This is a genomic window from Mangrovibacter phragmitis (genome assembly GCF_040429585.1).
GTDB classification, from domain to species: Bacteria; Pseudomonadota; Gammaproteobacteria; order Enterobacterales; family Enterobacteriaceae; genus Mangrovibacter; species Mangrovibacter phragmitis.
Map to the genome: position 1 here is coordinate 5695367 of NZ_CP134782.1, position 57671 is coordinate 5753037.

Annotated in this window: 48 protein-coding genes, 1 tRNA gene, 3 rRNA genes and 1 pseudogene (2 of these 53 running past the window's edge); 35 read left to right on the forward strand and 18 right to left on the reverse strand. The window is 48.2% G+C overall.

Going from position 1 to position 57671, the window contains the following annotated elements:
- A protein-coding gene (gene hemN, locus MPHASIOC01_RS27325; protein WP_353613664.1) for an oxygen-independent coproporphyrinogen III oxidase crosses the window boundary here: on the reverse strand, positions 1 to 277 show its 5' end (the start). 1097 nt of this gene lie to the left of the window's left edge; only the first 277 of its 1374 coding nucleotides appear in the window; it begins with the start codon at positions 275 to 277; its stop codon lies off the left edge, out of view.
- 181 nt (positions 278 to 458) lie between these two features.
- Positions 459 to 974: a Der GTPase-activating protein YihI gene (gene yihI / locus MPHASIOC01_RS27330; protein ID WP_064596268.1), complete on the reverse strand. Its 516-nt coding sequence runs from the start codon at positions 972 to 974 to the stop codon at positions 459 to 461.
- A 584-nt stretch (positions 975 to 1558) separates the two neighbouring features.
- Between yihI and yihA the strand changes: the two genes are divergently transcribed.
- Positions 1559 to 2206 (forward strand): ribosome biogenesis GTP-binding protein YihA/YsxC, encoded by a 648-nt coding sequence (gene yihA, locus MPHASIOC01_RS27335; protein ID WP_064596270.1) that lies wholly within the window; start codon positions 1559 to 1561, stop codon positions 2204 to 2206.
- Positions 2207 to 2507: 301 nt separating this feature from the next.
- On the opposite strand, the gene polA is transcribed toward yihA, so the two are convergent.
- Entirely contained in the window at positions 2508 to 5291 is a 2784-nt protein-coding gene (gene polA / locus MPHASIOC01_RS27340; protein ID WP_064596271.1) for a DNA polymerase I, read from the reverse strand.
- Positions 5292 to 5710: 419 nt separating this feature from the next.
- Between polA and MPHASIOC01_RS27345 the strand changes: the two genes are divergently transcribed.
- Positions 5711 to 6676 carry an acyltransferase gene (locus MPHASIOC01_RS27345; protein ID WP_082917838.1) on the forward strand — a complete coding sequence of 322 codons (966 nt, stop codon included), beginning with the start codon at positions 5711 to 5713 and terminating at the stop codon, positions 6674 to 6676.
- A gap of 71 nt (positions 6677 to 6747) precedes the next feature.
- Here MPHASIOC01_RS27345 and dsbA read toward each other — a convergent pair whose 3' ends face one another.
- The 3 genes from dsbA to MPHASIOC01_RS27360 all read right to left on the reverse strand — a co-directional run bounded on the left by dsbA (position 6748) and on the right by MPHASIOC01_RS27360 (position 8732).
- Entirely contained in the window at positions 6748 to 7371 is a 624-nt protein-coding gene (dsbA, locus tag MPHASIOC01_RS27350) for a thiol:disulfide interchange protein DsbA (RefSeq protein ID WP_353613665.1), read from the reverse strand.
- Between the two features lie 28 nt (positions 7372 to 7399).
- On the reverse strand, positions 7400 to 8386 hold the full coding sequence (locus MPHASIOC01_RS27355) for a serine/threonine protein kinase (protein WP_064596278.1): 987 nt from the start codon (positions 8384 to 8386) through the stop codon (positions 7400 to 7402).
- Positions 8387 to 8462: 76 nt separating this feature from the next.
- Positions 8463 to 8732: a YihD family protein gene (locus tag MPHASIOC01_RS27360; RefSeq protein WP_036115590.1), complete on the reverse strand. Its 270-nt coding sequence runs from the start codon at positions 8730 to 8732 to the stop codon at positions 8463 to 8465.
- Positions 8733 to 8859: 127 nt separating this feature from the next.
- On the opposite strand from MPHASIOC01_RS27360, the pseudogene mobA reads away from it, so the two are divergent.
- Together mobA and mobB are read left to right on the forward strand one after the other, a co-directional pair.
- A pseudogene (gene mobA, locus MPHASIOC01_RS27365) lies at positions 8860 to 9375 on the forward strand (molybdenum cofactor guanylyltransferase MobA); the annotation flags it as partial.
- A 51-nt stretch (positions 9376 to 9426) separates the two neighbouring features.
- Complete coding sequence (mobB, locus tag MPHASIOC01_RS27370; protein ID WP_231889164.1) at positions 9427 to 9870, forward strand: molybdopterin-guanine dinucleotide biosynthesis protein MobB; 444 nt, start codon at positions 9427 to 9429, stop codon at positions 9868 to 9870.
- Between the two features lie 195 nt (positions 9871 to 10065).
- On the opposite strand, the gene rrf is transcribed toward mobB, so the two are convergent.
- From rrf to MPHASIOC01_RS27390, 4 genes are all read right to left on the reverse strand, one after another.
- A 5S ribosomal RNA gene (rrf, locus tag MPHASIOC01_RS27375) occupies positions 10066 to 10181 on the reverse strand.
- Between the two features lie 97 nt (positions 10182 to 10278).
- Positions 10279 to 13183: ribosomal RNA gene (locus MPHASIOC01_RS27380) — 23S ribosomal RNA — on the reverse strand.
- Between the two features lie 321 nt (positions 13184 to 13504).
- Positions 13505 to 13580 (reverse strand) — tRNA-Glu (locus MPHASIOC01_RS27385).
- Between the two features lie 86 nt (positions 13581 to 13666).
- Positions 13667 to 15208: ribosomal RNA gene (locus tag MPHASIOC01_RS27390) — 16S ribosomal RNA — on the reverse strand.
- Together the 16S, 23S and 5S rRNA genes with 1 tRNA gene alongside form the textbook arrangement of a ribosomal RNA operon.
- 463 nt (positions 15209 to 15671) lie before the next feature.
- Between MPHASIOC01_RS27390 and MPHASIOC01_RS27395 the strand changes: the two genes are divergently transcribed.
- On the forward strand, positions 15672 to 16361 hold the full coding sequence (locus MPHASIOC01_RS27395) for a FadR/GntR family transcriptional regulator (RefSeq protein WP_064597201.1): 690 nt from the start codon (positions 15672 to 15674) through the stop codon (positions 16359 to 16361).
- Positions 16362 to 16391: 30 nt separating this feature from the next.
- The gene (mdtD, locus tag MPHASIOC01_RS27400; RefSeq protein ID WP_064597203.1) at positions 16392 to 17786 is read left to right on the forward strand and encodes a multidrug transporter subunit MdtD; all 1395 of its coding nucleotides are present in this window, start codon (positions 16392 to 16394) and stop codon (positions 17784 to 17786) included.
- On the opposite strand, the gene rbsR is transcribed toward mdtD, so the two are convergent.
- From rbsR to kup, 7 genes are all read right to left on the reverse strand, one after another.
- The gene (gene rbsR, locus MPHASIOC01_RS27405) at positions 17787 to 18770 is read right to left on the reverse strand and encodes a ribose operon transcriptional repressor RbsR (RefSeq protein WP_064597205.1); all 984 of its coding nucleotides are present in this window, start codon (positions 18768 to 18770) and stop codon (positions 17787 to 17789) included.
- A 14-nt stretch (positions 18771 to 18784) separates the two neighbouring features.
- Positions 18785 to 19714 (reverse strand): ribokinase, encoded by a 930-nt coding sequence (gene rbsK, locus MPHASIOC01_RS27410; RefSeq protein WP_064597207.1) that lies wholly within the window; start codon positions 19712 to 19714, stop codon positions 18785 to 18787.
- A 66-nt stretch (positions 19715 to 19780) separates the two neighbouring features.
- Positions 19781 to 20668, reverse strand: a complete 888-nt coding sequence (gene rbsB, locus MPHASIOC01_RS27415; protein WP_353613666.1) for a ribose ABC transporter substrate-binding protein RbsB — start codon at positions 20666 to 20668, stop codon at positions 19781 to 19783.
- Positions 20669 to 20694: 26 nt separating this feature from the next.
- Positions 20695 to 21660, reverse strand: coding sequence for a ribose ABC transporter permease (gene rbsC, locus MPHASIOC01_RS27420; RefSeq protein WP_064597211.1), 966 nt, complete (start codon positions 21658 to 21660; stop codon positions 20695 to 20697).
- A gap of 12 nt (positions 21661 to 21672) precedes the next feature.
- Positions 21673 to 23169, reverse strand: coding sequence for a ribose ABC transporter ATP-binding protein RbsA (rbsA, locus tag MPHASIOC01_RS27425; RefSeq protein WP_064597213.1), 1497 nt, complete (start codon positions 23167 to 23169; stop codon positions 21673 to 21675).
- A gap of 8 nt (positions 23170 to 23177) precedes the next feature.
- The gene (gene rbsD / locus MPHASIOC01_RS27430) at positions 23178 to 23597 is read right to left on the reverse strand and encodes a D-ribose pyranase (RefSeq protein WP_064597215.1); all 420 of its coding nucleotides are present in this window, start codon (positions 23595 to 23597) and stop codon (positions 23178 to 23180) included.
- A 202-nt stretch (positions 23598 to 23799) separates the two neighbouring features.
- Complete coding sequence (gene kup, locus MPHASIOC01_RS27435) at positions 23800 to 25671, reverse strand: low affinity potassium transporter Kup (RefSeq protein WP_064597217.1); 1872 nt, start codon at positions 25669 to 25671, stop codon at positions 23800 to 23802.
- A 404-nt stretch (positions 25672 to 26075) separates the two neighbouring features.
- Here kup and ravA point away from each other — a divergent pair, with 404 nt between their 5' ends.
- The 15 genes from ravA to MPHASIOC01_RS27510 all read left to right on the forward strand — a co-directional run bounded on the left by ravA (position 26076) and on the right by MPHASIOC01_RS27510 (position 40593).
- Positions 26076 to 27575, forward strand: coding sequence for an ATPase RavA (ravA, locus tag MPHASIOC01_RS27440; protein ID WP_064597219.1), 1500 nt, complete (start codon positions 26076 to 26078; stop codon positions 27573 to 27575).
- A complete protein-coding gene (gene viaA, locus MPHASIOC01_RS27445; RefSeq protein ID WP_064597221.1) occupies positions 27569 to 29026 on the forward strand; it encodes an ATPase RavA stimulator ViaA in 1458 nt (485 codons plus the stop codon). Before ravA ends, viaA begins: the two co-directional genes overlap by 7 nt.
- An 85-nt stretch (positions 29027 to 29111) precedes the next feature.
- Positions 29112 to 29570: a transcriptional regulator AsnC gene (asnC, locus tag MPHASIOC01_RS27450; protein WP_036114033.1), complete on the forward strand. Its 459-nt coding sequence runs from the start codon at positions 29112 to 29114 to the stop codon at positions 29568 to 29570.
- Positions 29571 to 29660: 90 nt separating this feature from the next.
- The gene (gene mioC, locus MPHASIOC01_RS27455; RefSeq protein ID WP_064597223.1) at positions 29661 to 30110 is read left to right on the forward strand and encodes an FMN-binding protein MioC; all 450 of its coding nucleotides are present in this window, start codon (positions 29661 to 29663) and stop codon (positions 30108 to 30110) included.
- Between the two features lie 376 nt (positions 30111 to 30486).
- Positions 30487 to 32376: a tRNA uridine-5-carboxymethylaminomethyl(34) synthesis enzyme MnmG gene (mnmG, locus tag MPHASIOC01_RS27460; RefSeq protein ID WP_353613667.1), complete on the forward strand. Its 1890-nt coding sequence runs from the start codon at positions 30487 to 30489 to the stop codon at positions 32374 to 32376.
- A gap of 74 nt (positions 32377 to 32450) precedes the next feature.
- Positions 32451 to 33074, forward strand: coding sequence for a 16S rRNA (guanine(527)-N(7))-methyltransferase RsmG (rsmG, locus tag MPHASIOC01_RS27465; RefSeq protein ID WP_064598015.1), 624 nt, complete (start codon positions 32451 to 32453; stop codon positions 33072 to 33074).
- Positions 33075 to 33692: 618 nt separating this feature from the next.
- Positions 33693 to 34073 (forward strand): F0F1 ATP synthase subunit I, encoded by a 381-nt coding sequence (gene atpI, locus MPHASIOC01_RS27470; RefSeq protein WP_064597225.1) that lies wholly within the window; start codon positions 33693 to 33695, stop codon positions 34071 to 34073.
- A gap of 8 nt (positions 34074 to 34081) precedes the next feature.
- The gene (atpB, locus tag MPHASIOC01_RS27475; protein ID WP_064597227.1) at positions 34082 to 34900 is read left to right on the forward strand and encodes a F0F1 ATP synthase subunit A; all 819 of its coding nucleotides are present in this window, start codon (positions 34082 to 34084) and stop codon (positions 34898 to 34900) included.
- 50 nt (positions 34901 to 34950) lie between these two features.
- Entirely contained in the window at positions 34951 to 35190 is a 240-nt protein-coding gene (gene atpE / locus MPHASIOC01_RS27480) for a F0F1 ATP synthase subunit C (protein ID WP_000429386.1), read from the forward strand.
- A 61-nt stretch (positions 35191 to 35251) separates the two neighbouring features.
- Positions 35252 to 35722 carry a F0F1 ATP synthase subunit B gene (gene atpF / locus MPHASIOC01_RS27485; RefSeq protein WP_036114010.1) on the forward strand — a complete coding sequence of 157 codons (471 nt, stop codon included), beginning with the start codon at positions 35252 to 35254 and terminating at the stop codon, positions 35720 to 35722.
- 14 nt (positions 35723 to 35736) lie between these two features.
- Positions 35737 to 36270 (forward strand): F0F1 ATP synthase subunit delta, encoded by a 534-nt coding sequence (atpH, locus tag MPHASIOC01_RS27490; protein WP_064597229.1) that lies wholly within the window; start codon positions 35737 to 35739, stop codon positions 36268 to 36270.
- 12 nt (positions 36271 to 36282) lie between these two features.
- Complete coding sequence (gene atpA, locus MPHASIOC01_RS27495; protein ID WP_064597231.1) at positions 36283 to 37824, forward strand: F0F1 ATP synthase subunit alpha; 1542 nt, start codon at positions 36283 to 36285, stop codon at positions 37822 to 37824.
- A 51-nt stretch (positions 37825 to 37875) separates the two neighbouring features.
- A complete protein-coding gene (gene atpG, locus MPHASIOC01_RS27500; protein ID WP_064597233.1) occupies positions 37876 to 38739 on the forward strand; it encodes a F0F1 ATP synthase subunit gamma in 864 nt (287 codons plus the stop codon).
- A 31-nt stretch (positions 38740 to 38770) separates the two neighbouring features.
- The gene (atpD, locus tag MPHASIOC01_RS27505; protein WP_064597235.1) at positions 38771 to 40153 is read left to right on the forward strand and encodes a F0F1 ATP synthase subunit beta; all 1383 of its coding nucleotides are present in this window, start codon (positions 38771 to 38773) and stop codon (positions 40151 to 40153) included.
- A gap of 20 nt (positions 40154 to 40173) precedes the next feature.
- Complete coding sequence (locus MPHASIOC01_RS27510) at positions 40174 to 40593, forward strand: F0F1 ATP synthase subunit epsilon (RefSeq protein WP_036113995.1); 420 nt, start codon at positions 40174 to 40176, stop codon at positions 40591 to 40593.
- Between the two features lie 379 nt (positions 40594 to 40972).
- On the opposite strand, the gene MPHASIOC01_RS27515 is transcribed toward MPHASIOC01_RS27510, so the two are convergent.
- Positions 40973 to 43147, reverse strand: a complete 2175-nt coding sequence (locus tag MPHASIOC01_RS27515) for a right-handed parallel beta-helix repeat-containing protein (protein ID WP_405027746.1) — start codon at positions 43145 to 43147, stop codon at positions 40973 to 40975.
- Positions 43148 to 43475: 328 nt separating this feature from the next.
- On the opposite strand from MPHASIOC01_RS27515, the gene glmU reads away from it, so the two are divergent.
- The 14 genes from glmU to MPHASIOC01_RS27585 form a co-directional block, all read left to right on the forward strand.
- Positions 43476 to 44846: a bifunctional UDP-N-acetylglucosamine diphosphorylase/glucosamine-1-phosphate N-acetyltransferase GlmU gene (gene glmU / locus MPHASIOC01_RS27520; protein ID WP_353613668.1), complete on the forward strand. Its 1371-nt coding sequence runs from the start codon at positions 43476 to 43478 to the stop codon at positions 44844 to 44846.
- 188 nt (positions 44847 to 45034) lie between these two features.
- A complete protein-coding gene (gene glmS / locus MPHASIOC01_RS27525) occupies positions 45035 to 46864 on the forward strand; it encodes a glutamine--fructose-6-phosphate transaminase (isomerizing) (protein ID WP_064597240.1) in 1830 nt (609 codons plus the stop codon).
- Between the two features lie 113 nt (positions 46865 to 46977).
- Positions 46978 to 47451 (forward strand): OsmC family protein, encoded by a 474-nt coding sequence (locus tag MPHASIOC01_RS27530; protein WP_064597241.1) that lies wholly within the window; start codon positions 46978 to 46980, stop codon positions 47449 to 47451.
- A gap of 276 nt (positions 47452 to 47727) precedes the next feature.
- Entirely contained in the window at positions 47728 to 48771 is a 1044-nt protein-coding gene (gene pstS, locus MPHASIOC01_RS27535; RefSeq protein ID WP_064597242.1) for a phosphate ABC transporter substrate-binding protein PstS, read from the forward strand.
- A 70-nt stretch (positions 48772 to 48841) separates the two neighbouring features.
- Positions 48842 to 49801 carry a phosphate ABC transporter permease PstC gene (pstC, locus tag MPHASIOC01_RS27540; RefSeq protein ID WP_064597243.1) on the forward strand — a complete coding sequence of 320 codons (960 nt, stop codon included), beginning with the start codon at positions 48842 to 48844 and terminating at the stop codon, positions 49799 to 49801.
- Entirely contained in the window at positions 49801 to 50691 is an 891-nt protein-coding gene (pstA, locus tag MPHASIOC01_RS27545) for a phosphate ABC transporter permease PstA (protein ID WP_064597245.1), read from the forward strand. Before pstC (MPHASIOC01_RS27540) ends, pstA (MPHASIOC01_RS27545) begins: the two co-directional genes overlap by 1 nt.
- 59 nt (positions 50692 to 50750) lie before the next feature.
- Entirely contained in the window at positions 50751 to 51524 is a 774-nt protein-coding gene (gene pstB / locus MPHASIOC01_RS27550; protein WP_036113974.1) for a phosphate ABC transporter ATP-binding protein PstB, read from the forward strand.
- Positions 51525 to 51641: 117 nt separating this feature from the next.
- A complete protein-coding gene (gene phoU / locus MPHASIOC01_RS27555; RefSeq protein ID WP_353613669.1) occupies positions 51642 to 52343 on the forward strand; it encodes a phosphate signaling complex protein PhoU in 702 nt (233 codons plus the stop codon).
- A gap of 136 nt (positions 52344 to 52479) precedes the next feature.
- Positions 52480 to 53523 (forward strand): phosphate ABC transporter substrate-binding protein PstS, encoded by a 1044-nt coding sequence (gene pstS / locus MPHASIOC01_RS27560; RefSeq protein WP_064597242.1) that lies wholly within the window; start codon positions 52480 to 52482, stop codon positions 53521 to 53523.
- A 70-nt stretch (positions 53524 to 53593) separates the two neighbouring features.
- Positions 53594 to 54553 (forward strand): phosphate ABC transporter permease PstC, encoded by a 960-nt coding sequence (gene pstC, locus MPHASIOC01_RS27565; RefSeq protein WP_064597243.1) that lies wholly within the window; start codon positions 53594 to 53596, stop codon positions 54551 to 54553.
- Positions 54553 to 55443, forward strand: a complete 891-nt coding sequence (gene pstA, locus MPHASIOC01_RS27570; protein WP_064597245.1) for a phosphate ABC transporter permease PstA — start codon at positions 54553 to 54555, stop codon at positions 55441 to 55443. The genes pstC (MPHASIOC01_RS27565) and pstA (MPHASIOC01_RS27570) overlap by 1 nt, the downstream gene beginning before the upstream one ends.
- 59 nt (positions 55444 to 55502) lie before the next feature.
- The gene (gene pstB, locus MPHASIOC01_RS27575; RefSeq protein WP_036113974.1) at positions 55503 to 56276 is read left to right on the forward strand and encodes a phosphate ABC transporter ATP-binding protein PstB; all 774 of its coding nucleotides are present in this window, start codon (positions 55503 to 55505) and stop codon (positions 56274 to 56276) included.
- A gap of 117 nt (positions 56277 to 56393) precedes the next feature.
- Entirely contained in the window at positions 56394 to 57119 is a 726-nt protein-coding gene (phoU, locus tag MPHASIOC01_RS27580) for a phosphate signaling complex protein PhoU (RefSeq protein ID WP_353613670.1), read from the forward strand.
- 217 nt (positions 57120 to 57336) lie between these two features.
- Positions 57337 to 57671, forward strand: the start of a protein-coding gene (locus MPHASIOC01_RS27585; RefSeq protein WP_353613671.1) for a hypothetical protein. It continues 886 nt past the right edge of the window; only the first 335 of its 1221 coding nucleotides appear in the window; it begins with the start codon at positions 57337 to 57339; the stop codon falls past the right edge of the window.

Consider the following 57671-nt stretch of genomic DNA (forward strand, 5'->3'; position numbering starts at 1 on the left):
TTTCTTTTTCAAGGAAATCGAGATACTGATCTGCTTTATGCTGTTGACGGGTTATCTGTTTATTACAGCCACAGAAGTAGCAGAGTTTGTGGCAAAACGGGATATGGACATACAACGATAAGGGCCGTTCAGGGTAGCGGCTAACTGCCACAGAAAAATCTGCCGGCGAATAGTCTGGTGAAAACTCAAGAGCAGTGGGGTAAGAAGTATAGCGTGGCCCGGAATAGTTATATTTCTGGATAAGGGCCAGGTCCCAGTCAACAACGTGCTCAGACATTCTCACTCCTTCCTGCGTACTTGCTGGCCGGCAAGCACTGCTTGCCGGCCCACTTCGCGCGTAATTATTCTTCCGCGCAACCACTTTTGGCGCTGCGATAAGCGCTGTAGTTTAGCGAATAACCACGCCAGATAACATATTACTGGCAGGACGACGAGTAAAATCCAAAACGCCGCAAGATTCAGTGATGGCCTCCTTTGAGCAGGCGCATCATATCTTCAGTCTGTTCTTCTTCTGATTCGTCATCGTCATAAGAAAGACCCAGTTGCTGCATCAATGCGTCGATGCGATCCAGTTTCTCATTAATCCAGGATTGCTCGTCATCACTTAATACCTGCCCTTCTTCGAGCCGTTCAAGTAGCGCATCCAGACGCTCATCCGTTTCCAGCATTTCCAGTTCTGCCTCGGGTGTCAGCATAGGCTTCTCACTCTTAGGTTTATACTGCCGATTGGTTACGTTCTGTTCTGAGGTTAACAGGACTGGCTTCTTACTGCCAATACGAGAATCTGTTTGCTGACGAGAGCCTTTATGATTTTGCCGACCCTGTTCATTACCAGAACGGCTGCCGGAAGGGTTCCCACGGTGTTTTTTCTGGCGCTTACGTTCGCGCCCTTCCTGGTTGAGTTCTTCACGCGATTTTTTATTGCGCGATTTCGACGGACTTTTGCCGCGAGGTGCAGTGGCGTGTTGCTTCATGACAGTTCTTCTCTGAGCCTTTTTATTCAGTATAGATTTGCGGCGAAATCTAGCAGAAACCAGGCAAATAAAAAAGGCGGCAGGTTAACCCGCCGCCATTTTCGTTTTGACACCCGTCATGGGTTCAACATTCCTTGTTCGCCTGAGACACCCCCTGTCCTCCCTCGGCATGCAACATTCCTTGCTGCTTTCCTGATAGCTCTTTAACACTTTCCGTGATAATTAAAGAATTGCCCGATCCTTATCTTCGCTTTCCCGGCGCTCCTGAATAACTCTCCCTGAGTTTGCTCCCTGATGCATCCCTGTATTTTGTATATACTTTACGCTGTTCAATTAAACGTGCAATAAACATGGTTTCAGATTATGGCTATTTCAGATATATCCATAGTCACAACACACTGTTTTTAATAATAATTATTAAATAGTCGCAAATAACAAAGTGCCAATATCGTGCTGAAATGATGGCAAATGTCTTACATTTTCAATATGTAAAATTCGCTCTAACGGAAAGCATCATAGAAAATCCGCCTTTGGCACGGGTTCAGGTATAATCACGGCAAATTTATCCAGCGGAGAGAACCGTTTTGACTAACTGGAATTATCAATTAACGCACTTTGTCACCAGCGCACCGGATATCCGGCACCTGCCTGGAGATACAGGTATTGAAGTCGCGTTTGCGGGGCGCTCCAATGCAGGAAAATCCAGCGCACTGAATACCCTGACCAATCAAAAAAACCTTGCCCGTACCAGTAAAACACCCGGGCGCACTCAGCTTATTAACCTGTTTGAAGTTGTTGAGGGTAAACGCCTGGTTGACTTACCTGGTTATGGTTATGCCGAAGTGCCAGAAGAAATGAAACGCAAGTGGCAACGTGCACTGGGTGAGTATTTACAAAAACGCCAGTGCTTACAGGGCCTGGTCGTTTTAATGGACATTCGACATCCATTAAAAGACCTTGACCAGCAAATGATCATGTGGGCAGTTGACAGCAATATTCCAGTACTTGTGCTGCTCACCAAGGCCGATAAACTGGCCAGTGGTGCACGCAAGAGCCAGTTGAATATGGTGCGTGAAGCAGCACTTGCTTTTAATGGTGATGTGCAGGTAGAAGCATTCTCATCCCTGAAAAAACTGGGGGTGGATAAATTACGGCAGAAGCTGGACAGCTGGTTTAGTGAACTCGCACCGGTAGAAGAACAAGCAGAACCGTCTCCTGAAGACGGAGAGTAAGCACAAACCGGTACAACAAGCTTGTATCGGTTTTTTCTTTTGCCCAATAAAAAACGCCCCAGTCACTAATGACTGGGGCGGCTAAAATATTCAGCCAAATCCGATTACGTGAAGTAAAAGGTCTGAAAGATAGAACATCTTACCTCTGTACCCTACGTCTCTAACTCTACTCTTTTTCTGGCTGTTAAAAAAGCATTTTTTGTAGTTTTTTTTCACCCTTTACATAGGGATTTCTAATGATCATCACAAAACGCTATGTTTTATGTTGTTTACTTACAAAAGATGGACATTTTATGAACGTTTAATGTGCTTTATCCCAGTCAGAACCGCTACCAACTTCCACCAGTAACGGCACATCGAGTTTCATACAATTTTCCATCAATTCATGCACTTTCTTCGCAACCAGATCAAGGCTGTCTTTGCGCACTTCGAACACCAGTTCATCGTGTACTTGCATGATCATTTTCACGGGTGGTTGCTCTGCCTGTAACCAGCAATCAACAGCAATCATAGCTTTCTTAATGATATCTGCGGCCGTACCTTGCATTGGTGCGTTGATAGCAGCGCGTTCGGCACCAGCTCGTCGGGCAGCATTGCTGGATTTAATATCCGGAAGATAGAGACGACGCCCCTCCAGCGTTTCAACATACCCTTGCTCTTTCGCCTGCACTCTGGTGCGTTCCATATAGTGCAGCACACCCGGATAGCGTTCAAAATACAGGTCCATATAACGCTGCGCTTCTTTACGTGGGATGTTCAGCTGGCGTGACAAACCGAATGCACTCATCCCGTAAATCAGGCCGAAGTTGATAGCCTTAGCACTCCGCCGTTGCTCAGTCGTCACTTCATCCAAAGTAAGGCCGAACACTTCTGCCGCCGTTGCCCGGTGAATATCTTTCCCTTCAGCAAATGCCGCCAGCAACCCCGCGTCCTGAGAAAGGTGCGCCATAATACGCAACTCAATTTGTGAATAGTCTGCCGAAACAATTAAATAATCATCCGGTGCAATAAATGCCTGGCGGATACGACGGCCTTCATCGTTACGTACCGGGATATTTTGCAGGTTCGGATCAGTGGAAGATAAACGCCCCGTCGCTGTCACAGCCTGGTGATATGAGGTATGCACTCGCCCGGTTTTGGGGTTAATCATCAACGGAAGTTTGTCAGTGTAGGTTGATTTCAGTTTTGCCAGACCACGATATTCTAAAATCACTTTTGGTAAAGGGTAATCCAGCGCTAATTCTTCCAACACTTCTTCTGAAGTTGAGGGGGCACCACCCGGAGTCTTCTTGAGAGGCTTAATACCCTGTTTTTCAAACAGGATGGTCTGCAGTTGTTTAGGTGAAGAGAGATTAAAAGGTTCACCTGCCAGCTCATGCGCTTTTAGCTCAAGCTCTGCCAGCCGGGTGGTCAACTCACCTGAATGCTGATGCAACACCGCCGGGTCGATTTTAACGCCATTACGTTCAATCCGTGACAGAACTGGCATCAGTGGCATTTCTATCTCGCGGAATACGTTCAATGGACCTTCAAGTTGCTGAAGCTTCGGCCACATTTTCAAATGCAGTTGTAAAGTTACATCGGCATCTTCAGCGGCATACGGACCCGCAGTTTCAATATCAATCTGGTTGAATGTGAGCTGCTTTTTCCCCTTACCTGCAATTTCTTCAAAGGTAATCGTTTTATGGTTCAGCCAGCGAGCAGAGAGACTGTCCATATCGTGACGCCCGGCCACACTATCCAGAATATAAGACTCCAGCATGGTATCAAACTCGACACCCGCCAGTTCAATGCCATAGTTTTGCAAAATCCCACGGTCGAACTTGAGATTCTGCCCCACTTTACGGACATCATCACTTTCCAGTACTGGACGCAGTAATTCCAAAGCGCGTTCCCGAGAAATCTGTTCAGGTGCATCCAGGTAATCATGTGCAACCGGAATATAAATAGCCTGGCCCGGCTCTGTTGCAAAAGATAAGCCCACCAGATTTGCCAGGATGTTATCCAGGCTGTCTGTTTCGGTATCGAATGCCACAAGTGGTGCCGCCTGGATTTTATTTATCCATGTAAGTAAGGTTGCTTCGTCCAATACAGTGACGTAGTTATCTCGCGATAGTGCAGGCGCAGCCTCCGCTTCAACCGCTTCAACCTGAGTGTTGCCTACCGCCTGAACAGGCTTCGCACCTTTTGCTTTAAGCCATTTGCCATTTTCAACATCACTGATCCAACGCTTAAATTCGTACTGACTGAACAAAGACAGTAAGGCATCGTTTTCTGGGGGTTTTACATCCAGCTCTTTGTAAGATAATTCCAGCTCAACATCCGTTTTGATGGTTGCCAGCTTGTAAGAAAGCCAGGCCATTTCTTTGTTGTTTTCCAGTTTATCTGCCATGGTTTTCGCACCGCGAAAAGACAAACCAGCAATTTTTTCCGGGTGGGCATATAGCGTGCTAAGACCGCCAAGCCCTTGTATAAGTGCCTGCGCTGTTTTCTCGCCTACACCAGGAACACCGGGGATGTTATCTGAGGAGTCGCCCATTAATGCCAGGAAATCGATAATAAGCTCGGGCGGTACACCATATTTTTGTTGCACCTCTTCCGGGCCAAGAACCGTGTTGGTCATGGTATTAATCAGCGTTACCCCAGGCGTTACCAATTGCGCCATGTCTTTATCACCGGTGCTAATCAGTACTGGTTGACCGGCATCATTAGCCTGCTTTGCCAGGGTACCGATAACATCATCAGCTTCTACCCCTGGAATTACCAGCAGCGGTAAGCCCATTGCCCGGACCATTTCATGCAATGGCGCAATTTGCACCCGCAGGTCATCCGGCATTGGCGGGCGATGAGATTTATAATTTTCAAAAAGCTCATCGCGAAAGGTTTTGCCTTTAGCATCAAACACAACTGCCGCATGAGAAGGATTAAACTGCATCAGCAAGCTACGCAGCATATTGAGTACACCATACATCGCGCCTGTCGGCTCTCCAGCACTATTAGTAAGGGGTGGGAAAGCATGGTACGCGCGATAAAGGTAAGAGGATCCATCGACGAGGATAAGCGGATTGTCAGCGATCTGAGCCATAGTCTTTTTGCCTGGTTGCAGTTTAAGCCTCAAGGATGCCATACACCGCAGTTAACATGAACTTTTCACCCTATTTTTATCACGAATTAACTCAGATCATGTGGCAAAACCTGTGGATCTGCCTGTGGATAACTTTGTGTATGGTTTTGAAAAAAAAGGTATACTCCATAGTGAGTAATAACAAAAAAATATTTAAAATCAAACAACTAAAAGCCATACACTGGTCTATTTTTCACCCAGCTAATATAGCTGTAATGTGGATATAAAAAGCATCAGTCAAAATAATCTGCTAATAATTTTTCACGTAATCAATAACGGTTCACCCCGTCATCGATAACGCCTCTACACTATTTCTGTTAAGATCACTGCTCTGTTGCACATGCCTCAGGCTATGCCCATTCATTAATTGAAAAAAAATCATGTCGAGATTGTTCGCCACAATCATATTATTACTAAGTATTTTGCTGACTGTACTGGTTACAGTATTTTTCTCTGTTCCTATTATCTGTGCCGGGCTGATAAAACTGGTATTGCCAGTACCTGGTGTCTGGCGAGCAATCTCTTTGTTTTGTGACGCATGTATGAAGGCCTGGTGCACCAGCCTGGCGGTTTTACTGCGGCTAAATCCTTTTCTGCAATGGGAAACTGAAGGACTGGAAGGGTTGAGTAAACAAAACTGGTATCTGTTAATTTGCAACCATCAAAGCTGGGCAGATATTGTTGTGTTATGTGTGCTTTTTCGGCGTCATATTCCGGTAACAAAATATTTCCTTAAACAACAACTGGCCTGGGTACCTTTTTTAGGGTTGGCTTGTTGGGCGCTGGATATGCCATTTATGCGCCGTTACTCACGCAGTTATTTACTACGTCACCCCGAACAACGGGGTAAAGATGTTGAAACAACACGCCGCTCATGTGAGAAATTTCGATCTCATCCCACAACAATTGTTAATTTTGTGGAAGGCTCACGCTTTACTGAAGAAAAACGCCATGCACTACGTTCTCCTTATCAGCATCTGCTACCACCAAAAGCAGCCGGCGTTGCTATGGCGTTAAATGTACTGGGTGAACAGTTCGATAAATTACTTAATGTTACACTGTGCTACCCGGAGAACAGGGATAAACCATTCCGTGATATGTTGAGCGGCAAGCTGACACGTATTGTGGTGCGTATAAATTTAGTGCCAGTGAATGAAACAGAGTCACTGCATGGTGATTATGTTAATGATAAAAGTTTTAAGCGTTATTTTCAGCGCTGGTTAAACACGTTATGGCTTGAAAAAGACCAACAGCTCGACGCACTCTATCGGCCAAAAGGATTAGGACCAGAAAATCAGTACCCAAAAGATAATTCACCAGAGATAAATATCAGTAACGAATCCTGAAAGTGTAATAAAAAACGCCGAACATAAGTCGGCGTTTTTTGTACTCAATTACATACGCATATGTATCAAGTTTACTTCTGTTTAAGCAAGTAGTTCACGGTATCAGCATACTGTTGAACAAAGGCATCCATATTACTGGTATCCATACCCTGTGGCCTCAACATGTACTGACCATTAACATACATTGCTGGCACACCCTGCAACTGCAAGTCAGCGGCCGATTTTTCCTGTTGTGCAACCAGTGATTTCACCACAAAACTATTCCATGCAGCATCGTACTCTTCAGGTTTCACGCCAGCATCAATAAAGACCTGGCGAATATCAGCTACCGTTTGTACGGTCTGTGTTTTCTGTACGGCATCAAACATGCGGTCACTGATTTTATCTTCCACACCCAACGCCATTGCGACAGCCCATGCCTGAGTTAATTGCTTGCCCAATGGCCCAAGAAACTCAACGTGGTATTTGGTCATTTTAACGCCTTCTGGCAGTTTCTTTTTCACAGCATCAGAAACATGCAGCACATGCTCAAATTCATAGCAATGCGGGCAGTAAAATGAGAAAAACTCCAGAACCTGGGGTTCTCCCGGAACCGGTGTTTTAAGTGTTATGTACTGTTGGCCATCCGTATATTGCGCAGCAGATGCACTAAACGCCAGGATCATACCCGCCAGCGCCAGCCAAATCTTTTTCATACAAGTTCTCCCAAATAAAACGTAATCATCAATACATTGGCGTTAATTGTAAGGGTGGTTCCTGAAGAACCTTCTTCTGCTCGATAAACACAGCAGTTTGTCTCCGCCAGAAGTCTTCTTCCTGGAGCCAGGGAAAACTACGGGGAAATGCAGGATCTTCCCAGCGTTTAAGCTGCCAGGCCAGATAGTAAATCATGCGCATAGCACGCAAAGGCTCAATTAGTGCGAATTCACGAGTATCAAATGAGCAAAACGCTTCATATGCCTCAACAATCATTTCTAATTGCAGACGTTGTTCAGTGCGATCCCCGTTCAGCAACATCCAGATATCCTGAATTGCAGGTCCACTTCTGGCATCATCAAAATCAACAAAGACTGGCCCATCACGCCACAATATATTCCCAGGGTGGCAATCACCATGTAAACGAATCGCTGTGTAATCGGTGAACCAGTGTGCAGTAACTGCTTCAGATAAATCACACACAGCAGCCAGAAATGCCTCTTTGAGTGATGCGGGGATTAATGTAGCCTGATGATATTGTTCAAGAGGCTCAGCAAGCCAGGTATGCAAATCAAAGGATGGACGATGAATAAAAGGGGCTTTGCGTCCAGTCTGGTGGATGCGACCTAAAGCGTACCCGACACTTTCCATTTGGTCTGGATTATCATTTTCATACTGACGCCCACCGGCGCTTGGGAAAACAGCATAACGAAAACCTTCATGCTGTATAAGACTTTGACCGGAAAAGAGTAGAGGCGCAACAACGGGTATCCCTTCGTCTTGAAGGGAGAGCGTAAACCGGTGTTCTTCTTCAATTTGCGCATCTGACCAGCGGTGAGGGCGATAGAATTTTACGACATACCGTTTACGGTCTTCATCCATAAACTGATATACACGGTTTTCATAACTATTAAGTGCCGTTAACCCGGAATCAACCCGGATGCCACAATCGAACAAGGCATCCATGATGATATCCGGGTTTAATGTCTGAAAATTAAAAGCGTTGTCAGTCATTCTGGTTTGAGTTCAGGACATGAAGTCTACAGAATAACACTGAAAGAGCAGTACTAACGATGCGACTTACAACCTTTTACTCTTTAATGACCCCGCGAGCTTTCAACAGCGCAGTTTTAAAATCTTCTTCGTAGTCTTTCTGTAAACCAGGAATAGTGGCGTCTTTCGCGCTGTCGCGCATTTTGAGATGGTAGATAAGAATATCATCAGTAAGATCAACCAACGCCCCTTTAAAACCTGACTCATCTGCCAGTTTTTGTAAAAATTGCAGTAAATTAAGATCAGGGTCTTTCTGCCAGGCTGGCTGAAGCAATTCGATCACTTCATTAAGGCGTTTACATTTCATGATTGTGCTCCTTTGTCTTCACCTGAATACGGTAGCAGGCTAAAACCCACATTTAAAGAGGCGATATTCAGTGAGCCATATTACCGGGATTACAGGTGCCGTGTTAGCAGGTGGCAAAGCAACACGTATGGGAGGAAAAGATAAAGGTCTGTTACACCTTAAAGGTCGTGCCCTCTGGCAGCATGTTGCCGAAAAATTACAGTCACAAGTAGATCTTGTAGTTATCAATGCCAACCGTAATCTGGATCTTTACCAGGCAAGCCACCTGCCAGTGGTTCGGGATACGATTGCTGACTATCCGGGTCCACTGGCTGGAATGCTGGCAGTCATGGAAACATGCCGGGCAGAGTGGTTCTTATTTTGTCCCTGTGACACACCCAATATTCCCACCGATCTTGTAAGCCGCCTTCTGGATAAGCGAGGAAATGCCAGTGTAGTCTGGGTTAATGACGGAGAGCGAGATCACCCAGGCGTGGCACTGGTGCATCATTCCCTGGCCGGGAAAATGCGCCAATATCTGTTACAAGGTGAGCGACGCGTACTGGCTTTTTTCCGCCTGGTCGGTGGGCATTGCGTTGTATTTGCCAACAGCCATAACGCATTCGCGAATGTGAATACTCCGGAAGACCTCGCCCGCTGGCAAACACCGCCTCTTCTGTGTTTTGCAGCTAAAAGCGGTACCGGAAAAACAACTCTGCTAAAAAAAGTCATTCCGTTATTGAGAGATGCAGGCATCCGTCCGGGGTTAATTAAACACACTCACCATGATATGGATGTGGATACACCAGGCAAAGACAGCTATGAACTAAGAAAAGCTGGAGCCCTACAAACGCTTGTCGTATCAGCCCGGCGTTGGGTGCTGATGACCGAAACGCCTGATAATACTGACGTGGACTTGTTCAGTCTGGCAAAAAAACTGGATCCAGCAATGGTTGATCTTATTCTGGCTGAAGGCTTCAAACATGAGTCTGTACCTAAAATCCTTTTATACCGGTCAATGACAGGCCACAAGCTGGAAATAGATGAATATGTGGTTGCCATTGCCACTGATACTCCGCTGGATGTTACCGTTCCTCAGTTAGATATCAATGATCCCGCGGCAGTTGTGCAGTTTATTGTTCGGTGGATGCAGCAATAAGCACCAGCGGTTCTGGCGGAAACAGCGACGGTCTGCGGATGTGCCGCCTCTGTCGGCGCGACCCGGGGGTGTGCAGGCACAGCGGAATAACCTGACGTGAAGGAAGGTGTTCACGGGGGTGAGAGGGTGGATGAATGGGCTGAGATACAAAAGCAAAAAACCCCCAGCTTTCGCTGGGGGTTCTTCTTAATTAAAGCCTGGCAGTTCCCTACTCTCGCATGGGGAGACCCCACACTACCATCGGCGCTACGGCGTTTCACTTCTGAGTTCGGCATGGGGTCAGGTGGGACCACCGCGCTCTTGCCGCCAGGCAGATTCTGTTTTATTCACCGCCTCACGGCCATGAATCTTATCCGTTAACAGGCTGAAAATTTCGTCTCTCTCACACCAAAACATCTTTGGCGTTGTAAGGTTAAGCCTCACGGTTCATTAGTACCGGTTAGCTCAACGCATCGCTGCGCTTACACACCCGGCCTATCAACGTCGTCGTCTTCAACGTTCCTTCAGGACCCTTAAAGAGTCAGGGAGAACTCATCTCGGGGCAAGTTTCGTGCTTAGATGCTTTCAGCACTTATCTCTTCCGCATGTAGCTACCGGGCAGTGCCATTGGCATGACAACCCGAACACCAGTGATGCGTCCACTCCGGTCCTCTCGTACTAGGAGCAGCCCCCCTCAATTCTCCAGCGCCCACGGCAGATAGGGACCGAACTGTCTCACGACGTTCTAAACCCAGCTCGCGTACCACTTTAAATGGCGAACAGCCATACCCTTGGGACCTACTTCAGCCCCAGGATGTGATGAGCCGACATCGAGGTGCCAAACACCGCCGTCGATATGAACTCTTGGGCGGTATCAGCCTGTTATCCCCGGAGTACCTTTTATCCGTTGAGCGATGGCCCTTCCATTCAGAACCACCGGATCACTATGACCTGCTTTCGCACCTGCTCGCGCCGTCACGCTCGCAGTCAAGCTGGCTTATGCCATTGCACTAACCTCCTGATGTCCGACCAGGATTAGCCAACCTTCGTGCTCCTCCGTTACACTTTAGGAGGAGACCGCCCCAGTCAAACTACCCACCAGACACTGTCCCCACGCCAGATTATGGCGCCAGGTTAGAACATCAAACATTAAAGGGTGGTATTTCAAGGTTGGCTCCATGCAGACTGGCGTCCACACTTCAAAGCCTCCCACCTATCCTACACATCAAGGCTCAATGTTCAGTGTCAAGCTATAGTAAAGGTTCACGGGGTCTTTCCGTCTTGCCGCGGGTACACCGCATCTTCACGGCGAGTTCAATTTCACTGAGTCCCGGGTGGAGACAGCCTGGCCATCATTACGCCATTCGTGCAGGTCGGAACTTACCCGACAAGGAATTTCGCTACCTTAGGACCGTTATAGTTACGGCCGCCGTTTACCGGGGCTTCGATCAGGAGCTTCGCTTGCGCTGACCCCATCAATTAACCTTCCGGCACCGGGCAGGCGTCACACCGTATACGTCCACTTTCGTGTTTGCACAGTGCTGTGTTTTTAATAAACAGTTGCAGCCAGCTGGTATCTTCGACTGACTTCAGCTCCATCCGCGGGGGACTTCACCTACATGTCAGCGTGCCTTCTCCCGAAGTTACGGCACCATTTTGCCTAGTTCCTTCACCCGAGTTCTCTCAAGCGCCTTGGTATTCTCTACCTGACCACCTGTGTCGGTTTGGGGTACGATTTCGTGTTACCTGGAGCTTAGAGGCTTTTCCTGGAAGCAGGGCATCTGTCACTTCAGCACCGTAGTGCCTCGTCATCACGCCTCAGTGTTAATGAGTAACCGGATTTGCCTGGTCACTCCACCTTCACGCTTAAACCGGGACAACCGTCGCCCGGATGACACAGCCTTCTCCGTCCCCCCTTCGCAGTAACACCAAGTACAGGAATATTAACCTGTTTCCCATCGACTACGCCTTTCGGCCTCGCCTTAGGGGTCGACTCACCCTGCCCCGATTAACGTTGGACAGGAACCCTTGGTCTTCCGGCGTGCGGGTTTTTCACCCGCATTATCGTTACTTATGTCAGCATTCGCACTTCTGATACCTCCAGCATGCCTCACAGCACACCTTCACCGGCTTACAGAACGCTCCCCTACCCAACAACACTTAGTGTCGCTGCCGCAGCTTCGGTGCATGGTTTAGCCCCGTTACATCTTCCGCGCAGGCCGACTCGACCAGTGAGCTATTACGCTTTCTTTAAATGATGGCTGCTTCTAAGCCAACATCCTGGCTGTCTGGGCCTTCCCACATCGTTTCCCACTTAACCATGACTTTGGGACCTTAGCTGGCGGTCTGGGTTGTTTCCCTCTTCACGACGGACGTTAGCACCCGCCGTGTGTCTCCCGTGATAACATTCTCCGGTATTCGTAGTTTGCATCGGGTTGGTAAGCCGGGATGGCCCCCTAGCCGAAACAGTGCTCTACCCCCGGAGATGAATTCACGAGGCGCTACCTAAATAGCTTTCGGGGAGAACCAGCTATCTCCCGGTTTGATTGGCCTTTCACCCCCAGCCACAGGTCATCCGCTAATTTTTCAACATTAGTCGGTTCGGTCCTCCAGTTAGTGTTACCCAACCTTCAACCTGCCCATGGCTAGATCACCGGGTTTCGGGTCTATACCCTGCAACTGGACGCCCGGTTAAGACTCGGTTTCCCTGCGGCTCCCCTATACGGTTAACCTTGCTACAGAATATAAGTCGCTGACCCATTATACAAAAGGTACGCAGTCACCCCATTAAGAGGCTCCCACTGCTTGTACGTACACGGTTTCAGGTTCTTTTTCACTCCCCTCGCCGGGGTTCTTTTCGCCTTTCCCTCACGGTACTGGTTCACTATCGGTCAGTCAGGAGTATTTAGCCTTGGAGGATGGTCCCCCCATATTCAGACAGGATACCACGTGTCCCGCCCTACTCATCGAGCTCACAACGGGTGCGCTTTCGTGTACGGGGCTTTCACCCTGTATCGCCGGCCATTCCGGACCATTCCACTAACACACCTGCTGATTCAGACTCTGGGCTCTTCCCCGTTCGCTCGCCGCTACTTGGGGAATCTCGGTTGATTTCTTTTCCTCGGGGTACTTAGATGTTTCAGTTCTCCCGGTTCGCCTCATTAACCTATGGATTCAGTTAATGATAGTGTGACGAGTCACACTGGGTTTCCCCATTCGGACATCGCCGGTTATAACGGTTCATATCACCTCACCGGCGCTTTTCGCAGATTAGCACGTCCTTCATCGCCTCTGACTGCCAGGGCATCCACCGTGTACGCTTAGTCGCTTAACCTCACAACCCGAAGATGTTTTTCTGTCTGGTTTGCTGTGCGTCGTGAATTCGTTGTTATAACGTGCTCGTAATGCTCATGAACCTTAAGTTCACTCCGCTTACTGCGCGCGTTATGTCGCGCCTTCACTTAGCTCGCTGCACCGCTGACGGAACACATTTCGTGTTGTAAGTTTTGAGAGACTCACGAACAACTTGCGTTGTTCTGTGTTTCAATTTTCAGCTTGTTCCGGATTTTTAAAGAGCAAATATCTCAAACGTGATTCACTGCTGAATCAGTTTTGAGATACTGAGGTCGGCGACTTTCACTCACAAACCAGCAAGTGGCGTCCCCTAGGGGATTCGAACCCCTGTTACCGCCGTGAAAGGGCGGTGTCCTGGGCCTCTAGACGAAGGGGACACTGAAGTCTGCTTCGCAAGACGCCTTGCTTCTTTACTTTCATCAGACAATCTGTGTGAGCACTGCAAAAGACCGTATCTTTAAGGTAAGGAGGTGATCCAACCGCAGGTTCCCCTACGGTTACCTTGTTACGACTTCACCCCAGTCATGAATCACAAAGTGGTAAGCGCCCTCCCGAAGGTTAAGCTACCTACTTCTTTTGCAACCCACTCCCATGGTGTGACGGGCGGTGTGTACAAGGCCCGGGAACGTATTCACCGCGGCATTCTGATCCGCGATTACTAGCGATTCCGACTTCATGGAGTCGAGTTGCAGACTCCAATCCGGACTACGACGCACTTTATGAGGTCCGCTTACTCTCGCAAGTTCGCTTCTCTTTGTATGCGCCATTGTAGCACGTGTGTAGCCCTGGTCGTAAGGGCCATGATGACTTGACGTCATCCCCACCTTCCTCCAGTTTATCACTGGCAGTCTCCTTTGAGTTCCCGGCCTAACCGCTGGCAACAAAGGATAAGGGTTGCGCTCGTTGCGGGACTTAACCCAACATTTCACAACACGAGCTGACGACAGCCATGCAGCACCTGTCTCAGAGCTCCCGAAGGCACTCCCGCATCTCTGCAGGATTCTCTGGATGTCAAGACCAGGTAAGGTTCTTCGCGTTGCATCGAATTAAACCACATGCTCCACCGCTTGTGCGGGCCCCCGTCAATTCATTTGAGTTTTAACCTTGCGGCCGTACTCCCCAGGCGGTCGACTTAACGCGTTAGCTCCGGAAGCCACGCCTCAAGGGCACAGCCTCCAAGTCGACATCGTTTACGGCGTGGACTACCAGGGTATCTAATCCTGTTTGCTCCCCACGCTTTCGCACCTGAGCGTCAGTCTTCGTCCAGGAGGCCGCCTTCGCCACCGGTATTCCTCCAGATCTCTACGCATTTCACCGCTACACCTGGAATTCTACCTCCCTCTACGAGACTCCAGCCTGCCAGTTTCGAATGCAGTTCCCAGGTTGAGCCCGGGGATTTCACATCCGACTTGACAGACCGCCTGCGTGCGCTTTACGCCCAGTAATTCCGATTAACGCTTGCACCCTCCGTATTACCGCGGCTGCTGGCACGGAGTTAGCCGGTGCTTCTTCTGTCAGTAACGTCAATTGATGAGCGTATTAAGCTCACCACCTTCCTCCTGACTGAAAGTACTTTACAACCCGAAGGCCTTCTTCATACACGCGGCATGGCTGCATCAGGCTTGCGCCCATTGTGCAATATTCCCCACTGCTGCCTCCCGTAGGAGTCTGGACCGTGTCTCAGTTCCAGTGTGGCTGGTCATCCTCTCAGACCAGCTAGGGATCGTCGCCTTGGTGAGCCGTTACCTCACCAACAAGCTAATCCCATCTGGGCACATCTGATGGCAAGAGGCCCGAAGGTCCCCCTCTTTGGTCTTGCGACGTTATGCGGTATTAGCCACCGTTTCCAGTAGTTATCCCCCTCCATCAGGCAGTTTCCCAGACATTACTCACCCGTCCGCCGCTCGCCGGCAAAGAAGCAAGCTTCTTCCCGCTGCCGCTCGACTTGCATGTGTTAGGCCTGCCGCCAGCGTTCAATCTGAGCCATGATCAAACTCTTCAATTTAAAGTTTGATGCTCAAAGAATTAAACTGTTTATTCGTAATGAATTAACTGTTAGTCACTCTTTAAGACTTGATAATTTTTAGCGTCTTGCGACGTTAAGATATCAGTGCTTATGAGTGCCCACACAGATTGTCTGATAAATTGTTAAAGAGCAGTGCCACCGTATTTCCGGGTGGCGCGGGCTGCGTATATTACGCTTTCCCGCTACAGAGTCAAGCATTTATTTTTACTTAACTTTGCCTGACAGGCCGGTTTGTTTGCCGTTGTGCCGTGTCAGTGGTGGCGCATTATAGGGACTAATCTCTCGCTGGCAAGTGAAAATTTAAAAAAATTTACTAAGCGCATTTTTTTTCACCATAGCGATGGGAAATTCAGCAAATATGCTGTTATTTGCTGAATTAAACACCATGAAAGAGTAGCGAGTGGCATACTAAAGCAGTCAAAACGCCTGAGGATTACCCCGCATGTCACTGAATGCACAACAACTGGCGGCCCAAAAGAACCTTTCCTGGGTACTGGCCGAGAAATTAGCCCGCAAAATACTGACTGGTGAGTATGAGTCAGGTTCCATTTTACCTGGCGAAATGGAGTTAGGTGAACTCTACAGCGTCAGCCGAACGGCGGTACGTGAAGCTGTAAAAACCCTGGCGGCAAAAGGGATGGTACTTCCCAGGCCACGTATTGGTACGCGTGTTATGCCCCGCAGCAACTGGAACTTCCTGGATAAAGAGTTACTCACCTGGTGGATGACCCAGGATAACTTCAGTGAAATAGTTAATTACTTCCTGATAATGCGTAATAGTCTTGAACCCCAGGCCTGTGCGCTGGCAGCAAGTAATGGCACCGGTGAGCAAAAAGCCCTTCTGGCATCAACAATGGAAGAGATGAAAGCACTACGAACTAAATATGATCGCGAAACATGGGTAGATATAGATACCACTTATCACGAACAAATATACATCATGAGCGGAAATCCATTTCTTTCTTCTTTTGCGAACCTGTTCAGGTCTGTTTATTACAACTATTTTTCTTCTATTGCTAACAATGAAGTTATCAAGCTCGACAACCATCAGGCTATTGTCGATGCAATCATAAAAGGCGACAGTCAACAGGCGTTCGTTGCCTGCCAGGCATTACTGGTTGACGATAAATAACAACGCACCAGGCGTACAAACAGGATTGGTATGCTCCATAAAGCCCGAAGCATGTCTGGCCTGCCATGGATAGCCGCGATGGCTTTCTTTATGCAGGCGCTGGACGCAACTATCTTAAACACAGCACTTCCGGCTATTGCTCACAGCCTGAATCGCTCTCCTTTAGCAATGCAATCAGCGATAATAAGTTACACACTGACCGTCGCGATGCTGATTCCTGTTAGCGGATGGCTGGCAGACAGATTCGGTACACGCCGGGTTTTTATGATTGCGGTCACCTTGTTTACACTGGGCTCTCTGGCATGCGCGCTATCCGTGTCTCTGGGCCAACTGGTCATCTTCCGTGTCATTCAAGGGGTTGGTGGGGCAATGATGATGCCCGTCGCCAGGCTTGCATTATTGCGCGCTTACCCACGCAGTGAACTGCTTCCGGTTTTAAACTTTGTCACTATGCCTGGGTTGGTTGGCCCGATCTTAGGTCCTTTACTGGGAGGGATTCTTGTTACATGGGCAAGCTGGCACTGGATATTTCTCATTAACATTCCGATAGGAATCATGGGGCTGCTTTATGCCAGAAAGTACATGCCGAATTTTACGACACCCCCAAGGCATTTTGATCTACCAGGCTTTTTATTATTTGGCCTGAGTCTGGTTCTTATCTCCAGTGGTGTTGAGTTATTTGGTGAAAAGATTGTTGAGCCATGGCTGGCTGGCAGTATTACGCTGGGAGGCGTCGTTTTGCTGCTGGGGTATGTGGCCCATGCTCGTAACCACCCTGCACCACTGATTGCCTTGCCATTATTCAGAACACGCACATTCTCGGTAGGTATTCTGGGCAATATAGCCTCCCGCCTTGGCACCGGGTGTGTCCCTTTCTTGATGCCATTAATGCTTCAGGTAGGATTTGGTTTCCCGGCGTTTTTGGCTGGTTGTATGATGGCACCAACGGCGGTGGGGTCTATTCTGGCGAAATCGACAGTGACACAAGTACTGAGGAAATTCGGCTACCGCAACACACTGGTGGGTATTACTCTTTTTATTGGCCTGATGATTGCTCAGTTCTCCCTGCAATCCCCGGGCATGGCATTATGGGAACTGATTTTACCGCTATTCATTTTAGGCATGGCAATGTCTACACAGTTTACATCCATGAATACCATTACACTTGCCGATCTGTCCGATGAAAATGCCAGTAGCGGGAACAGTGTTCTGGCCGTTACACAGCAATTATCCATTAGCCTTGGCGTGGCAGTGAGCGCTGTAATTTTGCGGTTCTATGCCGGATTTCCGCATCTTGATACTGTTGCGCAATTCCACCATACGTTCATGACGATGGGCTTAATCACAATGCTGTCTGCAGCCGTCTTTTTAATGCTGAAAAAGAAAGACGGAAGAAATTTAATCGCCAGAAAAATGCATGACTAACTAAGCGGAACCCCTGATGATAAGTTCTGGCGTAAGCTGTAAACGCTGCTGCTGCTGTGCTGGTTCAGCCATACGATGAATGAGCACATCAATTGCCAGCTCACCCAGTTCATCTTTTGGCTGATGAATAGTAGTAAGTGGCGGTGTCATATATTGCGCCAGTTCAATATCATCATAACCAATAACGGCCATATCCTGAGGCACAGACACTCCTGCCTGATACAGAGCCTGATATGCGCCAACAGCCATCGCATCATTACCGGCAAAAACAGCGTCAGGCCGCTCAGGTAACGCAAGTAATGACTGCATTGCCTGGTAGCCACCTGAAAACTCAAAATCACCGGTAATTTCATACCCTACAGGAATCGTTAACCCTGCACGAGACATGGCAGCACGGTAACCTTCAAGACGCAGGCGGGAAGGTGTTTTATCCAATGGGCCAGTAATACAAGCGATACGCTGGTAACCTTTGTCAATAAGATACTGAGTGGCCATATCACCTCCCAGTAGTGAGTTATCCTGAATCAAATCACTGGGACCACTGAATGGCTCCCAGTCCATCATGACAATAGGAATTGCCGGGTAACGCGCAATAATAGCGGGAGAAGGCTGGTGTGTCTCCGTACACAATAACAGCAGCCCATCAACACGCTTTTGCAGCAATGTTTCCAGGTTGCGGTTCATACGCTGTTCATCGCCTTCAGTATTACACAGCACCAGGCTGTAACCCCGCTCGAAACAACTCCGTTCCACGCCACGAACCAGTTCCGAATAAAACGGATTGGTACTGGCGGTAATCAGCATCCCAATAGTACGGGTCTGGTTCAACTTCAGGCTTCTGGCTAATGCTGAAGGCGCATAGTTAAGCTGTTTTACAGCCGACTCGACTTTTTCACGCACTGGGTCGCTGACATAGCGGTCATTATTGATGACATGAGAAACCGTTGATGTGGAAACCCCGGCCAGCCGCGCCACATCTTTCATTGTCGCCACAAAAACTATCCTTGCTCAGAAAGAAAACGGTCAATCTCTTCACGCCATGGCACAGATGGCTGAGCACCTTTGCGGGTTACCGCAATGGCGGCCGCGGCATGACCAAAACGAATGGCATCCCGCAATGGCTTCCCTTCAATCAGTGCAGTAACCAGCGCACCATTAAACGTATCACCAGCTGCTATCGTATCAACTGCTTTAACTTTGAACCCGGCAATACGCTCATTGATACTTCCGTCACTTACCCACACACCACGGCTACCCATGGTTATCAGGACAATACCAATACCTTTTTCATGTAATTTTTGTGCCGCTTTGGAGGCATCAGCTTCTGTCTCAACACAAATACCGGTTAATTTCTCTGCTTCTGTTTCATTAGGTGTAATAATATCCACCAGCGACAGTAATTCATCAGAAAGTGGGCAAGCTGGCGCAGGGTTGAGAATAACGGTGGTATCGTTCTGATGAGCAATACGGGCCGCAGCAAGTACACTTTCCACCGGAGACTCCAGTTGCATCAATAATGCCGATGCACTGGCAATTAGTGTACTGTGCTTTTCCACCCGGTCAGGCGTCAGTGCGCTATTGGCACCTGCATGAATACCGATAACGTTTTCACCGTCCTGGTTAACAAAGATAAGCGCTACCCCGGTTGATTCCTCATCAACAGAATCAACCGGCGAGACATCAATGTTGTCGCTGGCTAACTGCCGGCGTACTTGCTGACCAATATCATCACTTCCAACACAAGCGATAAAAGAAATATTCGCGCCACTACGGCCGGCAGCAACGGCCTGGTTGGCACCTTTGCCACCAAAGGCAACCTGATAATGCTGACCTGTTACCGTTTCCCCCGGCGTTGGAAATTGCGCAAGGTTAAGAATATGGTCCGCATTGATACTCCCCAGAACAACAAGCTTCTCAGTGGTCTTCATTATCAGGATGTCCTTTTTAGTGCGCCACCTTACCGGTGGCGCTGCCATGCTTTTCTTAATGTCTAATTATTTAGTAACCAGTTTCAGAGCCACCGGAATTTTAGCTTCAACTTTTTCGCCTTTAAGCACTTTATCTGCCGTTTCAACGCCGATAACACCAATTTGCTCCGGTTGTTGGGCAACTGTGGCACCCATTTTTCCACTTTCAACAGCTTTGATACCATCATCTGTACCATCAAAGCCAACAACCAACACGTTTGATTTCCCGGCTGTCTGCAGAGCGCGCAACGCGCCAAGCGCCATTTCATCATTCTGCGCAAACACCGCCTGTACATCAGGATGCGCAGTCAGCAGGTTCTGCATAACGTTCAGGCCTTTTGTCCGGTCGAAGTCTGCAGGCTGGCTGGCAAGAATATCAAATTTATGTGCTGCGACCGCCTGGGCAAAACCTTCTCCACGTTCACGTGCAGCTGACGTCCCGGCAATCCCTTGTAACTCAATAACTTTTGCATTATTGCCAAGTTTTTTTGCAATAAAGTCACCTGCCATTTTCCCACCAGCAACGTTATCAGAAGCAATATGGCTGACAACAGTGCCGTGATTTGCCATGCGATCCAGTGTGATAACCGGGATTTTGGCCTGGTTAGCCATTTTCACTGCATTACCAACAGCATCGGAATCTGTTGGGTTAATCAGTATCAGTTTAGTGCCGCGTACCGTCAGATCCTGTACGTTGGCTAACTCTTTCGCTGGGTTGTTTTGAGAATCCAGAACCACCAGGTTATAACCCAGTTTATTCGCCTCTTTTTGAGCACCGTCTTTCAGGGAAACAAAGAACGGGTTATTCAGTGTAGAAATAACCAGTGCGATGGTATCTTTTGCCATGGCATTTGCACTGACAGTGGCACTCAGAGCAACAGCAGAAACAAGGGTTGCCAGTTTTTTCATATTCATATCAAGATGTCCTGTAGAGTAATGAATTACTGCTTTTTGTTGTCTACCAGCACCGCCAACAAAATTACAACCGCTTTGACGATCATCTGGTAATAGGAAGAAACACCTAATAAATTCAAACCATTATTCAGGAAGCCAAGAATCAGTGCGCCGATTAGTGTTCCCATAATGCGCCCTTTCCCGCCAGCCAGGCTGGTCCCGCCGAGAACCACAGCGGCAATCGCATCTAATTCATATCCCGTACCGGCAGTAGGCTGCGCAGAAGAAAGACGCGCGACCTCAATAATGCCAGCCAGAGAAGCCAGCAGGCCACACAGGGAATAGACAATAATCTTTACTTTATCAACACTTATCCCGGAAAGACGGGTGGCGGCTTCATTACCACCCAGCGCATAGATGTAACGGCCCAGTCGCGTATGGTGCAACATATACCATGCACCGGCGAACACGATTGCCATAATCCATACAGGAGTTGGGATACCCAGTGGGCGGCCAATACCAAACCAGCCAAACAAGTCTGCGTTAGCGGAGAACCCTGTGTTAACCGGGCTGCCATCGGTGTACACCATGGTTACCCCACGCAGTAACAGCATCATTACCAGCGTAGCAATAAATGCCTGCACCCGCCCTTTCGCAACAATTACCCCGGTAACGCCGCCAATAGCAGCACCCAGTGCCAGAGCAGCAGCTATGGCAACCAGTGAATTGACTTCAATCCCCACAATGGATGCGGCCACAGCGCCCGTAAGTGCCAGTAATGAACCAACGGACAAATCAATACCAGAGGTGAGAATAACCAGCGTCATCCCCACAGCCATAATGGCATTCACGGAGGTTTGCTGGAGAATATTAAACAGGTTGTTTACTGTGAAAAAGTTAGGGCTCATTGTAGATACAATGGCAATCAGCACCAGGAGCGCAATCAACGATTTTTGCTCCATCAGCCAGGCCTTACTGAACCAGCGACGGGATGGAATAGACTGGGTACTCATTTTTTGCTCCTGTTACACACGGGTAAGCTTGCCAACGGCGGCTGCCATCAGGACTTCCTGAGTGGCCTGCTCGCGTGTAAATTCACCACCGTGATGCCCTTCATGCATCACCATAATGCGATCACTCATACCAAGCACTTCAGGCATTTCAGATGAGACCAGAATGATGCTCAGTCCTTCTGCCTTAAACTGGTTAATAAGCTGATAGATCTCTTTTTTTGCCCCGACATCCACACCACGAGTCGGTTCATCAAGGATAAGGACTTTAGGACGGGTCATCAGGCCGCGGGCAATAGCCACTTTTTGCTGATTCCCCCCAGATAAGAAACCAATGATTTGGTTCATTGACGGTGTTTTGATATTAAACAGGCGAATAAAATCACTGACAGCCTGTTGTTCATCTTTATGTTTCAGGCTGCCGCCGCCATGGCTGAAGTAACGCAAGGCGGTCAAAGACATATTCTCTTTAACGGACATCCCCAGCACCAGACCGTCTTTTTTCCGATCTTCCGAGATATAAACGATGCCGTTCGCCAGGCCATCTTGCGGAGAATGCGTAACAACCTCATGCCCATCAAGCGTGACATAACCACTGGTACGTTGCAGTGCACCATATAGCACCTTCATGAGCTCTGTACGTCCGGCGCCCATCAACCCGGAAACCCCCAGGATTTCGCCTTTACGTAACGTAAAACTAATGTCATGCACACCTGGTCCGCACAGGTTATCCACCTTCAGGCGAACATCACCAGGCTCATTATCAATATGCGGATATTGCTCTTCGAGTTTGCGCCCAACCATCATTTCTATCAGGCTGTCTTCTGTGAGTGAGCTGACTTCACGTTCGGCAATAAATTGCCCGTCACGAAAAACGGTCACATCGTCACAGATTTCAAAGATCTCTTTCATACGATGCGAGATATATACAATGCCACGCCCTTGAGCTTTCAGCTCACGAATGACATGGAACAACGACTCAGTTTCGGTATCAGTCAGCGCATCCGTTGGCTCATCCATAATGATGACTCGGGATTCAAAACTCAGCACTTTAGCGATTTCAACCATTTGCTGATCGCCGATAGATAAGTCACCCACCAGATAGTCACTGGTAAAACGTAAATTCAGGTGCTTAAGGAGTGCATCGGCTTCGCGATACATACGTTTCCAGTCAATACGCCCAACCCGGTTAACAAACTCGCGGCCAAGAAAAATATTCTCAGCTACAGTCAGTTGCGGGATAAGGTTAAGTTCCTGGTGAATAATGCCAATACCCGCTTCCTGGGAAGCTTTAGGCCCGCTGAATGTTGTCTCTTTTCCCAGCCAAAGAAGTTCTCCGGCATCACGGGAATAGATTCCGGTAAGCACTTTCATCATGGTGGATTTACCCGCACCATTTTCGCCCACCAGCGCCATAACCCGGCCTGGCCAGACATTTAATGAAGCACCTGATAATGCTTTTACGCCCGGGAACGCTTTATCGATCCCTTTGAGTTGCAGTAACGCGTCCATAGAAACCCCTAAAAGGTCACGCCTGCGTGAAGAATAATATTCGCATACGGGGAACACTCCCCGCTGCGAATGACCGCCTTACAATCTGCGGTTTGTTTTTTAAATTTTTCATGAAGGACATAAGTCACTTCAATTTGATTCCCCTGGTGTTGCTGCAGCTGCCTGATTTGCTCAAGCAACGTTTCATGAAGAGTGGGATTGTGCTGCTTAATTTCTTCAGCCAGAGTCACTGCTTCAACCTGCATTTCTTGTATAACCACGCCAAAAACTTGCAAAAAACCAGGCACACCATGAGTCAATGCCAGATCAATACGTTGGGTTGATGCTGGAACAGGAAGCCCTGCATCACCAATGGCGACAGTATCTGTATGCCCCAGACGGGAAATAACAGAAGAAATATCAGCGTTCAGAACAGTGCCTTTTTTCATCTCTACACTCCATCAGCGAAACGTTTCGCTGAAAGAAGTGTAGCGGCTCAAAAGCCTGTTCAACAACTGATGAGTTAAAGAAATGTGATCACCATCGAAACGTTTCGCTGATTTTTACAACCAGAGAATAAAGTGAAGTGAACCATTGTGGGGGAAAATGGTGATATGTGCTGGCTTCCTTGCCAACATCAGAGTACGTGCGTCAGATTTCGACCTGAGTACCCAGTTCGATAACACGGTTAGGAGGTATTTCAAATTGGTCTGGTGCCCGCAAGGCATTACGCTGCAACAAAATGAACAGTTTGCCACGCAACCGCAGATACCATGGGCGTTTTCCGCCAATAATCAAAGACTCATGCGACATAAAGAAGGAGGTTTCCATCATCCGGCAGGTTAATCCCTCCAGGCCGCAACGATGGAATACTTCTTCTACATTTGGCGTTTCACGCCACCCATAACTGGCGACAACCCGCCAGAACGTAGGTGATAGCTGCTCAATGGATACACGCCGTACATTGTGAACATAGGGTGCATCTTCGGTACGCAGGGTTAGTAAAATCACACGTTCATGCAGTACCTTGTTGTGTTTAAGATTGTGCAACAGGGCAAATGGAATCACATTAAGTGCCCGCGACATATATACCGCAGTACCAGGTACACGAACCGGGGGTGATTTTTCCAGGGAAGCAATCATGGCTTCCAGAGAATTGCCATGTTCATGCATTCGGCGCAGCAGGCGAAAACGCTCGCTTTTCCAGGTAGTCATGACAATAAACATCAGCAAGCCAAGGGTCAGCGGTAACCACCCACCTGACAACACCTTCTGCAAATTAGCTGAGAACAAAGGAATATCAACACTCAGTAATGTTACTAAAATGATTCCCACCACAACCTTGTTCCAGTGCCAATTTTTACGCGCCACAGTACAGGCAAGCATAGAAGTCAGCACCATTGTCCCGGTTACGGCTATACCATAAGCGGCCGCCAGATTGCTGGAGTGTTCAAACCCAATTATCACCAGAACCACGGCGAAATAGAGCATCCAGTTAATGACCGGAATATAAATCTGCCCGGATTCCCGCTCTGAGGTGTGAATTATCTTCATGGGCGACAGATACCCCAAACGCACAGCTTGCCGGGTTAAAGAGAATACACCGGAAATAACAGCCTGAGAGGCGATAACAGTTGCCAGTGTTGCCAGAATCAACAAGGGAATCAAGGCCCAGTCAGGCGCTAACAAGAAGAAGGGATTTTTGATAGTCTCAGGGTTTTTTAGTAATAAGGCTCCCTGACCAAAATAGTTCAAGATTAAAGACGGTAACACCACCGCAAACCAGGCAATCCGAATGGGTAATTTGCCAAAATGCCCCATATCAGCATACAAAGCTTCAACACCAGTAATAGAGAGAACGACTGCCCCTAAGGCCAGGAATGACACTTCTTTATGCTCAATAAAGAAACGCACTGCCCAGATGGGATTAATTGCATTGAGAACTTCCGGATTAGCCAAAATACTTCTGGCACCTAACACAGCAAGCACCGCAAACCAGGTTAGCATAATGGGCGCAAAAAGTTTGCCGACCATTCCTGTACCATGCTTTTGAATCATGAAGAGCAATGTCAGAACAATAATAGAAAGCGGAACAATATAAGGATCCAGTGAAGGGGCCGCAATTTCCAGACCTTCAATGGCAGACATAACCGAAATTGCAGGGGTGATAACCACTTCCCCATAGAAAAAACTGCCGCCAATCAGCCCCATAATAACCAGAACTGACGTCATTTTAGCCGTGGTATTACGCCCGGCAAGCGACATTAATGTCAGTATCCCCCCTTCGCCAGCGTTATCAGCCCGCATAACAAAAGTCAGATATTTGATGGAAACGACAAAAATCAGTAACCAAAAAATCAGAGATAGAAACCCCAATACAGCGCCATATTCAACGCCAAAACCGAACTGACCTGAGAGACATTCACGCAATGTATAAAGTGGACTGGTACCTATATCGCCGTAAACCACCCCGATAGCAGCCAGTGTAACCGCTGGCAAAGCCTGCTTGTTTTCAGTGCTCATAGACTAATCTTTTCGTTTAGATTTAACTCGTGTGCTTAGTCCCTTGGCCCACAAAAAGCGCTCAGTATGCACGATTGTGAAAAAAATCGTACCCCTAAATCGTATTCAGTTAATTTAGCGCAAATTACTTATACACTGATTACTGGCTTATTTTAGTATCTATAACAAACATCTACAGACCACATCATTCCAGTGAGTACTGAGCGATGTAGTGAATCCCAGGGTACAGGACGTAACAACCATGATGAAAAGCAGCATGGTTTACCCGAGATACGCAACCTTTCCCCATGAAGACAGCCTTTATCACGAATAACACAACGAAAAACCAGAGATACTGCAGCATACAGGATGAAGCGTATATACTTCCGATACATCGCATTAACCGGATGAGAAACAGATAAATTATGGTTCAAGCGCATTTACTGGCGGAAAGAATTTCACGCCTCAGCCAGTCACTGGAAAAAGGCTTATATGAACGTCAACATGCCATCAGGTTGTGCCTGCTGGCAGCCCTTAGTGGTGAAAGTGTTTTTCTGTTAGGCCCACCAGGTATTGCCAAGAGTTTGATTGCACGTCGATTGAAATTCGCATTCCGCCATGCCCGTGCTTTCGAATACCTGATGACCCGTTTTTCTACCCCGGAAGAAGTTTTTGGCCCGCTATCCATCCAGGCCTTAAAAGATGAAGGGCGTTATGAGCGCCTTACTGAAGGGTATTTGCCCAGTGCTGAGATTGTTTTTCTCGATGAAATTTGGAAAGCCGGGCCGGCGATACTGAATACATTACTCACAGCGATTAATGAGCGACGGTTTCGTAATGGAGCAAATGAAGCAGCTATTCCTATGCGCCTTCTGGTTACCGCTTCTAACGAACTCCCTGAAGCAGACAGCAGCCTGGAAGCACTGTACGACCGTATGCTTATTCGCTTGTGGCTGGATAAAGTGCAGGAAAAAAATAACTTCCGCGCCATGCTGATAAGCCATCAGGATGAGCATGAAAACCCAGTGGCAGAAGGCCTGCAAGTCTCTGATGAAGAATTTGCCGACTGGCAAAAGGCAATTACTAAAATCACCCTGCCGGATAATGTGTTCGAATTGCTGTTCCAGCTCCGCCAACAGCTGGGGCAACAGCCGGAATCCCCTTATATTTCAGATCGTCGCTGGAAAAAAGCCTTACGTTTATTGCAAGCCTGCGCCTTCTTTAGCGGACGGGAACAGTTATCCCCCATCGATCTTATTCTGCTTAAAGATTGCCTGTGGCACGATATGGACAGTCTCAAAATGGTCCAGCAGCAAATTACGCTTTTGATGACCGGTTCAGCCTGGCAACAAAACACATTGCTGAGTGAACTCAGTGCCATTCAGCAACAGCGACTGATACAACAGCAAAAACAAAGCGAATACAATGCACTTACCCTTATAAAACAACAGAATACATTTTTTGGACGGCGCCAAAGCTATTCACTTCCCGAAGGGCTGGAAGCAACAACCCTGACACTGGTGCTCCAAAAGTCGCTCAGGCTGCATGATATGAACGTCATTCATATTACGCTGGACCGAATGGCGATGGATCAGTGGTTACAGAAAGGTGGCGAAATTCGTGGCAAACTGAATGGGACAGGCTTTGCTCAACCTTTACAACTTGAGGTCGATAATAAACAACACCTGGTTATTCGTGATGTCAGCATGCAAGGCACCACACTGGCACTCCCCGGGAAACCACAACAGGGACTTCCCGATGATATCAGGCAACAACTGGATGACCTCGAAACCCGTTGGCGTAAACAGCATGCGCTGTTTAATGAGCAACAAAAATGCCTGTTCATTGAAAGTGACTGGTTAGGGCAAATCGAGGCCAGCCTGCAGGATGTAGGCGCGCAAATAAAACAGGCTCGCCAATGCTAACGCTTTCCGCACTGGATACCATGCTGGCCATTAGTGAAACCGGGCTGGTGGAAGAACTGATAGTGACGCTTCTGGCGGCACCACAGTTAATTGCATTTTTTGAGAAATACCCGCGATTAAAAAAAACAGTAAACAACGATCTTCCTCGCTGGCAGGATGAACTTAAATCCCGATTAAACAGCACATTGCTGCCAAAACATCTCGAACAAGAAGTCATGTTATTCCGGGCTGTTCAGTTACAGTCTACAGCACAATTCAGCCAGCAATGTTCAGGTCTCGTCAGCCAACTTACAGAACTGAATTCGTCATTTGCTGCTCAGGGGCTGGAGCTTATAGCTGAAGCTCCCCCTGTCACCCCTGCATTGCATACACTCTTTTTACAACGCTGGCGTGTCAGCCTGATAATGCGCGCAACGACACTTAACAATCAATTATTGGCAGAAGAGCAGGAACGACTTATGGCTGAGTTGCTTAAACGCCTGCAACTCACCCGGCAACTGGACCCATTGCTCAGCGATAATGACCGAACATCAGGCCGTTTATGGGATATGAGCAGCAGTAATCTTGCCACAGAGAATATCAGCCAGTTAATTCAGTACAGCGAGTTCTTAAATACCCAACCTGAGTTAATGCGCCTGGCAGAACAACTTGGCCGGGCAAACGCCGCAAAAAGTGTCCCTAAAAATAATGCACCACCAGAGATGACCCGGGTTATGGTGCGCGAACCCGCCACCGTACCAGAACAAATCGAAGGGCTACACCAGAGCGATGATATTCTGCGGTTACTGCCGCCAGAACTGGCAGCACTGGGTATCTCAGAGCTGGAGTACGAGTTTTACCGCCGGTTACTTGATAAACAATTGATGACCTACCGCCTGCAGGGTGATGCATGGCGGGAAAAAATCGTCCAGCGTCCGTCACACCAGCAAGAAATGGATGAGCAACCCAAAGGGCCGTTTATTGCCTGTGTCGACACCTCAGGCTCTATGGGTGGGTTTAATGAGCAGTGTGCAAAAGCCTTCTGCCTGGCGTTAATGCGCATTGCGCTAAGAGAAGACCGTCGATGCTATGTCATGCTCTTTTCCAGCGAAATAGTCAGTTATGAACTCACCGCAAAAGATGGACTCCAGCAAGCGATACGTTTTCTCAGCCAGCGGTTCCGGGGAGGCACTGATCTCGTCAGATGTTTTGAAGAAGTAGTGAAACACATGCAAACTGCACACTGGGCTGATGCCGATGCTGTGATAATCTCGGATTTTATTGCTCAGCGCCTGCCCGAAGAAGTAATAAACAAAGTCAGACTGTTGCAAAACCAGCACCACCACCGTTTCCATGCTGTTGCAATGTCACCTCATGGCAAGCCCGGCATCATGCGTATTTTCGACCATATCTGGCGGTTTGATACAGGCCCAGGCACTCGTCTGGCCCGTCAGTTCAAACGCCATTTCTGATAGCACAGGCATACCCGAATGCCCTCACTTTCTTTATTATGCCTGCAGCTAACACCAACAAAGTTTATCTTGCCTGGAATTGCTCATGGAAAACTACTCTCTCGATAATCTTGATCGCGACATCCTCAAGGCCTTAATGGCTAACGCCCGAACGGCTTATGCTGAGCTGGCCAAACAATTTGGCGTCAGCGCAGGGACCATTCATGTGCGGGTTGAAAAAATGAAGCAGGCAGGGATCATCACCGGCACCCGGGTTGATATCAGTCCAAAACAGTTGGGTTACGACGTGTGCTGCTTTATTGGCATTATTTTAAAGAGTGCCAAAGATTACCCTTCCGCGCTGGCCCGGCTGGAAAGTCTTGAAGAGGTGACAGAAGCTTATTACACCACGGGGCATTACAGTATCTTCATTAAAGTGATGTGCAAATCTATTGATGCACTGCAGCAAGTACTTATCAACAAAATTCAGACTATTGATGAGATACAGTCTACGGAAACGCTGATCTCCTTACAGAATCCCATCATGCGGACGATCACGCCTTAATTCATACAAACAAATACCCATATTATCCACAGGTAGATCCCATGCGATTCACAGCGTACAATACGCCACGGTTTGTTGAAGGCAGGAACCATGGCAGAAATAACGTTGATAACTGGCAGTACGCTGGGTAGTGCTGAATATGTCGCAGAACATCTGGCTTCATTGCTGGATGCTGATGGGTTTACCACCCGGACACTTCATGGTCCGGAACTGGAAGCACTCAATCAATCTGGTTACTGGCTGGTCGTAACATCAACTCATGGTGCGGGAGATCTGCCCGATAACCTTCAGCCTTTATATGATGCCATTGAAGCAGGTAAGCCTGATTTAAGTGGTGTGCAGTTCGGAGCGATTGGTATTGGCAGCCGTGAGTATGACACATTCTGCGAAGCAATAGACAAACTGAGCAGCCTGTTGCAGGCTTGTGGTGCACGCCGTCTTGGCGAACCACTAAAAATAAACATTCTTGATCATGAAATTCCGGAAGATCCGGCAGAAGAATGGCTGCTTTCCTGGAAAAATTTACTCCCAAGAGTGTAAAGATCGCGCAGTTGGTTGTGGATAACTCTGCGTAAAAGCTTGGATCAACCAGTAGTTATCCAATGTACAATGATCGTATGTTTTTTGGGGTGTGAGTAAGTCGCTAAACTGATCCCAGCTTATACGGCATGGGATCACCGATCATTCACAGCTAATGATCCACCCTAATCACCTGTATTAAAAGGTGAATAATCACTTATCCACAACATAATGCGATCATAATAAGAGATCATAATAAAACAGATCTCTATATAAAGATCTTCTTTTTAATACCTTCGATCCTGGTGCTTTCTCAATCGACTAAAGTTGAGTAGAATCCCCGGCCCGGGGCAAGAAATCCTCTTTCGCAAATTCGCAACAGCGAGGCTTAGTAACCATGTTTTATCCAGATCCTTTTGACGTCATCATCATTGGCGGGGGTCACGCAGGGACTGAAGCAGCAATGGCTGCAGCCCGAATGGGCCAACAGACCCTTTTACTGACACACAATATCGACACTCTGGGGCAGATGTCCTGTAACCCGGCTATTGGCGGTATTGGCAAAGGACATTTGGTTAAGGAAGTGGATGCGCTTGGTGGACTGATGGCGAAAGCTATCGATCAGGCCGGTATCCAGTTTAGGATACTAAACGCCAGCAAAGGCCCCGCAGTGAGAGCAACCCGCGCTCAGGCAGACCGTGTTCTTTACCGACAGGCAGTTCGCACTGCTTTGGAAAACCAGCCAAACCTGATGATCTTCCAACAAGCAGTTGAAGATCTGATTGTCGAAAACGACCAGGTCGTTGGTGCTGTCACCCAAATGGGCCTGAAATTTCGTGCAAAAGCAGTGGTGTTAACTGTCGGGACATTCCTTGACGGCAAAATTCATATTGGCCTGGATAACTACAGCGGTGGCCGGGCTGGCGATCCGCCGTCTATACCACTTTCTCGCCGCTTGCGTGAATTGCCTTTGCGTGTCAGCCGGCTGAAGACAGGAACACCGCCGCGTATTGATGCCCGGACTATCGATTTCTCAGTGCTGGCTCAACAGCATGGGGATAACCCGATGCCGGTCTTTTCTTTCCTGGGTTCTGCAAGCCAACACCCCCAGCAGGTCCCTTGCTATATCACGCATACTAACGAACGCACTCACGACGTGATTCGTAATAATCTGGACCGCAGCCCAATGTATGCTGGTGTGATAGAAGGCATTGGCCCTCGTTATTGTCCGTCGATTGAAGACAAAGTTATGCGTTTTGCTGATCGCAATGCGCACCAGATCTTCCTGGAGCCGGAAGGGCTGACCAGCAACGAAATTTACCCCAACGGGATATCCACCAGCCTGCCGTTTGATGTCCAAATGCAAATTGTTCGCTCTATGGACGGGATGGCTAATGCAAAGATCGTTCGCCCCGGGTATGCCATTGAGTATGATTTCTTCGATCCGCGTGATCTCAAACCTACACTGGAAAGCAAGTATATCCATGGCCTGTTCTTTGCCGGACAAATCAATGGCACAACAGGTTATGAAGAAGCTGCAGCTCAGGGGTTGCTGGCCGGGCTTAATGCCGGGCGTTATTCTGCAGACCTGGAAGGGTGGTCACCACGCCGTGATCAGGCCTATTTAGGCGTGCTGGTTGATGACCTGTGCACACTGGGTACCAAAGAGCCTTACCGCATGTTTACTTCCCGGGCTGAATATCGCCTGATGTTGAGGGAAGATAACGCAGACTTACGTTTAACCGAGACTGGGCGCGAGCTTGGGCTGGTGGATGATGAGCGCTGGGCACTCTTTAACCAGAAACTGGAACACATTGAGCGTGAACGCCAGCGTCTGAAAGAAACCTGGGTTCATCCGGCATCTGAACATGCAACTGAGGTGAATTCACTGCTCAAATCGCCGTTGACCCGTGAAGCCAGTGGTGAAGATTTACTACGCCGCCCGGAAATGACGTACCAGCAGTTAACCTCGCTTTCCCAGTTTGCACCAGCACTGTCAGATGCACAGGCTGCTGAGCAGGTTGAGATTCAGGTTAAGTACGAAGGCTATATTGCCCGTCAGCAGGATGAAATTGAAAAACAACTGCGCAACGAGAATACGGTACTTCCTGCCACGCTGGATTACCGTCAGGTTTCTGGTTTGTCCAATGAAGTTACTGCGAAACTGAATGACCATAAACCGTCATCCATTGGGCAGGCTTCGCGCATTTCAGGTGTCACGCCTGCTGCTATTTCCATTTTGCTGGTGTGGCTGAAAAAACAAGGGTTGCTTCGCCGCACTGCCTGATACTGCTAAGATACAGGTAACTGTCTGGCCAGGGTTAACCTGGCCATTTTTTTATAGGTAACGTTGTGCTCAATATGCTGAATAAACTATCTCATCTGTTGGATGACGCGGGGATTACGCTGTCCTCTCACCAGAAAAGCCAGTTACTGGCTTATGTTGAACTGCTCAACAAATGGAATAAGGCATATAACCTGACTTCCGTGCGTGACCCACAGGAAATGCTGGTGCGCCATATCATGGACAGTATTGTGGTTGCTCCGTATCTGTCAGGGCAGCGTTTTATCGATGTAGGAACTGGCCCTGGACTGCCTGGCGTTCCTCTGGCTATTGTCTGCCCGGATTCACACTTCACTTTACTCGATAGCTTAGGCAAGCGTGTTCGGTTTCTGCGCCAGGTGCAACATGAGCTAAAACTGGAGAACATCACACCAGTGCAAAGCCGGGTAGAAGATTTTCCCGCAGACCCGGCATTTGACGGTGTCCTTAGTCGTGCATTTGCATCGCTGACCGATATGGTGACGTGGTGCCATCATCTTCCTGCTGATAACGGTTTCTTCTATGCCCTGAAAGGCGTGTTACCTCAGGATGAGATAGACGGCCTGCCACAGGGCCTGGCGGTGGAAAAAGTTATTCCTCTGTCAGTACCTGAGCTGGAAGGTGAGCGTCATCTGGTGATTATTCGACCAAAAAAAAATTAATATTTATCAAAAAAAGTGGAAATACAGTTGTTTCTTAATCGTTAAAAAAGCCGTGCTAAATCAGTGTAATAGTTGGTTACATGTCACAATTTTTTTACTACTTATTTCCCGATAATTAACGTCACTCTTTTTGTTAACTTTATAAATAGTAAACATGGCAAATATGAGCGAGCAAAAGATACAGTCTGTTAGAAGAGAGTAAAAGTTAAATTTTTTAGTTAAATGTCAATAAAAGGTTTTTATTGTGTTTTAGGCTTTTTTCTAAAAATATTTAAATAATGCACTTATTTTTCATAAGGATATGTTTTTTGTTTTCCAGTTTATTCTTAAATTGATGAGCAGAAAATTGTTGGATTTGTGATCGGTGGCACGCTTTTAACGACATGGTTACCACTTAATTGGTAATTTTGGTGAACTGATTGCGGTTTGAACAAAACTTTAGAAAAAAGGCGCACAGAAAATTATTTAAACATTTGTTCACCTTTTTGCTACTTATTGTTTGAATTCACGTGTTCGCCCCGTATAATTTGCTCGCTTTTTGGAACTTGACTCTGAGCCATAAAGACAGTTTTATACGACTCGCGACATACCTCAAAGGGAGCAGGAGTTATTCACGTTATGTCAGTGTCGCTCATGAGTAGAAACGTAGCGCTTAAGCTTCTGTTCGTTCAATTTTTGGCTTTGATAGCAAGTGGATTGCTTTTTTGCCTCAAAGACCCCGTATGGGGAGCTTCCGCTCTTGGTGGAGGTGTGGCGGTTTGGCTGCCTAACGTAGTTTTTATGATTTTTGCCTGGCGTCATCAGGCGCAAACATTCACTAAAGGTCGTCTGGCCTGGTCGTTCGCCATTGGCGAAGGCGTAAAAGTAGTGGCAACGTTTGCTATTCTGGTTGTGGCGTTGGGCGTATTTAAGGCGGTTTGGCTGCCGCTGATAGTGACATGGTTATTGGTGCTGGTTGTACAGATACTGGCACCAGCTGTAATTAACAACAAAGGGTAAGAGGCATCATGTCTGCAGGAGAAATCTCTACACCGCAGGAATACATAGGTCACCATCTGCATAACTTACAGATTGACCTGCGTACATTCTCAATGGTGGATCCGCAAAACCCCCCGGCCACATTCTGGACGCTGAATATTGACTCCATGTTTTTCTCAGTGGTTCTGGGTTTGTTGTTCCTGGTTATTTTCCACCGTGTTGCGAAACGTGCAACGACGGGCGTGCCAGGCAAATTCCAGACAGCGGTTGAATTAATCGTTGGTTTTGTTCATGGCAGTGTCAAAGACATGTACCATGGCAAAAGCAAGGTTATTGCACCGTTGGCCCTGACGATTTTTGTCTGGGTCTTCCTGATGAACCTGATGGACTTGCTGCCAATCGACTTGCTGCCATTTATTGCCGAGCATGTCCTTGGCCTGCCGGCGTTGCGTGTTGTTCCGTCTGCTGATGTGAACGTCACTTTGTCCATGGCATTGGGTGTCTTCGTTCTTATTCTTTTCTACAGCATCAAAATGAAAGGCGTTGGTGGCTTCGCGAAAGAGTTGACGCTCCAGCCGTTCAATCATCCGGTGTTTATTCCCGTGAACCTGATTCTGGAAGGGGTCAGTTTATTGTCCAAACCTGTTTCTCTTGGTTTGCGACTGTTCGGTAACATGTATGCGGGTGAGCTGATTTTCATTCTGATTGCTGGTCTGCTGCCGTGGTGGTCACAGTGGTTGCTTAACGTTCCGTGGGCTATCTTCCACATCCTGATCATTACGCTGCAAGCCTTCATTTTCATGGTTCTGACGATTGTCTATCTGTCGATGGCATCTGAAGAGCATTAATTTTACTAACACTACTACTGCGTTTTAACTGAAACAAACTGGAGACTGTCATGGAAAACCTGAATATGGATCTGCTGTACATGGCTGCCGCTGTGATGATGGGTCTGGCGGCAATCGGTGCTGCGATCGGTATCGGCATCCTCGGGGGTAAATTTCTGGAAGGCGCTGCACGCCAGCCTGATCTGATTCCTCTGCTGCGTACACAGTTCTTTATCGTTATGGGTCTTGTGGATGCTATCCCGATGATCGCTGTGGGTCTGGGTCTGTACGTGATGTTCGCCGTCGCGTAGTGAGCATTGCTTTAAAACTAAAGCAATATCAGAACATTAACTAGATAAGAGGCATTGTGCTGTGAATCTTAACGCAACAATCCTCGGCCAGGCCATCGCGTTTGTCCTGTTTGTTCTGTTCTGCATGAAGTATGTCTGGCCGCCGTTAATGGCTGCCATTGAAAAACGTCAAAAAGAAATTGCTGACGGACTTGCTTCAGCCGAACGAGCTAAAAAGGACCTTGACCTTGCACAGGCCAACGCGACCGACCAGCTGAAAAAAGCGAAAGCTGAAGCTCAGGTCATTGTTGAGCAGGCGAACAAGCGCCGTTCTCAGATTCTGGAAGAAGCAAAAGCGGAAGCAGAACAGGAACGTAACAAAATCGTGGCACAGGCTCAGGCCGAAATCGACGCTGAACGTAAACGTGCCCGCGAGGAACTGCGTAAGCAAGTCGCTCAACTGGCTATCGTTGGTGCCGAGAAGATTATTGAACGTTCCGTGGATGAAGCTGCTAACAGCGACATCGTTGATAAACTGGTCGCTGAACTGTAAGGAGGGAGGGGCTGATGTCTGAATTTGTTACTGTAGCTCGCCCCTACGCCAAAGCAGCTTTTGACTTTGCGGTTGAACACCAGAATGTGGATCGCTGGCAGGAAATGCTGGCGTTTGCCGCAGAGGTGTCCAAGAACGAACAGGTGGCTGGGCTGATTTCAGGTGCACTGGCACCTGAAACACTGGCTGCATCGTTTATCGCTATTTGTGGTGACCAGGTAGATACCCATGCCCAAAACCTGATTAAGGTAATGGCTGAAAATGGGCGTCTGTCGGTTCTTCCTGATGTTCTTGAGCAGTTTGTTCTGTTGCGCGCAGCCCTTGAGGCCACAGTTGAAGTTGATGTGACTTCAGCCAGCGCGTTAAGCGAAGAACAGCTTTCGAAAATTAGCGCCGCGATGGAAAAACGTCTGTCTCGCAAAGTGAAGCTGAATTGCAAAATTGATAAGTCTGTAATGGCAGGTATTGTCATTCGTGCGGGTGATATGGTCATTGACGGTAGCGTCCGTGGTCGTCTTGAACGCCTGGCAGACGTCTTGCAGTCTTAAGGGGACTGGAGCATGCAACTGAATTCCACCGAAATCAGCGAACTGATCAAGCAGCGCATTGCTCAGTTCAACGTGGTGAGTGAAGCTCACAACGAAGGTACTATTGTTTCTGTAAGTGACGGTGTTATCCGTATCCACGGCCTGGCCGAGGTAATGCAGGGTGAAATGATCTCTCTGCCGGGCAACCGTTACGCTATCGCACTGAACCTGGAGCGCGACTCCGTAGGTGCAGTTGTGATGGGTCCGTATGCTGACCTTGCCGAAGGCATGAAAGTTAAGTGTACTGGCCGTATTCTTGAAGTACCGGTAGGTAATGGCCTGCTGGGTCGTGTTGTTAACACCCTGGGTGAACCTATTGATGGTAAAGGCCCGGTTGAACACGATGGCTTCTCACCTGTTGAAGCTATCGCGCCTGGCGTTATCGAACGTCAGTCTGTCGACCAGCCTGTACAGACCGGTTATAAATCTGTCGATGCCATGATTCCAATCGGTCGTGGTCAGCGTGAGTTGATCATCGGTGACCGTCAGACGGGTAAAACTGCTCTGGCTGTCGATGCCATCATCAACCAGCGTGATTCCGGTATCAAATGTGTGTACGTGGCTATCGGCCAGAAAGCGTCCACCATTGCTAACGTGGTTCGTAAACTGGAAGAACATGGCGCACTGAAAAACACCGTTGTGGTTGTTGCTTCTGCGTCTGAATCTGCTGCACTGCAATACCTGGCACCTTATGCCGGTTGTGCAATGGGTGAATACTTCCGTGACCGCGGCGAAGACTCCCTGATTGTTTATGATGACCTGTCCAAACAGGCTGTCGCTTACCGTCAGATTTCTCTGCTGCTTCGTCGTCCGCCTGGACGTGAAGCATTCCCAGGCGACGTATTCTACCTGCACTCCCGTTTGCTGGAACGTGCTGCGCGTGTAAACGCTGAATACGTTGAAGCTTTCACTAAAGGTGAAGTTAAAGGGAAAACCGGTTCACTGACCGCATTGCCGATTATCGAAACCCAGGCGGGTGACGTTTCCGCATTCGTTCCGACCAACGTAATTTCTATTACAGATGGTCAGATCTTCCTGGAAACCAACCTGTTCAACTCCGGTATTCGTCCGGCAGTTAACCCGGGTATCTCTGTATCCCGTGTGGGTGGTGCAGCGCAGACCAAGATCATGAAAAAACTGTCCGGTGGTATTCGTACCGCACTGGCACAGTATCGTGAACTGGCGGCGTTCTCCCAGTTTGCTTCTGACCTTGATGATGCAACGCGTAAGCAGTTGGATCACGGCCAGAAAGTAACCGAGTTGCTGAAACAGAAACAGTATGCGCCGATGTCCGTTGCGCAGCAGTCTCTGGTTCTGTTCGCGGCTGAACGTGGTTACCTCAGTGACGTCGAGCTGGCGAAAGTCGGTAGCTTCGAAGCTGCACTGCTGGCATACGTTGACCGTGAGCACGCTCCGCTGATGCAAGAAATCGACCAAACTGGGTCTTACAACGATGAAATCGAAGGAAAGCTGAAAGGCATCCTCGATTCCTTCAAAGCAACCCAGTCCTGGTAACGTCTGCGGCTTGTCTCTCGGGGCAAGCCGTTAGGCATTGAGGAGAAGCTCATGGCCGGCGCAAAAGAGATACGTAGTAAGATCGCAAGCGTCCAGAACACGCAAAAGATCACTAAAGCGATGGAGATGGTCGCCGCTTCCAAAATGCGTAAATCGCAGGAGCGCATGGCGTCCAGCCGTCCTTATGCAGAGACCATGCGCAAAGTGATTGGTCACCTTGCTAATGGTAATCTGGAATACAAGCACCCTTACCTGGAAGAGCGCGACGTAAAACGCGTGGGTTTTCTGGTAGTGTCGACTGACCGTGGTCTGTGTGGCGGCTTGAACATTAACTTGTTCAAAAAGTTGCTCAACGAAATGAAAGAATTGTCTGAGAAAGGCATTCAGAGTGATTTAGCACTGATTGGCTCTAAAGGTGTTTCTTTCTTTAATTCTGTTGGCGGCAGTGTCGTTGCACAGGTAACAGGCATGGGGGATAACCCTGCTCTGTCAGAACTGATCGGTCCGGTTAAGGTGATGTTGCAGGCCTACGATGAAGGCCGTCTGGACAAGCTTTATGTTGTCAGCAACAAATTTATTAACACCATGTCTCAGGTTCCGACCATCACTCAGCTGCTGCCTTTACCGGCATCAGAAGATGGTGATTTAAAACGTAAATCCTGGGATTACCTGTACGAACCTGATCCGAAAGCGCTGCTGGATACCCTGTTGCGCCGTTATGTCGAATCGCAAGTTTATCAGGGCGTGGTAGAAAACCTGGCCAGCGAACAGGCCGCACGTATGGTTGCGATGAAAGCTGCAACCGATAATGGCGGCAACCTGATCAAAGAGCTGCAGTTGGTTTACAACAAAGCTCGTCAGGCCAGCATTACTCAGGAACTCACCGAGATTGTCTCGGGGGCCGCCGCGGTTTAACCAGGTTTACGAATTACGTAGAGGATTCAAGATGGCAACTGGAAAGATTATCCAGGTAATCGGCGCCGTGGTGGACGTCGAGTTTCCTCAGGATGCCGTACCAAGAGTGTACGATGCCCTTGAGGTAATGAATGGTAAAGAGCGCCTGGTGCTGGAAGTTCAGCAGCAGCTGGGTGGTGGTGTTGTTCGTACTATCGCAATGGGTTCTTCCGACGGTCTGCGTCGTGGCCTGGAAGCGAAAGACCTTGAACACCCGATTGAAGTCCCGGTTGGTAAAGCAACACTTGGCCGTATCATGAACGTACTGGGCGAGCCGGTCGACATGAAAGGCGACATCGGCGAAGAAGAACGTTGGGCTATTCACCGTGAAGCACCGAGTTACGAAGACCTGGCTAACTCCCAGGATCTGCTGGAAACTGGTATCAAAGTTATCGACCTGATTTGCCCGTTTGCAAAAGGCGGTAAAGTTGGTCTGTTCGGTGGTGCTGGTGTAGGTAAAACCGTAAACATGATGGAGCTGATCCGTAACATCGCGATCGAACACTCCGGTTACTCAGTGTTTGCGGGCGTTGGTGAACGTACCCGTGAAGGTAACGACTTCTACCACGAAATGACCGATTCCAACGTTCTGGATAAAGTATCCCTGGTTTACGGCCAGATGAACGAGCCGCCGGGAAACCGTCTGCGCGTTGCACTGACCGGCCTGACCATGGCTGAGAAATTCCGTGACGAAGGCCGTGACGTTCTGCTGTTCGTCGATAACATCTATCGTTATACCCTGGCCGGTACAGAAGTATCCGCTCTGCTGGGCCGTATGCCTTCCGCGGTAGGTTATCAGCCAACACTGGCGGAAGAAATGGGTGTTCTTCAGGAACGTATCACTTCAACCAAAACCGGTTCTATTACCTCCGTACAGGCGGTATACGTACCTGCGGATGACTTGACTGACCCGTCACCAGCCACCACCTTTGCGCACCTTGACGCAACCGTGGTACTGAGCCGTCAGATAGCTTCTCTGGGTATCTACCCGGCAGTTGACCCGCTGGACTCAACCAGCCGTCAGCTGGACCCACTGGTTGTTGGTCAGGAACACTATGATGTTGCCCGTGGCGTGCAGTCTATTCTGCAACGTTACCAGGAACTGAAAGACATCATCGCCATTCTGGGGATGGATGAACTGTCAGAAGAAGATAAGCTGGTGGTAGCTCGCGCGCGTAAAATTCAGCGCTTCCTGTCTCAGCCGTTCTTCGTGGCAGAAGTCTTTACTGGTTCTCCGGGTAAATACGTTTCGCTGAAAGATACCATCCGTGGCTTTAAAGGCATTATGGACGGTGAATACGATCACCTGCCGGAACAAGCGTTCTACATGGTTGGTTCCATCGACGAAGCCGTGGAAAAAGCCAAGAAACTTTAACGCCGTAATCGGAGGGTGATATGGCTATGACTTACCACCTGGATGTCGTCAGCGCAGAACAGCAGATGTTTACTGGTCTGGTTGAGAAAATCCAGGTTACAGGTAGTGAAGGTGAACTGGGTATTTACCCGGGGCACGCTCCGCTGCTTACTGCCATTAAGCCTGGTATGATCCGCATCGTTAAACAGCATGGCCATGAAGAGTTTATCTATCTTTCTGGCGGCATTCTGGAAGTACAGCCTGGCACGGTAACCGTGCTGGCTGATACGGCAATTCGCGGCCAGGATCTGGATGAAGCCAGAGCCATGGAATCGAAACGCAGAGCAGAAGATCACATTCGTAATTCTCACGGTGACGTGGATTACGCACAAGCTTCTGCTGAGCTGGCGAAAGCCATCGCGAAACTGCGTGTTATTGAATTGACTAAAAAAGCGATGTAACACCGGCTTGAAGCACGTAAAAAGCCAGCCTGGGCAACCCGGCTGGCTTTTTTATTGCGAGCGGAAGTCAGGTGAATATTGGAAATAAAACACTTTTTCTTTTTTATGTGATCTGTGTCTCAAAATTCTTGATCGTGATGAACAAGAAGCGTACACTTTTTTTGTGAGATGAGTCACAAAATTTAATTCACCGATTAGGATGCCACCATGAAACTGATTAACAAAATCATCGCTATTTTTAATAACATGAGTTTCTCATTTGGTACTTTCCATCTGTGATAGTTGTTCTTCGCCAGACTGCCAAAACATAGCTTTGCGAAGATATCCGGATATAAAAAAGGTCGCCCTGATGGCGACCTTTTGCATGTATTAAGCAGGTTTATTTTTTCTGCAGGAATGACCCCAAATCAAACGTACCATCCGGCTTACGTAGCAGTGGTTCAGGCATCGTTAGTGATAAAAAATCTGTTGCCTTAATCTCCTTACCAGCACTGTTCACACTTTTCCCCTGATGGATAAAGTAATTTGATTTATCCACGTCACCAGTAACTGCGTCGTCATACTTAGCTGGCGCGGTGCGCAGTGATTTGTTGCCTTTGAATACTCCCTGCGTTTCAGGCCCACCGTAAGGGCTTGGGCGGAAGATAAAGTTAAAGCGCTGGTTATCCATTGCTGTATTGTTTTCAACGATTAAGCGCCCGGGGTTAAAGTTATCGGTGAAACCGTCCAGGTGGTTACCTATAGCGATACTGTTACGAATCTGGTGAGCGACTGGTTGGCCTTCACCACCGAGTTTGAAACCGTTACTGGTGTTGTTGCGGGCAATGGAATTTTCGATAACCACAACCCCGTTCGGACCGTCTTCAATTTTGTTGAACAAATCAAAACCATCATCCACGTTATTGTGGGCGTAACAACCCTCCAGACGGTTCCCTTCCCCTACGCGCATTTTCACTGCAAACCCATCGGCATTGATTTTGCCCGGGTCTTCATTACCCCATGATTCAGAGTTAACAATACGGTTATAACTGGCCCATAGTGGGCGACCAATCTTATCTGGCGAAGAGATTTGAATACCCGTGTCATCATTATGGTAAGCCGTTACATTCTCAACCAGGTTATGACTACCGGTAATCCGCAGACTCTTGTCTGTAACATCAATGCCTTTAATGTTCCAGTAACTGGCTTCCAGTAACACACCATGAATAACCGCTTTACCCTCGGCCTCCAGTGTTTTGGGCTTATCTGCCAGCCCACTGGCTGAAATTGGAATAGTGATACCGGCGTAATCACCCGGTAACAGCACAAGCGTGCCACCTGGCGGCAGCATATTAACCGCGGAGGCTAAATCGAGCGGTGAAACTGATGTCCCGGCGTTATCTGCTTTTCCCTGAGGGCCAGCATAAATACGTTCACTGGAGCTGAGTGCTATTTTTTCTACCACCAGCTTTTGGACCACAGACTTGTCTGGTGCATTTGCAGGTGTGAAGGCCAGGGAAAACTGGTTGCCGTTCGCAAGAGATGTGGGTTGAGTCATCATCTCCCCGGCTTTTACGGTTTTATTAGCCCCGATCACCACTTCATTTTGTGTAACTGACCAGGTGCCATCGTAATTGGCCCGGGCCTGTACCACATAGTCATTACCGGAAGATTTATCAGAAGATGCAATTTGCGCCACGACAGGCCAGGGTTTTGCCACCCAGGCCGGAGATGCTTTGGTCTCTGCGGGGGTGGTAGTCAGCGTGGCATCTGAAATGGTGATTTTGGCATTACGCGAAGCAAAGAACCCCACGTAATAATGTTGCTTATCCTGCACTGTTACACTGTCTGCGCCTTTTACTTGCTGGCTTACCCAGTCATTACTTCCTGCTGGTGCCCAGGAGGTAATATAGCCATCATTAGTGCGCTGTAATTTAAGGCGGAAAGTCCCTGTTTTCGCCAGGCTGATTTGTTCTTTGTAACTTTTCTTCGTGATAGCCGCACCAGCATTACCCCATGGCTGGGATACACCCTGGCGATACATTGCCTGTATTTTTACATGGTCAGTATCTTTGCGGTCCTGGGTCATAATGGCATTCATAACCATATTGGATGCCGCAGGAAACTCTTCATAACCGGGTTTTAATGGGTTCTGGCGAGGTTTACCCAGAATATCGCGTACCAGTAACCCTGCTCCTTCCTGAGCCGCAGGTTTGGCACCATTTTCCGGGCCAAACTGATTCACAGTGACAGTGGCCTGCAAAGAGAAGTTTTGATCTGCCGGGAGTTGGGTATAGAAAAATGTCAGTCCATCGTGGGAGTTGGCAATTTTCCCACCCCGGCTTTCGATGGTTACTGGCTGGGATAAATCCGCTTTGCTGGTGGTATCCAGTTTGTTACCCGCAATAGTGACATCATTAACACCCACTTTTTCGGGCAGAACATTAGAGGAAAAATTCACATCTGTGGATTGCCCAAAAGTAATAGCATGCCAGATATGCGGTTGTTGTTGGGCATAAACCGGTGCAGAAAGCACCACACCACAAAGTGTTAGGGCAAAAGGAAGTTTTGACACTGTTGTCTCTCCGTATTGATTTGCCCGCATTATTACTAAAATGAAACACTGTTTCTTTTATGTTTATCACAAAGGTTGATTTTTGAAATGCTGTTTTATTGGCCAGGAATGGTTGTTTATTTTGAAACTAAAAATAAGTGTTAAACCATCATGTTACTACTGATTTTTACAGCGTTTTAACGCAATTAACCGGGTAATAAAGTCAATATTGTGCAATAAGAGGAAAACCATGGCGGATTTAGCAACAATGTGTTTTATGATGCAAAATATGTAGCATTTATAACGCTAAATAGTTTTACTTCTTTCATCGTAATTAGTCAGGACGCCTATGTTAAATCGTTCGATGAGCGTGGTTATCCTTGCCGCTGGTAAAGGCACCCGCATGTATTCCGACCTTCCGAAAGTTCTTCATCATCTGGCTGGAAAGCCAATGGTGCAGCATGTTATTGACGCCGCGACCCAAATTGGAGCAAATCACATTCATTTGGTTTATGGGCATGGCGGTGATTTGCTCAGGAAAACACTTACCGAACCCCGGTTGAACTGGGTATTACAGGCGGAGCAATTGGGTACGGGCCATGCAATGCAGCAGGCTGCCCCTGCTTTTGCGGACGATGAAGATATCCTGATGCTGTACGGGGATGTTCCGCTGATTAGTGTGGAAACACTGCAAAAACTGTGTGAAGCGAAGCCTGAAGGTGGGATTGGCCTGTTAACGGTGAGCCTGGATAATCCTGCAGGTTATGGGCGAATCACCCGTGAAAATGGCAACGTGACCGGTATTGTTGAGCAAAAAGATGCCAGTGAAGAACAACTGAAAATCCAGGAAATAAACACCGGAATTCTGGTTGCCAGTGGTCGCGACCTCAAACGCTGGCTGGCGAATCTCAGCAATAACAATGCCCAGGGCGAATATTATATTACCGATATTATCGCTATGGCGTGGTCTGAAGGGCGCATGATTAAGGCAGTGCATCCGGCTCGCCTGAGTGAAGTTGAAGGGGTCAATAACCGCCTGCAACTGGCTCGCCTTGAGCGGGTATACCAAACTGAGAATGCAGAGCGCTTACTGCTGGCTGGGGTGATGCTGCGGGATCCGGCTCGTTTTGATTTGCGTGGTAGTCTGGAACATGGGCGCGATGTAGAAATTGACCCGGGCGTTATCATCGAAGGCCAGGTAAAACTGGGCAATCGGGTAAAAATTGGCGCGGGTTGTATTATTAAAAACAGCGTAATTGGTGATGATTGCGAACTCAGCCCGTACACGGTAATAGAAGACGCACAACTGGCGCCTGCCTGTACTGTTGGCCCGTTTGCCCGCTTGCGCCCGGGAGCTGTGCTGGGTGAAGGTGCCCATGTCGGTAACTTTGTTGAAATGAAAAAGGCACGCCTGGGTAAAGGTTCAAAAGCAGGCCATCTGACTTACCTTGGCGATGCGGATATTGGTAACAACGTCAATATTGGCGCGGGTACTATCACCTGTAATTACGATGGTGCCAATAAGCACCAGACCCACATTGGTGACGATGTGTTTGTCGGTTCAGATACGCAATTGGTGGCACCTGTCAGTGTCGCGAAAGGCGCAACCATTGGCGCAGGTACAACGGTTACGCGTAATGTAGGCGAAAATGAACTGGTGATAACCCGGGTACCACAAAGGCATATTGCTGGCTGGTCTCGCCCGGTTAAGAAGAAGTAATAGCAGCATTCTCTGCAGTGGGCTTCGGTTCGCTGTTGAAGGGCGAGGATAAAAAAACAACCCGCCCGCACGCAAAATGCGTGCAATAAAAATATAACCCCACTCTCTACAAGGCTCGGGGACCGGGAAACCGGATATACAGGTCAGCGACAACGCATGGCGTAATGCCATTATCAGGACTAAAAACTATGTGTGGAATTGTTGGCGCGGTCGCGCAACGTGATATTGCTGAAATCCTTCTCGAAGGATTACGTCGTCTTGAATACCGCGGGTATGACTCAGCCGGTCTGGCTGTCGTGGATAACGAAGGGCATATGACGCGTCTGCGTCGCCTGGGAAAAGTACAAATGCTGGCACAGGCAGCGGAAGAACACCCGTTATATGGCGGTACCGGTATTGCTCACACTCGTTGGGCAACTCATGGAGAACCCTCAGAAAGCAATGCGCACCCGCATGTCTCTGACTACATTGTTGTGGTTCACAACGGCATCATTGAAAACCACGAGCCTTTGCGTGAATTACTGGTATCCCGTGGTTATGTCTTTGTTTCCGAAACAGACACCGAAGTTATCGCTCACCTGGTCCACTGGGAAATGCAACAGGGTGGTTCATTGCGTGATGCGGTAATGCGGTCTATACCGCAGCTACGTGGCGCTTATGGCACGGTCATTATGGACATTCGCCATCCTGACACTCTGCTGGCAGCCCGCTCAGGTAGCCCGCTGGTGATTGGCCTGGGTATGGGCGAAAACTTTATTGCTTCTGACCAACTGGCGCTGTTGCCAGTGACCCGCCGTTTTATCTTTCTGGAAGAAGGCGATATCGCTGAAGTGACTCGCCGCAGTGTGACGATTTTTGATACCACCGGTAAAGAGGTCACCCGTCCGGATATCGAATCCAGCCTGCAGTATGACGCCGGTGATAAAGGCGTTTACCGCCATTACATGCAAAAAGAGATCTACGAACAACCCAATGCTATCAAAAGCACGCTGACTGGTCGTATTGCTCATAATGCCATTGATTTCAGCGAACTGGGGCCACAGGGTGATGAGCTGCTTGCTCAGGTTGAGCATATTCAAATTATCGCCTGTGGCACATCCTATAACTCCGGAATGGTTTCTCGTTACTGGTTTGAGTCGCTGGCGGGCATTCCTTGTGATGTCGAAATTGCATCTGAATTCCGTTACCGCAAATCTGCTGTACGGCATAACAGCCTGATGATCACACTTTCACAATCTGGTGAAACTGCTGATACGCTGGCTGCATTGCGTTTGTCCAAAGAACTGGGTTACCTGGGTTCACTGGCTATTTGTAACGTACCGGGCTCTTCTCTGGTGCGTGAATCTGACCTGGCGTTAATGACCAAAGCTGGCACTGAAATTGGTGTTGCATCCACCAAAGCGTTCACCACGCAACTGACAGTATTACTGATGCTGGTGGGTAAACTCTCCCGTCTGAAAGGCCTGGATGCTTCCGTTGAGCAGAATATCGTGCATGGTTTGCAGGCACTGCCAAACCGCATTGAACAAATGCTCTCCCAGGACAAGCGTATTGAAGCACTGGCGGAGAATTTCTCAGACAAGCACCATGCGCTGTTCCTTGGGCGTGGCGATCAGTACCCAATTGCGCTCGAGGGCGCACTTAAACTGAAAGAGATCTCCTATATTCACGCTGAAGCTTATGCGGCTGGTGAACTCAAACATGGCCCGCTGGCGCTGATTGATGCAGATATGCCGGTTATTGTTGTGGCGCCCAATAACGATCTGTTGGAAAAATTAAAATCCAACATTGAAGAAGTGCGTGCCCGTGGCGGCCAGTTGTATGTGTTTGCTGATCAGGACGCTGGTTTTGCCAGCAGTGACAACATGCATATCATTTCTCTGCCACATGTTGAAGAAGTGATTGCGCCTGTCTTCTATACTGTTCCGTTGCAGCTGTTGGCTTACCATGTCGCCTTGATTAAAGGCACCGATGTGGATCAGCCGCGTAATCTGGCAAAATCCGTTACCGTCGAATAATTTTTTATTCATTCTGCCTTACCAAAAAGAGAAAGCCTGTCTTCGGATGGGCTTTTTTACCTTTCAGACACTATCTTTTAAACACACAAAAAGAGTCTGAAAAGGAGAACGTGATGAAACGTGTACAGCATCATTACACTGTTAATGTCGAATGGACGGGCAATAGAGGCGAAGGAACATCTGCTTACCGCACCTACAGTCGTGACCATATCATTAGTGCCGGAGATGGGGATAAAGCGGCCATTGCCGGGTCAGCAGATCCTGCTTTTTTAGGTGACCCGGCCCGCTGGAACCCGGAAGAACTATTAGTTGCGGCAACATCTGCATGCCACAAGTTGTGGTACCTGCATTTATGTGCTGATGCCGGCATTGTGGTTCAGTCCTACACCGACAACCCGGAAGGTACGATGGTTGAGGAGCCGGAAGGGCGGTTTACTCAAATACAGCTAAAACCCTGCGTGACGATTCGTGCTCAGGATGATGTGGAACTTGCCCGCAGTCTGCATCATAAAGCGCATCAATACTGCTTTATTGCTAACTCGCTTAATTTCCCGGTTTTCTGTGAGCCAGAAATCAAACAAGCCTGACCTGTAACCTGTTTTTTTGCCCCTGTTTTTGTCCTTAAATCAAAAATAAGGAGGATAATCAGCAGGGGTGATGAGCATGAATTATACTCCTCTGACAAGAATATGATGTTTTTATTACAGTGTTTATCCTTGATCTATAAGGATAAAAACAGCCAAATCTTTCGTTGTCATAAAACTGTAATATTTAATACATTTTACTGTCATCTGTTTGTCCTATTTTGCACACCGTAATCATTCTAAATAGAAAACAGATTCAATACCTCTGCTGGAGACATTATGAACATTATGCGTACCACTGTCGCAACTGTTGTCGCCGCGACCTTATCTCTGAGCGCTTTCTCTGCATTAGCAGCAGCCAGCCTGACCGGAGCCGGAGCTACGTTTCCTGCACCGGTTTACGCAAAATGGGCTGACACGTACCAAAAAGAAACCGGTAACAAAGTCAATTACCAGGGAATTGGCTCATCTGGTGGTGTAAAACAAATTACTGCTCATACCGTTGACTTTGGTGCATCTGACGCCCCGTTGTCTGATGAAAGGCTGGAAAAAGAAGGTTTGTTCCAGTTCCCGACAGTGATTGGTGGTGTTGTTTTGGCTGTAAACCTGCCGGGTATTAAATCTGGTGAACTGGTGCTGGATGGTAAAACACTGGGCGATATCTATCTGGGCAATATTAAAAAGTGGGATGACCCAGCTATTGCCAAACTCAATCCAGGCATGAAACTGCCCGCTCAGAATATCGCAGTGGTTCGCCGTGCGGATGGTTCTGGCACTTCTTTTGTTTTCACCAGCTACCTTGCAAAAGTCAATGCTGAGTGGAAAGAGAAAGTCGGTACCGGAACAACCGTCAAGTGGCCAACTGGTCTGGGCGGTAAAGGTAACGATGGTATTGCTGCATTTGTACAGCGCCTGCCTGGCGCAATTGGCTATGTGGAATACGCCTATGCCAAACAAAACAATCTGGCTTACACCAAACTGGTGTCAGCAGATGGTCAGCCTGTTAGCCCAACGGAAGAAAGCTTCTCCAATGCGGCTAAAGGGGCTGACTGGAGCAAATCCTTTGCACAGGATTTGACTAATCAAAAAGGGGCTGATGCGTGGCCTGTCACCTCTACCACTTTTATTTTGGTTCACAAAGAGCAGAAGAAACCTGAAAGCGGTATTGAAGTGCTGAAGTTCTTTGACTGGGCTTATAAAAAAGGTGGTAAAGAGGCTACAGACCTGGACTATGCAACCTTACCTGACAGCGTTGTCGAGCAGGTTCGCGCGGCATGGAAAACCAGCGTAAAAGACAGCAACGGTAAGCCGTTGTATCAGTAATTTGGATGTTACCTTTCCCGGAAAATCAGCATAATAGCTGGCTTTCCGGGCTCAATCAGAAGAGTAATATATGGCTGCAACAAAGCCTGCGTTTAATCCCCCAGGCAAAAAGGGCGATATGATCTTCAGCGCACTGGTCAGACTGGCTGCGCTGATTGTGTTATTTCTGCTGGGTGGCATTATTGTCTCCCTTATCTTTTCCTCATGGCCAAGTATCCAGAAATTCGGCTTTTCCTTCCTGTGGACCAAAGACTGGGATGCGCCGAATGATATTTACGGTGCGCTGGTGCCCATTTACGGCACACTGGTTACATCGTTTATTGCTCTGCTGATTGCGGTGCCAGTGAGTTTCGGTATTGCGTTATTTCTTACTGAACTCGCGCCGGGCTGGTTGCGCCGCCCGCTGGGTATTGCCATTGAATTGCTGGCGGCTATTCCCAGTATTGTTTATGGCATGTGGGGGTTGTTTATCTTTGCACCGCTGTTTGCGACCTATTTCCAGGCCCCCGTGGGGGACATCCTTTCTTCTGTTCCTATTGTTGGCGCACTGTTTTCAGGCCCGGCCTTCGGAATTGGGATCCTGGCTGCGGGTGTGATCCTGGCAATTATGATTATCCCTTACATCGCTGCCGTTATGCGCGATGTGTTCGAACAAACCCCCACACTAATGAAAGAGTCTGCCTATGGTATTGGCTGCACAACGTGGGAGGTTATCTGGCGTATAGTTCTGCCATTTACCAAAAATGGGGTGATCGGCGGGGTGATGCTGGGGCTTGGTCGCGCACTGGGTGAAACCATGGCAGTAACCTTTATTATCGGGAATACCTACCAACTGGACAGCCCTTCTCTGTATATGCCAGGTAACAGTATCACCTCCGCGCTGGCTAACGAATTTGCTGAAGCGGAATCTGGCCTGCATGTTGCGGCATTGATGGAACTGGGCCTGATTCTGTTTGTTATCACCTTTATTGTACTGGCGATATCTAAGCTCATGATAATGCGTCTGTCTAAGAACGAGGGGGCACGCTAATGGCAACGTTAGAGATGCAAAATGCCCAGGCGCTGGCGGAAACTCGCCGTAAAATGCAGGCTCGCCGCCGCTTTAAAAATCGTATTGCTCTCACCATGTCCATGGCGACCATGGCATTTGGTTTGTTCTGGCTGATCTGGATCCTGTTCTCGACCGTTACCCGTGGGATAGACGGCATGTCGCTGGCACTGTTTACCCAGATGACACCGCCACCGAACACACCTGGTGGTGGGTTAGCTAATGCCCTTGCCGGTAGTGGCTTACTTATTTTATGGGCAACGGCTGTAGGTACCCCATTAGGTATTCTGGCGGGCGTTTACCTGGCGGAGTATGGGCGCAAGTCTGTCCTGGCTGAGATTATTCGTTTTATCAACGATATCCTGCTCTCTGCGCCTTCTATTGTGGTTGGCCTGTTTGTTTACACTATTGTGGTGGCGCAAATGCAGCACTTCTCCGGTTGGGCGGGTGTGATTGCCCTCGCGTTGTTGCAGGTACCTATTGTTATTCGTACTACGGAAAACATGCTGAAACTGGTGCCAGACAGCCTGCGAGAAGCTGCTTATGCGCTGGGTACACCCAAGTGGAAAATGATTGGGGCTATCACCCTGAAAGCGTCTGTCTCAGGGATTATTACCGGGGTGTTGTTGGCTGTAGCCCGTATTGCTGGTGAAACCGCGCCATTACTGTTTACCGCGCTGTCTAACCAGTTCTGGAGCACCGATATGATGCAACCGCTGGCGAACTTACCTGTCACTATCTTTAAGTTCGCCATGAGCCCCTTTGCTGAATGGCAGCAACTGGCCTGGGCCGGGGTTTTGATTATCACACTGTGCGTCCTGTTACTGAATATTTTGGCTCGCGTGCTGTTTGCGAAGCGTAAACACGGTTAATTCATTTTGAGCGTTGTCGCAGTTGCAATCTTGCGGCAGCGAATAAGGAAAAGAGATACATGAGTATGGCTGACAACAACCCGGGCAAAATTCAGGTGCGTAATCTGGACTTCTATTACGGGAAATTCCATGCCCTGAAAAACATCAACCTGGACATAGCTCAGAACCAGGTAACGGCATTTATCGGCCCGTCTGGTTGCGGTAAATCCACGCTGCTGCGCACCTTCAACAAAATGTTCGAGCTTTACCCTGAACAGCGTGCTGAAGGGGAAATTTTGTTAGATGGCGACAATATTCTCACCAACAGGCAGGATATTGCGTTGTTGCGTGCCAAAGTCGGTATGGTGTTCCAGAAACCAACACCTTTCCCGATGTCCATCTACGATAACATTGCGTTTGGTGTACGTTTGTTTGAAAAATTATCCCGCGCAGATATGGATGAGCGTGTGCAATGGGCACTGACCAAAGCGGCTCTTTGGACGGAAACCAAAGATAAACTGCACCAAAGCGGCTACTCTTTATCTGGTGGTCAACAGCAACGTCTGTGTATTGCGCGTGGTATTGCCATTCGCCCGGAAGTACTGCTGCTGGACGAACCCTGCTCTGCACTGGATCCCATCTCCACCGGGCGCATTGAAGAGTTGATTACGGAGCTCAAGCAGGACTATACCGTGGTTATTGTTACCCACAATATGCAGCAGGCCGCGCGTTGTTCTGATTATACTGCGTTTATGTATCTGGGTGAGCTTATCGAGTTCAGTAATACCGATAACCTGTTTACCACACCGCAGAAGAAACAAACCGAAGACTACATCACTGGCCGTTATGGTTGATTTGTCTGGCAGTGTTGAAACTGAAAAAGCAACCCATTTGGCGGTGTTATCACCGCTTTGCTGTAAAGCAAGTGTGTTGCAATCTGACAAAGCCTGTCGGGCATAAAGGAGTTCTGAATGGATAACCTCAATCTCAACAAACATATTTCTGGTCAGTTTAATGCCGAGCTGGAGCATATCCGTACCCAGGTGATGGCGATGGGTGGGCTGGTTGAACAGCAGCTTTCCGATGCCATTACAGCAATGCACAACCAGGATAGCGAACTGGCAAAAAACGTAGTAGAAGGCGATAAAAAAGTTAATATGATGGAAGTGGAGATAGATGAAGCCTGTGTGCGCATCATCGCCAAACGCCAGCCAGCCGCCAGTGATTTACGTCTGGTTATGGCCATCATTAAAACCATTGCTGAACTGGAACGTATTGGCGATGTGGCAGATAAAATCTGCCGCACAGCGCTGGAGAAGTTTTCCCAGCAGCATCAGCCTTTGTTGGTCAGCCTGGAATCGTTAGGGCGCCACACTGTGCAAATGCTTCACGATGTACTGGATGCGTTTGCGCGTATGGACATTGATGAGGCGGTGCGTATTTATCGTGAAGATAAAAAAGTGGATCAGGAATACGAAGGCATTGTGCGCCAGCTAATGACATACATGATGGAAGATTCACGCACTATTCCCAGTGTTCTGACTGCGTTGTTCTGTGCACGTTCTATCGAGCGTATTGGCGACCGTTGTCAGAATATTTGTGAGTTTATCTTCTATTTCGTTAAAGGTCAGGATTTCCGTCATGTTGGTGGTGACGAACTGGATAAACTATAAGGATAAAAACAGCCAAATCTTTCGTTGTCATAAAACTGTAATATTTAATACATTTTACTGTCATCTGTTTGTCCTATTTTGCACACCGTAATCATTCTAAATAGAAAACAGATTCAATACCTCTGCTGGAGACATTATGAACATTATGCGTACCACTGTCGCAACTGTTGTCGCCGCGACCTTATCTCTGAGCGCTTTCTCTGCATTAGCAGCAGCCAGCCTGACCGGAGCCGGAGCTACGTTTCCTGCACCGGTTTACGCAAAATGGGCTGACACGTACCAAAAAGAAACCGGTAACAAAGTCAATTACCAGGGAATTGGCTCATCTGGTGGTGTAAAACAAATTACTGCTCATACCGTTGACTTTGGTGCATCTGACGCCCCGTTGTCTGATGAAAGGCTGGAAAAAGAAGGTTTGTTCCAGTTCCCGACAGTGATTGGTGGTGTTGTTTTGGCTGTAAACCTGCCGGGTATTAAATCTGGTGAACTGGTGCTGGATGGTAAAACACTGGGCGATATCTATCTGGGCAATATTAAAAAGTGGGATGACCCAGCTATTGCCAAACTCAATCCAGGCATGAAACTGCCCGCTCAGAATATCGCAGTGGTTCGCCGTGCGGATGGTTCTGGCACTTCTTTTGTTTTCACCAGCTACCTTGCAAAAGTCAATGCTGAGTGGAAAGAGAAAGTCGGTACCGGAACAACCGTCAAGTGGCCAACTGGTCTGGGCGGTAAAGGTAACGATGGTATTGCTGCATTTGTACAGCGCCTGCCTGGCGCAATTGGCTATGTGGAATACGCCTATGCCAAACAAAACAATCTGGCTTACACCAAACTGGTGTCAGCAGATGGTCAGCCTGTTAGCCCAACGGAAGAAAGCTTCTCCAATGCGGCTAAAGGGGCTGACTGGAGCAAATCCTTTGCACAGGATTTGACTAATCAAAAAGGGGCTGATGCGTGGCCTGTCACCTCTACCACTTTTATTTTGGTTCACAAAGAGCAGAAGAAACCTGAAAGCGGTATTGAAGTGCTGAAGTTCTTTGACTGGGCTTATAAAAAAGGTGGTAAAGAGGCTACAGACCTGGACTATGCAACCTTACCTGACAGCGTTGTCGAGCAGGTTCGCGCGGCATGGAAAACCAGCGTAAAAGACAGCAACGGTAAGCCGTTGTATCAGTAATTTGGATGTTACCTTTCCCGGAAAATCAGCATAATAGCTGGCTTTCCGGGCTCAATCAGAAGAGTAATATATGGCTGCAACAAAGCCTGCGTTTAATCCCCCAGGCAAAAAGGGCGATATGATCTTCAGCGCACTGGTCAGACTGGCTGCGCTGATTGTGTTATTTCTGCTGGGTGGCATTATTGTCTCCCTTATCTTTTCCTCATGGCCAAGTATCCAGAAATTCGGCTTTTCCTTCCTGTGGACCAAAGACTGGGATGCGCCGAATGATATTTACGGTGCGCTGGTGCCCATTTACGGCACACTGGTTACATCGTTTATTGCTCTGCTGATTGCGGTGCCAGTGAGTTTCGGTATTGCGTTATTTCTTACTGAACTCGCGCCGGGCTGGTTGCGCCGCCCGCTGGGTATTGCCATTGAATTGCTGGCGGCTATTCCCAGTATTGTTTATGGCATGTGGGGGTTGTTTATCTTTGCACCGCTGTTTGCGACCTATTTCCAGGCCCCCGTGGGGGACATCCTTTCTTCTGTTCCTATTGTTGGCGCACTGTTTTCAGGCCCGGCCTTCGGAATTGGGATCCTGGCTGCGGGTGTGATCCTGGCAATTATGATTATCCCTTACATCGCTGCCGTTATGCGCGATGTGTTCGAACAAACCCCCACACTAATGAAAGAGTCTGCCTATGGTATTGGCTGCACAACGTGGGAGGTTATCTGGCGTATAGTTCTGCCATTTACCAAAAATGGGGTGATCGGCGGGGTGATGCTGGGGCTTGGTCGCGCACTGGGTGAAACCATGGCAGTAACCTTTATTATCGGGAATACCTACCAACTGGACAGCCCTTCTCTGTATATGCCAGGTAACAGTATCACCTCCGCGCTGGCTAACGAATTTGCTGAAGCGGAATCTGGCCTGCATGTTGCGGCATTGATGGAACTGGGCCTGATTCTGTTTGTTATCACCTTTATTGTACTGGCGATATCTAAGCTCATGATAATGCGTCTGTCTAAGAACGAGGGGGCACGCTAATGGCAACGTTAGAGATGCAAAATGCCCAGGCGCTGGCGGAAACTCGCCGTAAAATGCAGGCTCGCCGCCGCTTTAAAAATCGTATTGCTCTCACCATGTCCATGGCGACCATGGCATTTGGTTTGTTCTGGCTGATCTGGATCCTGTTCTCGACCGTTACCCGTGGGATAGACGGCATGTCGCTGGCACTGTTTACCCAGATGACACCGCCACCGAACACACCTGGTGGTGGGTTAGCTAATGCCCTTGCCGGTAGTGGCTTACTTATTTTATGGGCAACGGCTGTAGGTACCCCATTAGGTATTCTGGCGGGCGTTTACCTGGCGGAGTATGGGCGCAAGTCTGTCCTGGCTGAGATTATTCGTTTTATCAACGATATCCTGCTCTCTGCGCCTTCTATTGTGGTTGGCCTGTTTGTTTACACTATTGTGGTGGCGCAAATGCAGCACTTCTCCGGTTGGGCGGGTGTGATTGCCCTCGCGTTGTTGCAGGTACCTATTGTTATTCGTACTACGGAAAACATGCTGAAACTGGTGCCAGACAGCCTGCGAGAAGCTGCTTATGCGCTGGGTACACCCAAGTGGAAAATGATTGGGGCTATCACCCTGAAAGCGTCTGTCTCAGGGATTATTACCGGGGTGTTGTTGGCTGTAGCCCGTATTGCTGGTGAAACCGCGCCATTACTGTTTACCGCGCTGTCTAACCAGTTCTGGAGCACCGATATGATGCAACCGCTGGCGAACTTACCTGTCACTATCTTTAAGTTCGCCATGAGCCCCTTTGCTGAATGGCAGCAACTGGCCTGGGCCGGGGTTTTGATTATCACACTGTGCGTCCTGTTACTGAATATTTTGGCTCGCGTGCTGTTTGCGAAGCGTAAACACGGTTAATTCATTTTGAGCGTTGTCGCAGTTGCAATCTTGCGGCAGCGAATAAGGAAAAGAGATACATGAGTATGGCTGACAACAACCCGGGCAAAATTCAGGTGCGTAATCTGGACTTCTATTACGGGAAATTCCATGCCCTGAAAAACATCAACCTGGACATAGCTCAGAACCAGGTAACGGCATTTATCGGCCCGTCTGGTTGCGGTAAATCCACGCTGCTGCGCACCTTCAACAAAATGTTCGAGCTTTACCCTGAACAGCGTGCTGAAGGGGAAATTTTGTTAGATGGCGACAATATTCTCACCAACAGGCAGGATATTGCGTTGTTGCGTGCCAAAGTCGGTATGGTGTTCCAGAAACCAACACCTTTCCCGATGTCCATCTACGATAACATTGCGTTTGGTGTACGTTTGTTTGAAAAATTATCCCGCGCAGATATGGATGAGCGTGTGCAATGGGCACTGACCAAAGCGGCTCTTTGGACGGAAACCAAAGATAAACTGCACCAAAGCGGCTACTCTTTATCTGGTGGTCAACAGCAACGTCTGTGTATTGCGCGTGGTATTGCCATTCGCCCGGAAGTACTGCTGCTGGACGAACCCTGCTCTGCACTGGATCCCATCTCCACCGGGCGCATTGAAGAGTTGATTACGGAGCTCAAGCAGGACTATACCGTGGTTATTGTTACCCACAATATGCAGCAGGCCGCGCGTTGTTCTGATTATACTGCGTTTATGTATCTGGGTGAGCTTATCGAGTTCAGTAATACCGATAACCTGTTTACCACACCGCAGAAGAAACAAACCGAAGACTACATCACTGGCCGTTATGGTTGATTTGTCTGGCAGTGTTGAAACTGAAAAAGCAACCCATTTGGCGGTGTTATCACCGCTTTGCTGTAAAGCAAGTGTGTTGCAATCTGACAAAGCCTGTCGGGCATAAAGGAGTTCTGAATGGATAACCTCAATCTCAACAAACATATTTCTGGTCAGTTTAATGCCGAGCTGGAGCATATCCGTACCCAGGTGATGGCGATGGGTGGGCTGGTTGAACAGCAGCTTTCCGATGCCATTACAGCAATGCACAACCAGGATAGCGAACTGGCAAAAAACGTAGTAGAAGGCGATAAAAAAGTTAATATGATGGAAGTGGAGATAGATGAAGCCTGTGTGCGCATCATCGCCAAACGCCAGCCAGCCGCCAGTGATTTACGTCTGGTTATGGCCATCATTAAAACCATTGCTGAACTGGAACGTATTGGCGATGTGGCAGATAAAATCTGCCGCACAGCGCTGGAGAAGTTTTCCCAGCAGCATCAGCCTTTGTTGGTCAGCCTGGAATCGTTAGGGCGCCACACTGTGCAAATGCTTCACGATGTACTGGATGCGTTTGCGCGTATGGACATTGATGAGGCGGTGCGTATTTATCGTGAAGATAAAAAAGTGGATCAGGAATACGAAGGCATTGTGCGCCAGCTAATGACATACATGATGGAAGATTCACGCACTATTCCCAGTGTTCTGACTGCGTTGTTCTGTGCACGTTCTATCGAGCGTATTGGCGACCGTTGTCAGAATATTTGTGAGTTTATCTTCTATTTCGTTAAAGGTCAGGATTTCCGTCATGTTGGTGGTGACGAACTGGATAAACTGCTGGCGGGTAAAGATATGAAAGAGTAATTTCTCTTTCACTTTCATGCAATAACAATTCTCTTCGCCATCCGTATACCGGATGGCGTTTCTTTTACTGGCAGGCTATACAGATATTCCACTGACAGCGCCTGCCTTTCTCCAAATAATTCAGATCCAGCAAAATATTTTTGTTTGCCTTTTGATTGTTTATGCAATTTTATATCATTATTCTCTGCATGGTTTTCTATTATAGAATGGAGTCATTATGTTCAGGCGCAGAAGGATTGAATTATCACAGCATTCATTTCGCGAAGCTGTATTGTTGAAGTTCGGACAGCAAGGTTTTTCCGATATGTCTGTGCGGAAATTACTGGTTTTGTTACATGAACATTTTCGCTACATGAATTTTAAAGTGAATGGGGCTACCAGAGATGAGTTACATAAAATAATTACGAACTCTTTCTTCTCAAGAATTTCAGATATAAATGAAATAGAAGAGAGAGTGGAGTATCAAAGAAATATTGATGATTTCCAACGATCTCATACTCATAAGCTTTTTTTGGATTCTTTGGTGGCAGTAAGATATTTTATTGAGCAAAT

Excerpts from the sequence above, each read along its gene's own strand:
- yihI (WP_064596268.1), bottom strand. The coding sequence starts at position 974 with ATGAAGCAACACGCCACTGCACCTCGCGGCAAAAGTCCGTCGAAATCG.
- polA (WP_064596271.1), bottom strand. The coding sequence starts at position 5,291 with ATGGCTCAGATCGCTGACAATCCGCTTATCCTCGTCGATGGATCCTCT.
- MPHASIOC01_RS27345 (WP_082917838.1), top strand. The coding sequence starts at position 5,711 with ATGTCGAGATTGTTCGCCACAATCATATTATTACTAAGTATTTTGCTG.
- dsbA (WP_353613665.1), bottom strand. The coding sequence starts at position 7,371 with ATGAAAAAGATTTGGCTGGCGCTGGCGGGTATGATCCTGGCGTTTAGT.
- MPHASIOC01_RS27355 (WP_064596278.1), bottom strand. The coding sequence starts at position 8,386 with ATGACTGACAACGCTTTTAATTTTCAGACATTAAACCCGGATATCATC.
- MPHASIOC01_RS27360 (WP_036115590.1), bottom strand. The coding sequence starts at position 8,732 with ATGAAATGTAAACGCCTTAATGAAGTGATCGAATTGCTTCAGCCAGCC.
- MPHASIOC01_RS27395 (WP_064597201.1), top strand. The coding sequence starts at position 15,672 with ATGTCACTGAATGCACAACAACTGGCGGCCCAAAAGAACCTTTCCTGG.
- mdtD (WP_064597203.1), top strand. The coding sequence starts at position 16,392 with ATGCTCCATAAAGCCCGAAGCATGTCTGGCCTGCCATGGATAGCCGCG.
- rbsR (WP_064597205.1), bottom strand. The coding sequence starts at position 18,770 with ATGAAAGATGTGGCGCGGCTGGCCGGGGTTTCCACATCAACGGTTTCT.
- rbsK (WP_064597207.1), bottom strand. The coding sequence starts at position 19,714 with ATGAAGACCACTGAGAAGCTTGTTGTTCTGGGGAGTATCAATGCGGAC.
- rbsB (WP_353613666.1), bottom strand. The coding sequence starts at position 20,668 with ATGAATATGAAAAAACTGGCAACCCTTGTTTCTGCTGTTGCTCTGAGT.
- rbsC (WP_064597211.1), bottom strand. The coding sequence starts at position 21,660 with ATGAGTACCCAGTCTATTCCATCCCGTCGCTGGTTCAGTAAGGCCTGG.
- rbsA (WP_064597213.1), bottom strand. The coding sequence starts at position 23,169 with ATGGACGCGTTACTGCAACTCAAAGGGATCGATAAAGCGTTCCCGGGC.
- rbsD (WP_064597215.1), bottom strand. The coding sequence starts at position 23,597 with ATGAAAAAAGGCACTGTTCTGAACGCTGATATTTCTTCTGTTATTTCC.
- kup (WP_064597217.1), bottom strand. The coding sequence starts at position 25,671 with ATGAGCACTGAAAACAAGCAGGCTTTGCCAGCGGTTACACTGGCTGCT.
- ravA (WP_064597219.1), top strand. The coding sequence starts at position 26,076 with ATGGTTCAAGCGCATTTACTGGCGGAAAGAATTTCACGCCTCAGCCAG.
- viaA (WP_064597221.1), top strand. The coding sequence starts at position 27,569 with ATGCTAACGCTTTCCGCACTGGATACCATGCTGGCCATTAGTGAAACC.
- asnC (WP_036114033.1), top strand. The coding sequence starts at position 29,112 with ATGGAAAACTACTCTCTCGATAATCTTGATCGCGACATCCTCAAGGCC.
- mioC (WP_064597223.1), top strand. The coding sequence starts at position 29,661 with ATGGCAGAAATAACGTTGATAACTGGCAGTACGCTGGGTAGTGCTGAA.
- mnmG (WP_353613667.1), top strand. The coding sequence starts at position 30,487 with ATGTTTTATCCAGATCCTTTTGACGTCATCATCATTGGCGGGGGTCAC.
- rsmG (WP_064598015.1), top strand. The coding sequence starts at position 32,451 with ATGCTGAATAAACTATCTCATCTGTTGGATGACGCGGGGATTACGCTG.
- atpI (WP_064597225.1), top strand. The coding sequence starts at position 33,693 with ATGTCAGTGTCGCTCATGAGTAGAAACGTAGCGCTTAAGCTTCTGTTC.
- atpB (WP_064597227.1), top strand. The coding sequence starts at position 34,082 with ATGTCTGCAGGAGAAATCTCTACACCGCAGGAATACATAGGTCACCAT.
- atpE (WP_000429386.1), top strand. The coding sequence starts at position 34,951 with ATGGAAAACCTGAATATGGATCTGCTGTACATGGCTGCCGCTGTGATG.
- atpH (WP_064597229.1), top strand. The coding sequence starts at position 35,737 with ATGTCTGAATTTGTTACTGTAGCTCGCCCCTACGCCAAAGCAGCTTTT.
- atpA (WP_064597231.1), top strand. The coding sequence starts at position 36,283 with ATGCAACTGAATTCCACCGAAATCAGCGAACTGATCAAGCAGCGCATT.
- atpG (WP_064597233.1), top strand. The coding sequence starts at position 37,876 with ATGGCCGGCGCAAAAGAGATACGTAGTAAGATCGCAAGCGTCCAGAAC.
- atpD (WP_064597235.1), top strand. The coding sequence starts at position 38,771 with ATGGCAACTGGAAAGATTATCCAGGTAATCGGCGCCGTGGTGGACGTC.
- MPHASIOC01_RS27510 (WP_036113995.1), top strand. The coding sequence starts at position 40,174 with ATGGCTATGACTTACCACCTGGATGTCGTCAGCGCAGAACAGCAGATG.
- glmU (WP_353613668.1), top strand. The coding sequence starts at position 43,476 with ATGTTAAATCGTTCGATGAGCGTGGTTATCCTTGCCGCTGGTAAAGGC.
- glmS (WP_064597240.1), top strand. The coding sequence starts at position 45,035 with ATGTGTGGAATTGTTGGCGCGGTCGCGCAACGTGATATTGCTGAAATC.
- MPHASIOC01_RS27530 (WP_064597241.1), top strand. The coding sequence starts at position 46,978 with ATGAAACGTGTACAGCATCATTACACTGTTAATGTCGAATGGACGGGC.
- pstS (WP_064597242.1), top strand. The coding sequence starts at position 47,728 with ATGAACATTATGCGTACCACTGTCGCAACTGTTGTCGCCGCGACCTTA.
- pstC (WP_064597243.1), top strand. The coding sequence starts at position 48,842 with ATGGCTGCAACAAAGCCTGCGTTTAATCCCCCAGGCAAAAAGGGCGAT.
- pstA (WP_064597245.1), top strand. The coding sequence starts at position 49,801 with ATGGCAACGTTAGAGATGCAAAATGCCCAGGCGCTGGCGGAAACTCGC.
- pstB (WP_036113974.1), top strand. The coding sequence starts at position 50,751 with ATGAGTATGGCTGACAACAACCCGGGCAAAATTCAGGTGCGTAATCTG.
- phoU (WP_353613669.1), top strand. The coding sequence starts at position 51,642 with ATGGATAACCTCAATCTCAACAAACATATTTCTGGTCAGTTTAATGCC.
- pstS (WP_064597242.1), top strand. The coding sequence starts at position 52,480 with ATGAACATTATGCGTACCACTGTCGCAACTGTTGTCGCCGCGACCTTA.
- pstC (WP_064597243.1), top strand. The coding sequence starts at position 53,594 with ATGGCTGCAACAAAGCCTGCGTTTAATCCCCCAGGCAAAAAGGGCGAT.
- pstA (WP_064597245.1), top strand. The coding sequence starts at position 54,553 with ATGGCAACGTTAGAGATGCAAAATGCCCAGGCGCTGGCGGAAACTCGC.
- pstB (WP_036113974.1), top strand. The coding sequence starts at position 55,503 with ATGAGTATGGCTGACAACAACCCGGGCAAAATTCAGGTGCGTAATCTG.
- phoU (WP_353613670.1), top strand. The coding sequence starts at position 56,394 with ATGGATAACCTCAATCTCAACAAACATATTTCTGGTCAGTTTAATGCC.